The organism is Chelatococcus sp. YT9, from assembly GCF_018398315.1.
GTDB lineage: Bacteria > Pseudomonadota > Alphaproteobacteria > Rhizobiales > Beijerinckiaceae > Chelatococcus.
In genome coordinates, this window is sequence record NZ_JAHBRW010000001.1 from 4119440 (window position 1) to 4177110 (window position 57671).

41 protein-coding genes, 2 tRNA genes and 1 pseudogene (2 of these 44 running past the window's edge) are annotated in these 57671 nt (G+C 61.8%); 19 read left to right on the plus strand and 25 right to left on the minus strand.

Features of this window, described 5'->3' with window-relative positions; all coding sequences use genetic code 11:
• The 6 genes from KIO76_RS19030 to hflX form a co-directional block, all read left to right on the plus strand.
• Positions 1-806, plus strand: the 3' portion of a protein-coding gene (locus tag KIO76_RS19030) for a two-component system sensor histidine kinase NtrB (protein ID WP_249729960.1). Its footprint begins 319 nt before the window's first position; 806 of the gene's 1125 nt are visible here — the last part of the coding sequence; its start codon lies beyond the left edge, outside the window; it ends in the stop codon at positions 804-806.
• Between the two features lie 5 nt (positions 807-811).
• On the plus strand, positions 812-2257 hold the full coding sequence (ntrC, locus tag KIO76_RS19035; protein ID WP_213324712.1) for a nitrogen regulation protein NR(I): 1446 nt from the start codon (positions 812-814) through the stop codon (positions 2255-2257).
• A gap of 347 nt (positions 2258-2604) precedes the next feature.
• Positions 2605-4911 carry a sensor histidine kinase NtrY-like gene (locus KIO76_RS19040; RefSeq protein WP_291976309.1) on the plus strand — a complete coding sequence of 769 codons (2307 nt, stop codon included), beginning with the start codon at positions 2605-2607 and terminating at the stop codon, positions 4909-4911.
• Positions 4908-6278 carry a nitrogen assimilation response regulator NtrX gene (ntrX, locus tag KIO76_RS19045; protein WP_213324714.1) on the plus strand — a complete coding sequence of 457 codons (1371 nt, stop codon included), beginning with the start codon at positions 4908-4910 and terminating at the stop codon, positions 6276-6278. The genes KIO76_RS19040 and ntrX overlap by 4 nt, the downstream gene beginning before the upstream one ends.
• 246 nt (positions 6279-6524) lie before the next feature.
• Positions 6525-6782: an RNA chaperone Hfq gene (hfq, locus tag KIO76_RS19050; RefSeq protein ID WP_110374139.1), complete on the plus strand. Its 258-nt coding sequence runs from the start codon at positions 6525-6527 to the stop codon at positions 6780-6782.
• On the plus strand, positions 6783-8168 hold the full coding sequence (gene hflX, locus KIO76_RS19055; protein WP_213324715.1) for a GTPase HflX: 1386 nt from the start codon (positions 6783-6785) through the stop codon (positions 8166-8168).
• Here the strand turns inward: hflX and mazG are convergent.
• Positions 8133-9008, minus strand: a complete 876-nt coding sequence (gene mazG, locus KIO76_RS19060) for a nucleoside triphosphate pyrophosphohydrolase (RefSeq protein ID WP_213324716.1) — start codon at positions 9006-9008, stop codon at positions 8133-8135. The genes hflX and mazG overlap by 36 nt on opposite strands.
• A 313-nt stretch (positions 9009-9321) precedes the next feature.
• Here mazG and KIO76_RS19065 point away from each other — a divergent pair, with 313 nt between their 5' ends.
• Entirely contained in the window at positions 9322-9690 is a 369-nt protein-coding gene (locus KIO76_RS19065) for a PRC-barrel domain-containing protein (RefSeq protein ID WP_213324717.1), read from the plus strand.
• A 972-nt stretch (positions 9691-10662) separates the two neighbouring features.
• On the opposite strand, the gene KIO76_RS19070 is transcribed toward KIO76_RS19065, so the two are convergent.
• The 7 genes and pseudogenes from KIO76_RS19070 to KIO76_RS19100 form a co-directional block, all read right to left on the minus strand.
• A tRNA-Val gene (locus tag KIO76_RS19070) sits at positions 10663-10738 on the minus strand.
• Positions 10739-11080: 342 nt separating this feature from the next.
• A pseudogene (locus tag KIO76_RS19075) lies at positions 11081-11362 on the minus strand (HU family DNA-binding protein); the annotation flags it as partial.
• Positions 11363-11572: 210 nt separating this feature from the next.
• On the minus strand, positions 11573-13999 hold the full coding sequence (lon, locus tag KIO76_RS19080; protein WP_213324718.1) for an endopeptidase La: 2427 nt from the start codon (positions 13997-13999) through the stop codon (positions 11573-11575).
• 536 nt (positions 14000-14535) lie between these two features.
• Positions 14536-15801: an ATP-dependent Clp protease ATP-binding subunit ClpX gene (clpX, locus tag KIO76_RS19085; RefSeq protein WP_110374146.1), complete on the minus strand. Its 1266-nt coding sequence runs from the start codon at positions 15799-15801 to the stop codon at positions 14536-14538.
• Between the two features lie 239 nt (positions 15802-16040).
• Complete coding sequence (locus KIO76_RS19090; RefSeq protein WP_213324719.1) at positions 16041-16664, minus strand: ATP-dependent Clp protease proteolytic subunit; 624 nt, start codon at positions 16662-16664, stop codon at positions 16041-16043.
• 178 nt (positions 16665-16842) lie between these two features.
• A complete protein-coding gene (gene tig, locus KIO76_RS19095; RefSeq protein ID WP_213324720.1) occupies positions 16843-18279 on the minus strand; it encodes a trigger factor in 1437 nt (478 codons plus the stop codon).
• 77 nt (positions 18280-18356) lie between these two features.
• Positions 18357-18441: transfer RNA gene (locus KIO76_RS19100), tRNA-Leu, on the minus strand.
• A gap of 237 nt (positions 18442-18678) precedes the next feature.
• Between KIO76_RS19100 and KIO76_RS19105 the strand changes: the two genes are divergently transcribed.
• Positions 18679-20166, plus strand: a complete 1488-nt coding sequence (locus tag KIO76_RS19105; RefSeq protein WP_213324721.1) for a multicopper oxidase family protein — start codon at positions 18679-18681, stop codon at positions 20164-20166.
• Positions 20167-20170: 4 nt separating this feature from the next.
• Here the strand turns inward: KIO76_RS19105 and KIO76_RS19110 are convergent, their stop codons facing one another.
• The gene (locus KIO76_RS19110; RefSeq protein WP_213325346.1) at positions 20171-21682 is read right to left on the minus strand and encodes an NAD(P)H-hydrate dehydratase; all 1512 of its coding nucleotides are present in this window, start codon (positions 21680-21682) and stop codon (positions 20171-20173) included.
• Between the two features lie 335 nt (positions 21683-22017).
• Between KIO76_RS19110 and KIO76_RS19115 the strand changes: the two genes are divergently transcribed.
• The 4 genes from KIO76_RS19115 (at position 22018) to KIO76_RS19130 (ending at position 25575) form a co-directional block, all read left to right on the plus strand.
• Complete coding sequence (locus KIO76_RS19115) at positions 22018-22356, plus strand: P-II family nitrogen regulator (protein WP_213324722.1); 339 nt, start codon at positions 22018-22020, stop codon at positions 22354-22356.
• 66 nt (positions 22357-22422) lie between these two features.
• Positions 22423-23832, plus strand: coding sequence for a type I glutamate--ammonia ligase (gene glnA, locus KIO76_RS19120; protein ID WP_283771501.1), 1410 nt, complete (start codon positions 22423-22425; stop codon positions 23830-23832).
• Positions 23833-23967: 135 nt separating this feature from the next.
• A complete protein-coding gene (locus tag KIO76_RS19125) occupies positions 23968-24948 on the plus strand; it encodes a hypothetical protein (protein ID WP_213324724.1) in 981 nt (326 codons plus the stop codon).
• 84 nt (positions 24949-25032) lie between these two features.
• On the plus strand, positions 25033-25575 hold the full coding sequence (locus KIO76_RS19130; RefSeq protein ID WP_213324725.1) for an MgtC/SapB family protein: 543 nt from the start codon (positions 25033-25035) through the stop codon (positions 25573-25575).
• A 71-nt stretch (positions 25576-25646) separates the two neighbouring features.
• Here the strand turns inward: KIO76_RS19130 and KIO76_RS19135 are convergent, their stop codons facing one another.
• Entirely contained in the window at positions 25647-25901 is a 255-nt protein-coding gene (locus KIO76_RS19135) for a hypothetical protein (RefSeq protein ID WP_213324726.1), read from the minus strand.
• A 448-nt stretch (positions 25902-26349) separates the two neighbouring features.
• On the opposite strand from KIO76_RS19135, the gene parE reads away from it, so the two are divergent.
• Together parE and KIO76_RS19145 are read left to right on the plus strand one after the other, a co-directional pair.
• A complete protein-coding gene (gene parE / locus KIO76_RS19140) occupies positions 26350-28413 on the plus strand; it encodes a DNA topoisomerase IV subunit B (protein WP_213324727.1) in 2064 nt (687 codons plus the stop codon).
• A 265-nt stretch (positions 28414-28678) separates the two neighbouring features.
• Complete coding sequence (locus tag KIO76_RS19145) at positions 28679-30142, plus strand: DEAD/DEAH box helicase (RefSeq protein WP_213324728.1); 1464 nt, start codon at positions 28679-28681, stop codon at positions 30140-30142.
• A gap of 106 nt (positions 30143-30248) precedes the next feature.
• Here the strand turns inward: KIO76_RS19145 and KIO76_RS19150 are convergent, their stop codons facing one another.
• The 9 genes from KIO76_RS19150 to KIO76_RS19190 form a co-directional block, all read right to left on the minus strand.
• Entirely contained in the window at positions 30249-30605 is a 357-nt protein-coding gene (locus tag KIO76_RS19150; RefSeq protein WP_213324729.1) for a TfoX/Sxy family protein, read from the minus strand.
• 27 nt (positions 30606-30632) lie between these two features.
• Entirely contained in the window at positions 30633-31022 is a 390-nt protein-coding gene (locus tag KIO76_RS19155; RefSeq protein WP_213324730.1) for a HesB/IscA family protein, read from the minus strand.
• 96 nt (positions 31023-31118) lie between these two features.
• Positions 31119-31541, minus strand: a complete 423-nt coding sequence (locus tag KIO76_RS19160; RefSeq protein WP_213324731.1) for a VOC family protein — start codon at positions 31539-31541, stop codon at positions 31119-31121.
• A gap of 2 nt (positions 31542-31543) precedes the next feature.
• Positions 31544-31882 carry an SUF system Fe-S cluster assembly protein gene (locus KIO76_RS19165; RefSeq protein WP_502761895.1) on the minus strand — a complete coding sequence of 113 codons (339 nt, stop codon included), beginning with the start codon at positions 31880-31882 and terminating at the stop codon, positions 31544-31546.
• A 178-nt stretch (positions 31883-32060) separates the two neighbouring features.
• Complete coding sequence (locus KIO76_RS19170; RefSeq protein WP_213324733.1) at positions 32061-33308, minus strand: cysteine desulfurase; 1248 nt, start codon at positions 33306-33308, stop codon at positions 32061-32063.
• A 113-nt stretch (positions 33309-33421) separates the two neighbouring features.
• The gene (gene sufD, locus KIO76_RS19175) at positions 33422-34741 is read right to left on the minus strand and encodes a Fe-S cluster assembly protein SufD (RefSeq protein ID WP_213324734.1); all 1320 of its coding nucleotides are present in this window, start codon (positions 34739-34741) and stop codon (positions 33422-33424) included.
• A 9-nt stretch (positions 34742-34750) separates the two neighbouring features.
• Positions 34751-35500 carry a Fe-S cluster assembly ATPase SufC gene (gene sufC / locus KIO76_RS19180; protein WP_213324735.1) on the minus strand — a complete coding sequence of 250 codons (750 nt, stop codon included), beginning with the start codon at positions 35498-35500 and terminating at the stop codon, positions 34751-34753.
• A 145-nt stretch (positions 35501-35645) separates the two neighbouring features.
• Positions 35646-37121, minus strand: a complete 1476-nt coding sequence (sufB, locus tag KIO76_RS19185) for a Fe-S cluster assembly protein SufB (protein WP_213324736.1) — start codon at positions 37119-37121, stop codon at positions 35646-35648.
• Positions 37122-37203: 82 nt separating this feature from the next.
• Positions 37204-38391: a cysteine desulfurase family protein gene (locus KIO76_RS19190; protein ID WP_213324737.1), complete on the minus strand. Its 1188-nt coding sequence runs from the start codon at positions 38389-38391 to the stop codon at positions 37204-37206.
• A gap of 254 nt (positions 38392-38645) precedes the next feature.
• On the opposite strand from KIO76_RS19190, the gene KIO76_RS19195 reads away from it, so the two are divergent.
• Together KIO76_RS19195 and tyrS are read left to right on the plus strand one after the other, a co-directional pair.
• Positions 38646-39305, plus strand: coding sequence for an alpha/beta hydrolase (locus KIO76_RS19195; protein WP_213324738.1), 660 nt, complete (start codon positions 38646-38648; stop codon positions 39303-39305).
• Positions 39306-39496: 191 nt separating this feature from the next.
• Positions 39497-40747 (plus strand): tyrosine--tRNA ligase, encoded by a 1251-nt coding sequence (tyrS, locus tag KIO76_RS19200; protein WP_213324739.1) that lies wholly within the window; start codon positions 39497-39499, stop codon positions 40745-40747.
• Positions 40748-40875: 128 nt separating this feature from the next.
• Here tyrS and KIO76_RS31630 read toward each other — a convergent pair whose 3' ends face one another.
• On the minus strand, positions 40876-44241 hold the full coding sequence (locus KIO76_RS31630) for a YhdP family protein (protein ID WP_213324740.1): 3366 nt from the start codon (positions 44239-44241) through the stop codon (positions 40876-40878).
• A gap of 395 nt (positions 44242-44636) precedes the next feature.
• Between KIO76_RS31630 and KIO76_RS19210 the strand changes: the two genes are divergently transcribed.
• Both KIO76_RS19210 and KIO76_RS19215 read left to right on the plus strand, forming a co-directional pair.
• Positions 44637-45101, plus strand: coding sequence for a peroxiredoxin (locus tag KIO76_RS19210; RefSeq protein ID WP_213324741.1), 465 nt, complete (start codon positions 44637-44639; stop codon positions 45099-45101).
• A 180-nt stretch (positions 45102-45281) separates the two neighbouring features.
• The gene (locus KIO76_RS19215; protein ID WP_213324742.1) at positions 45282-46556 is read left to right on the plus strand and encodes a M23 family metallopeptidase; all 1275 of its coding nucleotides are present in this window, start codon (positions 45282-45284) and stop codon (positions 46554-46556) included.
• Positions 46557-46613: 57 nt separating this feature from the next.
• On the opposite strand, the gene prfB is transcribed toward KIO76_RS19215, so the two are convergent.
• From prfB to KIO76_RS19230, 3 genes are all read right to left on the minus strand, one after another.
• A protein-coding gene (gene prfB / locus KIO76_RS19220; protein WP_213324743.1) for a peptide chain release factor 2 occupies positions 46614-47742 on the minus strand; the annotation gives its coding sequence in 2 pieces (ribosomal slippage) (positions 46614-47672 and positions 47674-47742; 1128 coding nt in all).
• 193 nt (positions 47743-47935) lie between these two features.
• Complete coding sequence (locus KIO76_RS19225) at positions 47936-50380, minus strand: penicillin-binding protein 1A (protein WP_213324744.1); 2445 nt, start codon at positions 50378-50380, stop codon at positions 47936-47938.
• A 159-nt stretch (positions 50381-50539) separates the two neighbouring features.
• Positions 50540-51850 (minus strand): N-acetylmuramoyl-L-alanine amidase, encoded by a 1311-nt coding sequence (locus KIO76_RS19230; RefSeq protein ID WP_291976442.1) that lies wholly within the window; start codon positions 51848-51850, stop codon positions 50540-50542.
• A gap of 759 nt (positions 51851-52609) precedes the next feature.
• Here KIO76_RS19230 and KIO76_RS19235 point away from each other — a divergent pair.
• A complete protein-coding gene (locus KIO76_RS19235) occupies positions 52610-55546 on the plus strand; it encodes an Rne/Rng family ribonuclease (RefSeq protein ID WP_213324745.1) in 2937 nt (978 codons plus the stop codon).
• Positions 55547-55661: 115 nt separating this feature from the next.
• Here the strand turns inward: KIO76_RS19235 and KIO76_RS19240 are convergent, their stop codons facing one another.
• A complete protein-coding gene (locus tag KIO76_RS19240) occupies positions 55662-57152 on the minus strand; it encodes an MDR family MFS transporter (RefSeq protein ID WP_213324746.1) in 1491 nt (496 codons plus the stop codon).
• 215 nt (positions 57153-57367) lie between these two features.
• Positions 57368-57671 carry the 3' end of an autotransporter outer membrane beta-barrel domain-containing protein gene (locus KIO76_RS19245; protein WP_213324747.1) on the minus strand. Its footprint extends 1130 nt past the window's final position, so the window shows 304 of its 1434 coding nt (coding positions 1131-1434); its start codon lies off the right edge, out of view; the stop codon is at positions 57368-57370.

Consider the following 57671-nt stretch of genomic DNA (forward strand, 5'->3'; position numbering starts at 1 on the left):
GCGATGAGGCGCGATCTGTGGCGTTGATGCTGCAAGAACGGACAATTGCCGAAAAAATGGACAGACAGCTGACCCATCGAGGTGCAGCCCGGTCCATCACCGCGCTCGGGGCAATGCTTGCCCATGAGATCAAAAACCCGTTGTCGGGCATCCGGGGAGCGGCCCAGTTGCTGGAAGGCGCAGCATCTGACGAGGACCGCCTTCTGACTCAGCTGATCTGCGACGAGACCGATCGGATCGTGAAAATCGTCGAGAGAATGGAGCTTTTCGGCGATGAGCGCCCCGTGGAGCGGGGGGCTGTCAACATTCACGGCGTCTTCGACCATGTGAAACGTCTCGCGCAGTCGGGCTTTGCCCGGCACATCCGCTTCGTCGAGGATTATGATCCCTCCCTGCCACCTCTGCTCGGCAATCGCGACCAGCTTGTTCAGGTGTTCCTCAACCTCATCAAGAACGCTGCCGAGGCCATCGGCCGCGATGCCCTGGACGGCGAAATCGTTCTGTCGACGGCATTTCGGCCGGGTATGCGGCTACAGCTGCCGGGCTCCGGAGAGCGCGTGAGCCTGCCGCTGGAGATCTGCGTGCGCGACAACGGCCCAGGCGTCCCGCCCGACCTCGTACCCAACCTCTTCGACCCGTTCGTGACCACCAAGGCGTCCGGCAGTGGCCTTGGTCTTGCTTTGGTTGCGAAGATCATCGGTGACCATGGCGGCGTCGTGGAGTGCGACGCGGGTGTGCACCGGACGACGTTTCGGGTGTTGATGCCCATGTATCTGGCCCGCGATGGGCGTGGCTCGGAGGAATGAGTAATATGGCGAGAGGCAGCATTCTTGTCGCCGACGACGATACCGCAATCCGCACTGTGCTGAACCAGGCATTGGCGCGGGCTGGCTATGACGTCAGGTCTACAGGACATGCAGCGACGCTCTGGCGCTGGGTGAGCCAGGGCGAAGGCGATCTGGTGATCACCGATGTGGTGATGCCGGACGAGAACGCCTTCGACGTGCTGCCGCGGATCAAGAAGCTGCGTCCGGACCTGCCTATCATTGTCATGAGCGCGCAGAATACCTTCATGACAGCGATCCGGGCATCCGAACGCGGTGCCTATGAGTATCTGCCGAAGCCCTTCGACCTGAAGGAGCTGGTCTCTATTGTCGCGCGCGCTCTGTCGCGGCCGCGGGGACAGGCAAAGAGCCTCGGTGAAGCCGATGGCGAGGACATACCGCTCGTCGGCCGCTCCGCGGCCATGCAGGAGATTTACCGGGCGCTCGCGCGACTGATGCCGACGGATCTCACGGTAATGATCACCGGCGAATCCGGCACCGGCAAGGAGCTCGTCGCCCGCGCGCTGCATGACTACGGCAAGCGCCGCACAGGGCCCTTCGTTGCCATCAACATGGCAGCCATCCCGCGTGACCTCATCGAGTCCGAACTCTTCGGCCATGAGAAGGGGGCCTTCACCGGGGCGACCCAGCGCAGCGCCGGACGTTTTGAGCAGGCCGAGGGCGGTACGCTGTTTCTGGACGAGATCGGCGATATGCCTATGGAGGCACAGACACGTCTTCTGCGCGTCCTGCAACAGGGCGAGTATACCACCGTCGGCGGCCGCACGCCGATCAAGACCAATGTCCGCATCATCGCAGCCACCAACAAGGATCTTCGCATCTCGATCCAGCAGGGCATCTTCCGCGAAGACCTGTTCTTCCGTCTCAACGTCGTGCCGCTCCGCCTGCCCCCCTTGCGTGAGCGGGCGGAAGATGTGCCGGATCTCATCCGTCATTTCTTCACGTTGGTCGCGCGCGAGGGATTGCCCCACAAGCAGATAGACCTCGATGCGATGGATCGTCTCAAGCGCTACCGCTGGCCTGGGAACGTCCGCGAGCTCGAGAATCTTGTCCGGCGACTGGCTGCGCTATACCCGCAGGACACCATCACGGGTCCCATCATCGACGCGGAACTTGAGCCTTCCACCAGCAGTTCCCCGGAGGGCGGCGAGCCGCGTGATGATGAGCAACTCGCCGCTTCCGTTGAACGACACCTCAACCGTTATTTCGGCGGGTTCAAGGATACGCTGCCGCCACCCGGCCTCTACCACCGCATCTTGCGCGAGATCGAGGGGCCACTGATCGGCATGGCTTTGGCGGCCACACGTGGAAACCAGATCCGAGCCGCCGAGCTTCTCGGGCTCAACCGCAACACCCTGCGCAAGAAGATCCGGGATCTCGATCTGTCGGTGGTTCGCACACCGTCGCGCTGACCGCGACCGGGCGGTGCGCGTTGGACGTCAACCAAGTCCGACGCGCGCATCCGTGGCATCCACCCAAAACAGCAGATTCCGCTGCCTCTGTTGCATTCAGGCCATGTGCTTTGTCTGCACCTCGCTTCGCCGAGAATGCACCACCGGCATCTAGCCTAGGAACAATGATCATCCTGAGAAATATTCTAAACATATTCAGATAACGATCTGAATCAATTCATACAATAATGGATTAAGTAATGCTGGGCGATCCCCGGCGGGAGTGCTTTTGTCTGTGGACCTCGCCAAGCGCTGCCTTGGGAATGTCGCAATCCGACAACAGTGTTGTAGCTTCGCATCATTATCCGGTGCTATTGAACCGATTCGACCATCGCGAAACGGCGGGCCAATATTTCGTGAGCTTATCGGCGGAGCTTCCCAAGGAACGCAAATCCCGCGTCTCCGGTATATTGGGGACGATCGCGGTCACGCTGGCGCTGATCTCAGCGCTGGTGACCTTCGTCGTGCTCGCTGGCATGACGCCGATCCTGCCGACGCATATCGTGGTCGTCTGGGCACTGTTCATCAACGGCATCCTCGTCCTTCTGCTCGTCTCGGTCATCCTGTGGGAGACCTACAGCCTGTTCCGGGCGAGGCGGGAAGGGGCCGCGGCGGCGGGGCTTCATGTCCGCATCGTCTCGCTGTTCAGCCTGGTGGCCGCGCTTCCAGCTATCCTTGTCGCGATCGTGGCCTCGATTACGCTCGAACGTGGCCTTGACCCCTGGTTTACGAGCTCGTTGAAAGGGCTCATCACCAATACGGTCGAGATCGCGCATGCCTATCGCGACAGCCAGTGCCGCAACATGGTGCGCGAGACGGAGCTGATGGCAGCCGATCTCAATCGCGCGAAGGTGCTGTTTAACGCCGACCGCAAGCTTTTCCACGACTTCATGTTGTCGCGCTCCGTCTTCCTCGGCTTCCCATCGGCGATGCTTGTCAGCGAAGATGGGAAGATACTGGAGCGCATTGAGCAAAAGTCGCTCGAAAATCTCTCTCCGCCGTCGGAAGAGGACATCAAGGACGCCAACACCACCGATCCCGTCTGCCTCATTCCGCAGTCCGGCAACCTGTTCCGCTCCCTGATCAAGCTGGATTGGCCCGAGCCGACACTGCTGTATGTGGCGCGGACCGTCGATCCACGGGCTGTGGAGTTCCCGGCCGCAGCACAAACAGGCGTCGCCTATTATCAGGCTCTCGAGGAGAAGAAATTCGGCATCCAGATTGCCTTCGCGTCGATGTTCGCGCTGGTCGCGCTGATCGTTCTTCTCTCGGCTGTGTGGTTTGGCCTGAGCTTCGCCAACCGGCTCGTCATGCCGGTCCGCCGGCTGATTCACGCGACGGACCAGGTCGCGAGCGGCAATTTCTATGTGCAGGTCCCGATACGGCGCGCAGAAGGCGATCTCGCGCATCTTGGTGCGACCTTCAACAAGATGACGAGCGAGCTCAGGCAACAGCACGACGGCCTTGTCGCGGCGAGCGACGTCATCGACAAGCGGCGTCGCTTCAACGAGGCCGTTCTGGCTGGCGTGTCGGCCGGAGTGATCGGCACAGATGCTGCAGGCATGATCACGATCGTCAACCCATCCGCGGAAGCGATCCTGCAGGCAGATGGCAGCGCGGTCATCGGCAAGCCGATCATCGAGGCCTTGCCGGAAGTCGCTCCGCTTCTCGATGAGGTGCTGGCCGGCAGGCAGCGCCAACTGATCCAGGGGCAGATCGCTCTGAACAGGGATGGCCGTGAGCGCATGCTCAACGTGCGCGTTACCAGTGAACAGGCAGCGGGCCAGGACAAGGGCTTTGTCGTCACGCTCGACGACATAACAGATCTTGTGTCCGCCCAGCGTACATCGGCCTGGGCCGACGTCGCGCGCCGCATCGCCCATGAAATCAAGAACCCGCTTACGCCGATCCAGCTGTCGGCGGAGCGGATCCGTCGCAAATACGGCAAGGTTATCGTCGAGGATCGAGCGATTTTCGACCAATGCGTCGCCACGATCGTCCGCCAGGTCGATGACATCAAGCGCATGGTCGACGAATTCTCCTCCTTCGCCCGGATGCCGAAACCGACGCATGCCATGGACGACGTCGTTGATACGGTGCGTCAGGTCGTCTTCCTGATGCGGGTGGGTGCGCCGGACATCACTTTCAAAGAAAGGCTGCCGGAGGAGGGGATCACCGCCTATTTCGACCGCCGGCTCATTTCCCAGGCGGTCACGAATATTGTGAAGAACGCGACCGAGGCGGTGATGGCGGTCGAGGGCAATACGCGCGGCATCGGACAGATCGACGTGAGCGTCCGCGAACAGGACGGCATCATCACGATCGACGTCAGCGACAACGGCAAGGGTTTCCCGAAGGAGCACAGGCAGCGCTTGCTTGAGCCTTACATGACGACCCGCGAGGGCGGCACGGGCCTTGGCCTCGCCATCGTGGGCAAAATTCTCGAGGACCACGGCGGCGGCATTGAGCTGCTCGACCATCCCGGCGTGAGCGCCGGTGGACCAGGTGCACGCGTCCGCATGTGGTTCCCGAAATCTGGCATTTCCGAATCTGGCAGTGGTGGCGTTGCGTCAACGGACAGCAAGGACGACATCAAACAAAGGGCAATTGGATGAGCGCCGACATCCTCATCGTCGACGACGAAGCGGATATTCGTGAACTCGTAGGCGGCATACTTGATGACGAGGGACATAGGACGCGGACGGCTGGTGGATCAGACGAAGCCTTGGCCGCCATCGAAGCCCGCCGGCCGCAGCTGGTCTTCCTCGATATATGGCTGCAGGGCAGCCGTCTTGACGGCCTTCAGGTGCTCGACGTCATCAAGGAGCAGAATCCGGAAGTGCCGGTCGTCATGATTTCCGGGCATGGCAACATCGAAACCGCGGTCTCGGCCATTAAGCGCGGCGCGTATGATTTCATCGAAAAGCCGTTCAAGGCTGATCGCCTCGTTCTCGTGGCGGAACGCGCGCTGGAAGCTTCGCGTCTAAAGCGTGAGGTACGTGAACTCAGGACGCGCTCCGGGCAGACCAGCAGGATGGTGGGCCGTTCCCCGATCATCAACCAGTTGCGCCAAACCATCGAGCGCGTCGGGCCGACGAATGCCCGTGTGCTGATCAGCGGTCCGTCCGGCTCAGGCAAGGAACTGGCGGCCCGCACGTTGCACATGAATTCGCAGCGCGCCAATGGCCCGTTCATTGTCATCAATGCGGCGGCGATCACCCCCGAAACCATGGAGAGCGAGCTTTTCGGCGTTGAGGCGACAGATGGACGGGGCAGGCGCATCGGCGCGCTGGAGGAGGCGCACGGCGGCACGCTTTACATCGACGAAGTTGGCGACATGCCCCGGGAGACGCAGAATCGGATTTTGCGTGTGCTGGTGGACCAGAACTTCCAGCGGGTAGGGGGCACCACGCGCGTTCACGTCGACGTGCGCATCATCTCCTCCACCAGTCGAGACCTCACGCAGGAGATCGCCGACGGGCATTTCAGGGAAGACCTCTTCCATCGGCTGGGTGTCGTGCCAATCCGGATCCCGTCTGTGGCTGAGCGACGGGAAGACGTGCCGGAACTCATCAGTTTCTTTATGGAGCAGATCTCGGCTGCGACCGGGCTTGCAAAGCGCGTCATCGCGGACGATGCCATGGCCGTGCTCCAGTCGCACGATTGGCCGGGCAATGTGCGCCAGCTGCGTAACAATGTGGAACGGTTGATGATATTGACCGGCGGAGATCCTGATGCGGCAATTTCCGCCGACCTGTTGCCAGCCGAAATCGGGACGCTTGTGCCCACTACGCCGGCCGGCAGCGGTGGTGAGAAGCTGATGAGCTTGTCGTTGCGCGACGCACGCGAGATCTTCGAGCGCGAGTATCTTGTGGCGCAGATCAACCGATTCTCGGGAAATATCTCGCGTACTGCAGAGTTTATCGGTATGGAGCGCTCTGCTCTACACAGGAAGTTGAAGTCGCTCGGGATCGGCTCTTGACGCCCGACGGTCGCGCCTCGTCCTTGTATGGACGGTCGTGCGCGGATGCTAGTGGGACGCCCGGAACTGGCTCGGTGGGGCAAGAGATACTTGCGTTTGAAGCGTTTCTCCCTTTGTAATGCGTTTCTCGGTCTATGAGCGTCCCGCGCCCACGCGGCCTCCCGGCAGCGACGGCAAAGGCAACAACAGAAGCCGTGTAAGCGAACAAGGACCGACGAGCACGGCGCAAGAAGAAGGTTTAACAAGATGGCGGGCGAACGCGCGCAAAACCTGCAGGACACCTTTCTCAATCACCTTCGCAAGAACAAAGTCCCGCTGACGATTTTCCTCGTCAACGGCGTCAAGCTTCAGGGTGTTGTGACTTGGTTCGACAACTTTTGTGTATTGCTGCGCCGTGATGGGCACTCGCAGCTGGTCTATAAGCACGCCATATCGACGATCATGCCTGGACATCCGATCCAGCTGTTTGAGCCGACCGACGATATGGGGTCAGAAAAGGTCTGAATGACGCAGCCCGATAAGCGTAAGGACGCGTTTCAACCGACGCCGCCTTCCTCTGGTGATCACGAAGGCAAGAATACCCGCGTTCTCGTGATCGGGCCCTACCTGACACGCAGTGCGACCGAGCGCAGCGGCGAGAGCGCGGCGCGGGATCCCACTGCGCGGCTCGATGAAGCCGTAGGTCTGGCGCGGGCGATCGATTTGACGATCGTCCGTGCGATCCAGCTCAGCCTCACCAATGTCCGCCCCGCGACCTATCTCGGCTCGGGCAAGGTCGAGGAGCTGGCGGGCATCGTGAAGGCCGATGACATTGAACTCGTCATCATGGATTGCGCCCTCTCACCGGTGCAGCAGCGCAATCTCGAACGAGCTCTCGGCGCCAAGGTCATAGACCGAACGGGGCTCATTCTCGACATCTTCGGCCAGCGGGCGCGAACGCGCGAGGGCTCGCTCCAGGTTGAGCTCGCCCATCTCACCTACCAGAAGAGCCGTCTTGTCCGCTCATGGACCCATCTTGAGCGCCAGCGCGGCGGATTCGGCTTTCTCGGTGGCCCTGGAGAGACGCAGATCGAGACCGATCGTCGTCTCATCCAGGAGCGAATGAGCCGCATCGAGCGCGACCTCGAGCATGTCAAGCGGACTCGCGCGCTCCACCGCGAAAGTAGGCGCCGCGTGCCCTATCCCATCATCGCTCTGGTGGGTTACACCAACGCCGGCAAGTCGACGCTGTTCAATCGCCTGTCTGCGGCCGAGGTGATGGCCGAGGACCTGCTGTTCGCGACGCTCGATCCCACGGCCCGGGCGATAGGGTTGCCGCACGGTTCGAAAGCCATCCTTTCAGACACCGTCGGCTTCATCTCCGATCTTCCGACTATGCTCGTCGCGGCTTTCAGGGCGACGCTGGAAGACGTGATCGAGGCGGACGTGCTGCTCCATGTTCGGGATGTGTCCCACGGCGACACTGAGGCTCAGGCCAGCGATGTCGAAACCATTCTCCGCGAACTCGGCGTCGATCCGGGCAATGGTCAGCGCCTGATCGAAGTGTGGAACAAGGCCGACCTTCTGGCACCGGATGAACGCATCAAGCTCGACAATCTGGCATCGCGCAGGCCAACCGACCTCCAGCCAGTCCTGGTCTCGGCCGTCAGCGGGGAGGGGATGGATGCTCTGCTATCCGCCATCGAGTCCAGGCTGGCGCATGGCCGTGCCGTCTACCGTGTGACTCTGGAGCCCCAGGCCGGAGACGTCCTGAACTGGCTCTATGAAGAAGCCGAAATTCTTGACCGGCGTTCGGACGAGGATGGGCGCATCCTGTTGGCCGTTCGCATCGCGGAGGCGAAAGAGCCCCGCTTGCTACGAAGATGCCCTGGGGCCAAGCGCATCCGGTAAACGGTTGTCTTTGGCGAGCTTTCCTTCCCCTTTGGCTTCCTGCCAGAGATCCTCCATCTCTTCAAGGCTTGCTTCCGTGGTGGTGCGTCCCGCGGAAGCGAGCTGCCTCTCAATATACGCGAAACGCTGTTCAAACTTGGCGTTGGTCAGGGCGAGCGCAGCTTCGGCATCGCCTCCGACGTGGCGCGCCAGGTTAACCGCCGCAAATATAAGATCCCCAACTTCCTCCATCACGGCAGATGGGTCGGCCATGGTCAGGGCCGCGTCGATCTCGTCCAACTCTTCGCGAAGTTTCGCCACAACCTCGCGGGCCTCTGCCCAATCGAAACCCACGCTGGCTGCCTTGCGTTGGAGTTTGTCGGCCCGGGTGAGGGCAGGGAGCGTCCTCGCGATACCATCGAGCAGCCCTGCCCGGCCTTCGTCAGTTAGACCGCGCTCCTGACGTCTGCTGCGGCGCTCGGCTTTCTCCTCGCTCTTGATACGCTCCCAAAGAGCCTTGACCGCCTCGGGCGACAGATCGCGTGCCTCGCCGAAGACATGGGGATGTCGCCGTATGAGTTTGCTGGTGATGGCCTCGACCACATCCCCGAAGGCGAACTCGCCGGCTTCTTCGGCCATGCGTGCATGAAACACGACCTGGAGGAGAACATCGCCCAACTCCTCCCGAAGATCATCCATATCACCACGCTCGATGGCGTCGGCGACCTCATAGGCTTCTTCAATGGTGTAAGGAGCCACCGTCGAAAAATTCTGCTCGATATCCCATGGGCATCCGCTGCCTGGGGTCCGCAATGCGGCCATGATCGCAATGAGCTGACTGATATCCCGAGACGCCTGCATGTGATCTCCAACGGTTCTGCTGCGGCAAGCCACACGATATCGCTGAACGTTGGCTGTCCACGTCGCGGCCAGTGCACGAAGGCCGGAGCGTCGGAGTTGGACCACGGGACAGTGGGCGTTTCAAGGGGTGATTGCCCGAGAGGAGGACACGCCAACACGCGGGAAATGAATTCGCATAAGGCACATTATGGAACCTCAGTGCGTTCAGGCTGATCTTCGTGTGCCATTGCGCCCGACCAGCGTTCCGGTCCTACCGGGAACCAGCGGGTCAGAGAGGCGTTTCTAAGATAACGGCAAACATAGGGAGACGAAAGTGGACCACACAGCTGAAACGACGAACCTTATCGGGTCCGACAAAGTGTCGGGAACCGAGGTCTATAACGGTTCTGGAGAACATCTTGGCGAGATCTCAAGTGTGATGATCGACAAGGTCAGCGGTAAGGTGGCCTACGCCGTCATGTCGTTCGGCGGATTCCTCGGCATCGGCGAGCAATACCATCCGCTACCATGGTCAACATTGACGTATGACACGTCCAAGGGTGGCTATGTCGTGAACCTGAGCCGTGAACAGCTCGAAGGCGCGCCACATTATGAGGCCCGGGAGACTCCGGATTGGGGCGACCGAGCCTATGAGCGGCGCCTTCACGACTATTACGGCGTCAATCCATATTGGGGGATTTAACCCGACAGAATACAGCCGCCACTCCTCCCAGAGTGGCGGCTCCGTTATGCGCTTTAAAGCCTTCGGACCGTTATCCGCTCCGAAGGCTTTTTTCTGCGCGTCTTCTCCCGATGCCGGCAAAAGGATGCTGCGCCCTAGGCAATCCTCTACGGGTGGGACTGCCTGCCACGGCTGACACGCGGATCGCTGAACAGACTTACCACTGTGGGATCTGGCGATACGGTGGCATCGTCCTCCAACCAAGCCCGCGAGAAACGGCCCCAAAAGAATGGGAACCTGCAATCCAGGGCTGGGGCGAAGTCAAGCTCGTCGCTTTTTTCCTTGAAGAAGGAGAGGAGATCGTCCCGAGATCTGATACGTTCCGCCGTCGATGCAAAAGGCTCGAGCTGATCTAAGGTGCTTATTATCTTATCCACGGGAGGTCGAAACTCAGACATGATCTCCCGGAGGTCTGCTCTTAATGCTGCAAGAGCATAATCGGTGTCAGAGGTCGACCTGATGCCGTGATGCATGTAAGCGTCTCCTCTCGCCGTATCTCGACCGAGGGCGAGATACTCCAATATCTGTGGAGATAACGCATTTGCAGCATCTGTGTTCCCGACGCCGCCACATAATCGAACGAACTATGCCCAAATGTTGAACGAAGGCGAGCCGACCTGTCAAGTTTAGCAGATGCTATACGACGTCGCGGCCAACGGCAGATCGGGGTGCCGGACCGGCTGTTTTTCCCGCAGCAGCTCCTGGAAATACATCCGATTGCGAGCCGGAGATACCGGCGGGAAGGGCTTCACGGCTAATCCCTCCCCTCGCCCACCGTATCGGGCTCGGGAGACGTCCAAGCTGCAGGATTTCCCGTTGCCGAATATGGCGAACTTGGGGTGTTCACAAGGCAGCGACTAGCTGCCAGCGCGTCGAGCAAACCGGGCCGAGCTGTGATGCCCGGCGTAGTCTCACCCGAAAGGGTAGCGATGGTGGTGGGCGGTAACGGGCTCGAACCGCTGACATTCTCGGTGTAAGCGAGATGCTCTACCAACTGAGCTAACCGCCCTTCGTCCGTACATGACACTGCATGCTACGGAAAGGTCAGTCTCGTACCTGAACGGGACGAAACTGAAGTGATTTAACGGAGAGCCATCCGGCGAGGCAAGCCCTTTTAAGCTGCTCGCCGCACGACCCGTCCGTCCATGCCCCAGGGCTCCTACAAGCCCCGACCCCTAAAAGCCGTGGCGCGCCCTCTAAAAGGTCCTACAGGACCGATTGCGTGCTGCACGTCTGGAATTCGCCTCATGGACGCGGGAAGGGCTCCGAGACGCTCCCAATCGGGACTTGCCTCGACATGGCCGCCCCCTCCCCCATGAGCCTGCCTGGCCATAAGGAGGCCACGCGCCTCTTACTTGCCGTTGACGGCTTCCTTGAGGCCGGCGCCGGCCTTGAACTTGGGCGTCTTGGACGCCGGAACCTTGATGGTCTCACCAGTGCGTGGGTTACGAGCGGTGCCTGCCGCGCGATCAGCGACGGCGAAGGTGCCGAAGCCGACCAGCTTCACCTCATCGCCGGCCTTGAGAGCGGCGGTGATGGCGTCGATGGCAGCGTCCAGAGCCTCCGTGGCCTGAACTTTCGTAAGGTTGGCCTTCTCGGCCACGGCCGAAACAAGATCACCTTTGTTCATCTCAAACCTCCTGACCTGCCCTAGGCAGGCGCTTCGTTTGTCCTGCGCGCTGCGCGAGACACGCGTTCATGCCGAAAAGCAGCGCGCGTGTCTCCCCGATGGCCTAGAATTCCAAGGAAATCAACGTGTCTGACGCGCAAAAGCAAAAAAAGCCCCCTGACCGGGTGGCCAGGGGGCACTTTTCAACAGCATCCGTTACTTGTTTGCAGCACTTCAGTGGGCCACGAGGGCGTTCGACTCACCATCGGAAGCAGCCTTCCGGGCCTTCTCTTCCGCCGGCTCATCCCACGTGATCGGCTCTGGCTGGCGCACGAGCGCCTCCTTGAGCACCTGCTCCATACGGGAGACAGGCACGATCTCCAGACCGCTGCGCACGCTCTCGGGGAGGTCCGCCAGGTCCTTGGCGTTCTCCTCGGGAATGAGCACCTTGGTCACGCCGCCGCGAAGCGCCGCGAGCAGCTTCTCCTTGAGGCCGCCGATAGGCAGCACACGCCCTCGCAGGGTGACCTCGCCTGTCATCGCCACGTCACGACGCACGGGGATGCCCGTGAGCGTCGAAACGATCGCCGTCGCCATGGCAATGCCTGCGGACGGACCATCCTTCGGCGTCGCGCCTTCCGGCACGTGCACGTGGATATCGCGACGTTCGAAGAGGGGTGGTTCGATGCCAAAATCGAGCGCCCGCGAGCGGACGTAGGACGCCGCCGCCGAGATCGATTCCTTCATCACCTCGCGCAGGTTGCCCGTCACCGTCATCTTGCCCTTACCGGGCATCATGATGCCTTCGATGGTGAGCAACTCGCCGCCGACTTCGGTCCATGCCAGCCCGGTGACGACGCCGACCTGGTCCTCCGTCTCCGCCTCACCGTACCGGTATTTCGGCACCCCGAGATAGTCGGATACGGTATCCGCGGTCACCTCGACGCTCTTGCGCTTGGTGAGCACGATCTCCTTCACCGCCTTGCGGATAAGGTTCGCGAGCTCGCGCTCAAGGTTACGGACGCCCGCTTCACGTGTATAGCGGCGGATGAGCGTGAGGAGCCCGCCCTCGTCGATCGACCACTCCTTCTCGGCCAAACCATGCTTGCGCACAGCTTCGGGAATGAGATGCTTCCGGGCGATCTCCACCTTCTCCTCTTCCGTATATCCGGCGATGCGAATCACCTCCATGCGGTCGAGCAGTGCCGGCGGAATGTTGAGGGTATTGGCCGTCGTCACGAACATCACGTTCGAGAGGTCGTAGTCCACCTCCAGGTAGTGATCGTTGAACGTGGAGTTCTGCTCCGGATCCAGAACCTCGAGCAACGCCGCTGACGGATCACCGCGGAAGTCCATACCCATCTTGTCGATCTCGTCGAGCAGGATAAGCGGATTGGACGTCTTTGCCTTGCGCATGGACTGGATGATCTTGCCAGGCATGGAGCCGATATAGGTCCGGCGGTGACCGCGGATCTCAGCCTCGTCACGCACGCCGCCGAGCGACATGCGGACGAACTCGCGCCCAGTGGCCTTCGCCAGCGACTTACCCAGCGAGGTCTTGCCGACGCCGGGCGGACCGACAAGGCAAAGGATCGGCCCGGTCAGCTTGTTCGCCCGCTGCTGAACCGCAAGATACTCAAGGATGCGCTCCTTGACCTTCTCAAGGCCATGGTGGTCGGAATCGAGGACGTCCTGAGCGAGGTTGAGGTCCTTCTTGATCTTGGACCGCTTGCCCCACGGGATACCCAGCATCCAGTCGAGATAATTGCGCACGACGGTCGCCTCGGCGGACATCGGCGACATCTGGCGAAGCTTTTTGAGCTCAGCCAACGCCTTCTCGCGCGCTTCCTTCGTGAACTTTGTCTTCTCGATCTTCTCCTCGAGCTCGGCTAGCTCATCGCGGCCGTCCTCGTCGCCGAGCTCCTTCTGAATGGCCTTCATCTGCTCATTCAGATAGTACTCGCGCTGAGTCTTCTCCATCTGCCGCTTGACGCGCGTGCGGATCCGCTTCTCGACCTGGAGAACGGAGATTTCGCTCTCCATCAGGCCGAGCGCCTTTTCAAGCCGCTCGGCAACGACGGTCGTTTCGAGGATGCCCTGCTTGTCGGCGATCTTCACCGCCAGATGCGAAGCTACCGTGTCGGCGAGCTTGGAAGGGTCCTCGATCTGCGTGACCGCAGAGACGACCTCCGGCGAGACCTTCTTGTTGAGCTTCACATAATTTTCAAACTCGGCCAGCACCGAACGAGCCAAAGCCTCGGTCTCGACCTTGCTGCCGACCGTTTCCGCCAGCACCTCGGCCTCAGCCTCGTAATAGTCGTCAGTCCGGCCGTACGCGCTGATCTTGGCGCGGCCGGTGCCCTCCACCAGCACCTTCACAGTGCCGTCGGGCAGCTTCAAAAGCTGCAGTACGCTCGCAACGGTGCCAATCGTGTAGATCGCGTCCGTTGCCGGGTCGTCGTCCGCCGCATTCATCTGCGTGGCGAGCAGGATGTGCCGATCGCTCTTCACGACCTCCTCGAGCGCGCGAATGGATTTCTCACGCCCAACGAACAAAGGCACGATCATATGCGGGAAAACAACAATGTCGCGTAGGGGCAGGACGGGATAAGTGCCGACCGTGCCGGGAACTGCAGCCTGGCGGGGCTTCGCTGTGGTCATCGCCCACTTGTCCTTCGTTTTGCGTCCGCCGATCCCCCAAAGGGCTGACCGCCGGACGGTCCGCTGGAAGCGCTCACCATAAGAATGGCTGCTTCCAGCCCGCTATCCGATCACCTCGCAATGAGCATGCCGGAATTGTCGCGCACTTCAGTAGGTGGCTATCCGGCCTCGACGTTTCAAGTTAAGTCCTTGTAACATCGAGCACTCACTGCTCTAACGCAAAACGCAGACCATCGCGCGCAGCAATGGGATGCCATTGCTACGGTCGCTTTATTCCGAGAGGTCTGCGCGAAAAAACGCCGCAGCGTGACTCGCGCCTACCTGCCACCATAAACGTCACGAGCCTGCGGAATGTCCATCAGAAATGGATGTTCCACCCGACAGCGGCTCACACTCTTCCTGAAAACACAGCCAAACCCATCACGGAGCAACCGGCAAGCGATGTCTTGGCTGGGGAGATCACGGGGTGAGGCAAGACCTGCAGGGCGGCCCGAAAAGGATCGCCGGGCGTCTTATCCGGCGATCCTGTTCAGACGCTACGCACTCGCGCTCGTCTCAGCGGCGCGATCCGCATAGATAAACAGCGGTTTCGCCTTGCCCTCGATGACTTCGGGACCGATGACGATCTGCTCCACGCCCTCGAGGCCCGGAAGCTCGTACATCGTCTCGAGCAGGATGCCTTCCATGATAGACCGGAGGCCGCGCGCGCCCGTCCTGCGCTCGATTGCCTTGCGCGCGATCAGGGTCAAAGCCTCTTCGTGGAAAGTGAGCTCGGTCTCTTCCATGTCGAACAGGCGCTGATACTGCTTCACCAAGGCATTCTTCGGCTCCTGAAGAATGCGCTTGAGCGCGTTCTCGTCGAGGTCCTCCAGGGTCGCGATCACCGGAAGGCGGCCCACGAACTCGGGGATCAAGCCGAATTTCAGCAGATCCTCAGGCTCCACCTCACGGAAGACCTCGCCAGTGCGCCGATCATCCGGCGCCTGCACATGGGCGCCGAAGCCGATCGAGGTCCCCTTCCCGCGCCCCATGATGATACGCTCAAGGCCGGCGAAAGCGCCGCCGCAGATGAAGAGGATATTCGTCGTATCGACCTGTAGGAACTCCTGCTGCGGATGCTTGCGTCCGCCCTGGGGCGGAACACTGGCAACCGTGCCTTCCATGATCTTCAGAAGCGCCTGCTGCACGCCCTCACCCGAAACATCACGGGTGATGGAAGGGTTGTCGGACTTCCGCGAGATCTTGTCTATTTCGTCGATATAGACAATGCCCCTCTGCGCGCGCTCGACGTTGTAGTCCGACGCCTGCAGAAGCTTGAGAATGATATTCTCAACATCCTCACCGACATAGCCGGCCTCAGTCAGCGTCGTCGCATCCGCCATGGTGAAGGGCACGTCGAGGATGCGGGCCAGCGTCTGCGCCAGCAGCGTCTTTCCCGAACCAGTGGGGCCGACGAGCAGGATATTCGACTTGGCGAGCTCGACGTCGTTGTGCTTGGTCGCATGTGCCAACCGCTTGTAATGGTTGTGCACCGCGACTGAGAGCACCTTCTTCGCGTGATCCTGGTCAATGACATAGTCATCCAGGACCTTGCGGATCTCCTTCGGGGTCGGCACGCCGTCGCGGGACTTCACGAGCGACGATTTCGACTCCTCGCGGATGATGTCCATGCACAATTCGACGCATTCATCGCAGATGAACACCGTCGGTCCGGCGATCAGTTTGCGGACCTCGTGCTGGCTCTTGCCGCAGAACGAGCAGTAGAGCGTGCTCTTGGAGTCGCTACCGCCTGTCTTGCTCATGGTCCGTCTCCACTCTGTACCGCCGGGGCACAGGACGCCGGCGTCATCAAGCATTCATATAGGCCTGGATCTAAAAAAAGGTAATGCCCTATCGCTGCACTACCGAAATCGATCAGGCCGTACCTGGTCCAAAGCCCATGCAAACATGAGGCCGCCGCGCGATCAATAGGAGGCGGACACCTTGCCGCATATCCACATCTCTGCTTTTGAAAGCGCATACGGCGGCCGCATGGCCGAAATCAGGCATCTGAATCCGCGCGCTTCACCTGGACCTGATCGATCAAACCGAACTCCCGCGCGGCGTCCGCGGTCATGAAATTGTCACGCTCAAGCGCCTGCTCGATCGCCGCGATATCCCGGCCGGTGTGCTTCACATAAATTTCATTCAGACGCCGGCGCAACGCTTCAATCTCTCGGGCGTGGATCAGGATATCTGTTGCCTGGCCCTGAAATCCGCCTGATGGCTGGTGCACCATGATTCGCGCGTTCGGCAACGCAAAACGCTGTCCGGGCTCCCCCGCCGCCAGAAGCAGCGACCCCATCGACGCGGCCTGGCCGACGCAGAGGGTCGAAATGGGACAACGGATAAACTGCATCGTGTCATAGATGGACAGCCCCGAGGTCACCACCCCGCCAGGCGAGTTGATGTAGAAGGAGATCTCCTTCTTCGGATTGTCGCCCTCCAGGAAGAGGAGCTGCGCGACGATCAGCGATGCTGAATAATCCTCGACGGGACCTGTCAGAAAAATAATCCGCTCGCGCAGCAGCCGCGAGTAAATATCGAACGCGCGCTCACCGCGGTTCGATTGCTCGACAACCATCGGCACGAGGGTGTTGTTGTAGACCTCAAACGGATCCCGCATGGCAGATCAGTCTCCTTGATCACCGGAATTATTCCATGGCGATCATTAACAGATGGTCGTTGGGAGCGGCACGCGCCTTAGCCGATCGCATCCTGTTGCATAACGACCGTAGGTTGGCCGGTTCGCGCCGGCCAACACCAGATATGCTTCCGGACGGGATCCGCAAGCGCTGGACAGGTCAGGCGCTGTCCTTCTTCTTGGCGCGCGAAGCTTTCTTCGGAGCGGCCTTGCCCTCCTCCTTGGCGCCCTTGCCCTCTTCGCCGTCGGATTCGCTGTCTTCATCGGCGAAAAGCGCCTCACGGGACACGACGTTATCCGTCACGGCAACCTGCGTCAGGATATGGTCGACGACCTTCTCCTCGAAGATCGGCGCACGCACCTCCGCCAGAGCCTGCGGGTTCTTGCGGTAATAGTCCCACACCAGCTTTTCCTGACCGGGGAACTGGCGGGCGCGCTCGACGACAGCCTGCGTGACCTCGTCGTCGGAGACCTTCACCGCCGCCTGCTCACCGATTTCCGCCAGCACGAGGCCGAGACGGACACGGCGTTCGGCGATGCGCTGATATTCCGCCTTCGCCTCGTCCTCGGTCGTCTCGTCATCGGCAAAAGTACGGCCGGTCTGCTTCATGTCGTTTTCGACCTGACGCCACACGCCCGCAAACTCCTGCTCGACAAGGCTAGGCGGCAGCTCGAAGTCGTACTTCGCGTCGAGGGCATCGAGCAGCACCTTCTTCACCTTGCGGCGGGACTGCGCGGTGTAATCGCGCTCGATGCTTGCGCGGACGGCTTCCTTGAGCTTATCCAGGCTCTCAAGGCCAAAGCCCTTTGCAAAGTCCTCGTCCACCGTCACCTCGGCGGCAGAGGCCACTTCCTTCACCTTCACGGCAAAGCTTGCCGCCTTGCCGGCCAGCTGCTTGGCAGGATATTCGTCGGGGAACGTGGCGTTCACAGTCACGTCATCGCCGGCCTTTGCGCCGACGAGTTGCTCTTCGAAGCCCGGGATGAACCCGCCGGAGCCGATCTCGACCTGGACGCCCTCGCTGGAGCCGCCCTCGAAGGGCTCGCCGTCGATGGTGCCGACGAAGTCGATCGTGACCCGGTCACCGGTGGCAGCGGCTTCGCCTTCGGCCTTGGTGGTGAATGCGCGGTTCTGGCGCGCCATACGCGCCAGAGCCTCATCCACTTCGGCGTCAGTCACCTCGGCTGTCTCACGTGTGATCGCGACGTCGGACAGGTCTTTGAGCTGGAAGGCCGGCAGGATCTCGAGCGCGACCGTATAGGCGAGGTCGCCCTTGGCCTCCATGACGGCCTCGACCTCATCCTTATCCTCGGAGAGGGTCACCTTCGGCTCATTGGCAAGCTTGAGGGAATTGTCCTCGATAATCTTGCGGTTGGCTTCATTGACGGTGTTCTGAACGACGTCCGCCATGACCGCGCGGCCATACAGCTTGCGCAGATGCGCCATGGGGACCTTGCCGGGACGGAAGCCGTTGATGCGGACCCTGTCCTTCAGGCCAGACAGCTCGCCTGCCAGCTTGGTCTCCAGCTCGGCGGCCGGAACCACCACCTTGAACTCGCGTTTCAGACCATCGGCCCGGGTTTGCGTCGCCTGCATTGTCACAGCTTCTCGAAAATTCGTGTGCTTCTGATGGCCCCTCAGGATAGGCGATGATACGGGGAGCGATGTGGCTTTGGTGCGGGCGAAGGGACTCGAACCCCCACGACTTTCGTCACTGGAACCTAAATCCAGCGCGTCTACCAGTTCCGCCACGCCCGCGCGGGCCCCGCAGCATGCCTGCCCAACAGGACGCGGCTCTATATCATGACAAAGCCCGGTTGCAGCAAAAAAATGTCATCTCTTTGTCCACCAGGGGTACTTGCCGCGCCCGCCCTCGTCTGAGCCAAACGCCCGAGCGTTGAAGTACCGGCGAAAATGCTGAAATTCTCAAGCAGTTCGTCAATCTTTGTGCCAGATGGTGGCACATTCCCACCGGGTGAACCTTGGAAACGTCCGATGCCGGCACAGACTTCAGAATCGACGCAAGCGCCGCTGTTCGCCGCCGCCATCCGGGGAGTGACGCGAAGGCGGCTTCTCCAGGGCGGGCTGGCGGCAGCGACCGTCCTCGTGCATGCGGTTGATGCCAATGCAGAGGATGCCGGAGAGACCTCCCGCCCCGTTCCAGCCCCGACGACGCCGGGCACCGAACGGGTCGCCAAGACTGGAAACGCCCGGCGCCTGCGCGCCGAGGAGATCTCCTGGCAACTCAAACCCGCGGGGGCTGCGACCAAACTGTGGTGCTTCGAGGAAACGTCACCCGGCCCTCTCCTGCGGGTCAGGAAGGGGCATGAGCTTGCGATCAAGCTAGAAAACGGGATTTCACAACCAATCACCCTGCACTGGCATGGCTTGCGCGTACCCAACCGGTTCGACGGCGTCGGGGGCTTGACCGAGGAGCCGCTCGCACCCGGCGCGAGCCGGGAGATCCGGTTCACGCCACGCGACAGCGGTACCTACTGGTATCACGCGATGGTCCCGGACACGGCTGCAGAACAGACTGAGCGCGGCCTCTACGGTATTCTCGTCGTTGACGAAGATGAACCGCCGACCGTGGACGCCGATCTCGCGATCGTGCTCGATGATTGGGCACTCGGCGATGACAACATGGTCCGACCTGGGTTCGGCACCGCCGAAGAGATCGGCGCGGTTGGTCGGCTCGGCAACTGGCTCACGGTGAACAGCCAAGCCGCCCCGGAGACTTTCGCGGTTGCCCCAGGCGGCCGGATACGCCTGCGCCTTGTTAATGCCTCCAACGCCCGTCCTATCAGCCTACGCTTTGAGAAATTCGCGGTCGAAGTCATAGCCCTCGATGGCCAGCCGGCCGAGCCCTTCCCGCCAGCCCGCGACACCCTCGCACTGCTACCCGGCAACCGGGCTGATCTGATCCTGCATTGCGCCACGGAGACGGGTGTCTCCGGCAACGTCGTGGCTGTCCTTGGTCAGGGCTTGCCGCTGCTCACCATCAAGACAGAGGGCGCCCTCTCACCCAATGCCAAGGCCGGTGAGATAAAACTCCTCGGCAATAACCTCCCAGAAGCTATTGATCTTGCCTCGGCTTTACGCGCCGATCTTGTGCTCGAAGGAGGCGTCACAGCCGGCCAGCCTTTCCCGAGCGACGTATCGCGGATCTGGCGTATCAATGGCGTCGCCTTCACGGACGCCCGCAAGCCCCTCTTCTCTATCGGGCAAGGCAAGCCCGTTGTGCTGAGCCTGGTCAACAAGACGGAGTTCCTGCAGGCGCTCCACCTCCATGGGCACACGGCCCGCCTTCTGCACGCCCTCGATGACGGCTGGGAGCCCTATTGGCAGGACACAATCGCAATCCCGGCCGGCCGTACTGTCCGAGTTGCCTTCGTCACCGAAGGCTCTGGCAAATGGATGATCAGTTCCGCGATCCTCGATCGTCTCGGCGGCGGCATGGCGAGTTGGTTCGAGGTCACCTGACTTTTCATATCGGGCCGCTGCGCTCGAAAAGACGCTTGAGCACAGCAGGCAAGGTTTCCGGCAGGTCCTCTGCAATGAGGCCCGGGCCAAAAGCGCGAGCCGCCGCCCCGTGCAGCCAGACGGCGGCAGCCGCGGCCTCCCGGCCGGGCATCCCCTGCGCCAAAAGACCCGTAATGAACCCAGCGAGGACATCTCCCGTCCCCGCAGTCGCCAACCAAGGCGTGCCATTGTCATTGACGATCGCCCGGCCGTCAGGTGTCGCGACCACGGTGTCTGCGCCCTTGAGAACAACGACCGCGCCAGTGTGGTGCGCCGCGGCTATCGCACGCTGCAGCTTCGACGGCGCTTTAATTATCTCATTTACCTCGCTGAAGAGACGTGAAAATTCACCCTCATGAGGTGTCAGAACCGTTGGCGCGGGGTTGACTTTGGCAAGCGACGTGAGGGTGGCGAGGCCAGCCGCACCTTCAACGGCAAAGCTCGTCAGGCCATCGGCATCGATGACAAGCGCCCGGCCCGCTTCCGCTGCGACCGATATCAAACCGCGTGTAGCGTCACCCACACCAGCCCCGGGCCCTATCGCAAGCGCATTGAGGCGCTCGTCGGCGAGGAGCGACTTCAGACCTCCCGCGCCATCGATCGACCGCACCATGATCGCGGTGAGATGGGCAGCATTCACCGCTAGCGCCGCGGGCGGCGAGGCTACGGTGACAAGCCCTGCCCCAACACGCAACGCAGCGCGCGCGGACAGCCGCGCCGCGCCCGTACTGCCAATGCCGCCGGATACGATAACCGCGTGGCCCCGCCCGTATTTGTGCCCGGCCGTCTCGGGCAGCGGGTAAGTAGCTAGCCATAGCCCCGGAGCATTGGCGGCATAGGGCGACGCGATGGCGGCGACGGTCGCGTCGCTGATGCCGATATCGGCGATCGTCACCGAGCCGCAATGCAGCCGGCCCGGTAGAAGAAGATGTCCGGGCTTGCGCCGGGCGAATGTAACGGTCTCGTGCGCCATCACCGCGATGCCGCGCACCGCGCCCGTATCCCCATCAATGCCAGATGGAATGTCGGCCGAGATCACATAGGCCTTCGAGGCGTTGATCGCGGCGATGGCAACGGCGGCCTCCCCCTCCAGGTCTCGCGAAAGCCCTGTGCCGAACAGCGCATCGATGATGAGCTCCGCGCCTACGAGATTCATCGCAGCAAGCGGGCTGACTGCGCCGCGCCAGGTGCCGGCAGCCCAAGCCGCATCGCCGCTCAGCGCCTGCGGGGAGCCAAGGAGATGAAGCGCGACTTCGTAACCTTCCTCGGCAAGGATCCGGGCGGCGACGAAACCGTCGCCTCCGTTGTTGCCAGGACCGCAAACGACGACGACCCTTCGCCCGACGGGCACGCATTCCGCCGCCCGGTGAGCGACGGCCCGCCCTGCCCGCTCCATCAGCTCCCAGCCTGGCACGCCTGAAGCAATCGTGCGCTGATCGGCCTCGCGTACCGCAGCATTGGTGAGGATCTCGTACATCATTCCCTCGCCGTTCACGCAGTTAAGCTCTCGGAGCCGTCGCATACACGACACCATAGATGAATGTCCCCGAACGCAAAGCAGCCCCCGGGCAATTCTCAGGGCAGTTCGTGGCGTCTTCCCGAGCACCAAAGGGGAAGTTTTCCGCTCCTTGAACGGCTGAAGCTCAAAAGGTCATCAAATGCATAATTTTTGTGCTGTCCGCTGATGAACATTGCGGCACTCAACAGCCCGTTCCGCAAACTTCGACATGGCCGCCACCGACCCATTGATGGTAAGAGCCGTCTAGTCACGTTCGCCATCGGAAGCTAGGCGCCTAGGGGAGACCACGACGGATGAAGAGAATTGATGCGATCATCAAGCCCTTCAAGCTCGACGAGGTAAAGGAAGCGCTGCAGGACCTCGGCTTGCAGGGCATAACCGTCATCGAGGCCAAGGGCTTCGGCCGGCAGAAAGGCCATACGGAGCTCTACCGCGGCGCCGAATATGTGGTTGATTTCCTGCCCAAAGTGAAAATCGAGATCGTCCTTGCCGACGATATGGTGGACCGGGCCATCGAGGCGATCCGGAAGGCCGCCCAGACAGGTCGGATCGGAGATGGCAAGATTTTTGTATCCAGCGTGGAGGAAGCAATTCGCATCCGAACGGGGGAAACCGGTCTCGACGCGATTTGATCTGAAGCAACCTGCGAGCGCCGCGAGCGCGGGTTAATGACGTTTGTGCAACACGAGGAACGAATGATGAAGAGCGCCCAGGATGTGCTGAAGGCGATCAAAGAGCAGGACATCAAGTACGTCGATTTCCGCTTCACCGACCCGCGCGGCAAGTGGCAGCACGTCACCTTCGACGTGTCGATGATCGACGAGGAAATCTTCGCCGAAGGCACCATGTTCGACGGTTCCTCGATTGCCGGGTGGAAGGCCATCAACGAGTCGGACATGCTCCTGATGCCCGACCCGACGACGGCCCAGCTCGACCCGTTCTTCGCAGCGCCCACGCTGTCGATCGTCTGCGACATCCTCGAGCCGACCACGGGCGAATCCTACAGCCGTGATCCGCGCGGGATCGCGAAGAAGGCAGAGGCCTTCCTGCAGTCCACCAAGATCGGCGACACGATCTTCGTCGGCCCGGAAGCCGAGTTCTTCGTGTTTGATGACGTTCGCTTTTCCGCGACGCCTTACAACACCGGCTTCAAGCTGGATGCCACCGAGTTGCCGACGAATGGCGACACGGAATACGAGGGTGGCAACATGGGCCACCGGATTCCCGTGAAGGGCGGCTACTTCCCGGTTCCCCCGCTCGACAGCGCCCAGGACATGCGCGGCGAGATGCTCGCAGCCATGGCCTCCATGGGTGTAAAGGTCGAGAAGCACCACCATGAGGTGGCCTCCGCTCAGCACGAACTCGGCATGAAGTTCGACACGCTGACGCACATGGGCGATCAGATGCAGATCTACAAATACTGCATCCACAATGTCGCCAACAGCTACGGCAAGTCGGCCACCTTCATGCCGAAGCCGGTTTATGGCGACAACGGCTCGGGCATGCACGTTCACCAGTCGATCTGGAAGGATGGCAAGCCGGTCTTCGCGGGCAACAAGTATGCCGACCTCAGCCAGGAATGCCTCTGGTACATCGGCGGCATCATCAAGCACGCCAAGGCTATCAACGCCTTCACCAACCCGTCGACCAACTCCTACAAGCGTCTCGTCCCGGGCTTCGAGGCTCCGGTGCTGCTTGCCTATTCCTCGCGCAACCGCTCCGCGTCCTGCCGTATCCCGTGGACGGCTTCGCCCAAGGCCAAGCGCGTCGAAATCCGCTTCCCCGATCCAACCGCGAACCCCTACCTCGGCTTCGCGGCCCTGCTGATGGCCGGCCTCGACGGCATCATCAACAAGATCGATCCGGGCGCAGCCATGGACAAGGATCTCTACGACCTGCCGCCGCGTGAGCTGAAGAAGATCCCGACCGTGTCCGCCAGCCTGCGCGAGGCGCTCGGCCATCTTGACAAGGATCGCGCCTTCCTGAAGGCCGGTGGCGTCTTCACCGATGACTTCATCGACTCCTACATCGAACTCAAGATGCAGGACGTGATCCGCTTCGAGCACACGCCGCACCCGGTCGAATTCGACATGTACTACAGCGTCTGACACATGCTGGCGGCGGGATGGATTTCCGCCGCTCCCTAGCCGAAAGGCCGGAGATCGCTCCGGCCTTTTTTCGTTGGCTGGTAGCTTGACTAAGATAGGTGGCCTGTCTACTGCCGCTTCTGCACGGGAGGAACCATGCTGAAGCGCGTTCTTCGTTCGATCGGGTGGCTTATCGGGGCGGGCGCGGCAGACCATTTTGCCACGCGCGGCGAGTTCAAGGAACTCGGCGCCCGCATCGCGCAGATCGAGAGCCTCCTTGAAGCCCTCATGCGTCAGAGCGCTGCGCAAGCGGAACAGTCCCAGGCGCACCGCTTTCTGCAGGAGAAGACCTGCGCGGAACTCTCCTATCTCAACGACCTCATGCGCGTGGTCTCCAGAGACGTCGTGAATGCCAGCGTCGGGCGGTCTGTCCTTGGTGCGAAGACCAACATCTTTTCGCAGAACTACGAGGACGCGATCCTTGCCGCGATCTTCGAGCGGGTTGGCTCGGGCCAGAAGCGCTTCCTTGAAATCGGCGTAGGCGATGGCACGGAGAACAACACCCGTCTGCTGCTCGAACTCGGGTGGCGCGGCGCCTGGGTGGAATGTGACCCGGCGGCGGTGGCCGCGATAAAGCACCGGCTCGCCGACTATCTGGCTGATGGTAGGCTCGTCCTCGTCGAGGAAGCGATCACCGCTGAGACTGTTGACGAGGTGGTTGGCCGTTGCGGCTTGTCGGGAGAGATCGATTTTCTGTCACTCGACATCGATATGAACACCTCGCACGTGTGGCGCGCAATGGCCCTGCGCTCCCGCGTCGCCTGCCTGGAATATAACGCGAGTTTTCCTCCGGAAATCGAGTTTGAGGTCGCGTACGATCCCAGCTCAGCCTGGGGAGGTTCGAGTTATTTCGGCGCCTCTTTGCTCTCCCTGGACCATATAGGCAGGCAGAAGGACATGGCGCTCGTCGGTTGCGATCTCATGGGGATCAACGCCTTCTTTGTACGGCGAGACCTGGCTGAGATCCATTTCCCGGGATCCCATGCTCCGGTCGACCATTACCAGCCGCCCCGCTACGCCCTAGCCGGATCACGCGGTCATCCCCGCGCGACCGGACGCTTTGCCTGTCAACGATGAAGGGCACGGACGGCCCGCCGGACCGCTCGCCTTTGGAACAATCGGTCAAGTCGCGCTTTAGGTTGAGAGGACCCGGAGCCGGCTATGCACCCAGACCTTCTCGATCAATTCCTACGTCTCGGTGCGGCGACCTTGATCGGTATGATCATCGGGCTCAACCGGGACCTCGAGAACAAGCCAACAGGCGTGCGCACACTCGGCCTCGTCGGGCTTGCCACAGCTTTAGTCACAATCGGCACCCTTGAGTTTGAGCTGATGAGAGATCAGCCCGACGCGCTCAGCCGTGTGGTCCAGGGGCTGATCCAAGGCGTTTTGACAGGCATCGGCTTCATCGGCGCTGGGGCTATCCTGCGCGACCGCAACACCGGGTCCATACATGGACTGACCACAGCAGCCTCTGTGTGGGTCACGGCCGCCGCCGGCATCATCTGCGGTCTTGGCAACTGGCCGCTGGTAATCACCGCTGTCGTGGTCGCGATGGTTCTCCTGTTGTCCGGACGCGCCATCGAGGCAGCCGTTGAAGCTTGCCTGGGACGAGCCTCTTCAGGCCGGGGCGCGGGACAAGATGTCGTGGAGCAGCCCGCTTCGACAGGCAACGGACAGAGCCGAGAGGAAGACGATCGTTGACCTCATCGTCGCGACGGGGTTCCTCCCTCGCGCGTGGCGGCGAGCGATCCGGCAGCGGTGCAGAGCGACGATTAGAAGAACAACAGAAGCGCGGTTGCGGCGCAGGCGCTAGCAGAGAGCCAGGCCAGAAGCGCGAAGATCTCGACACTGAACTCGCGGACAGGCGGCTGAAGATTGATCTCCGCTGAAGTATCATCGGACCATGTGATCGCCCGCGGGCCTGATCCGTTCCGTTCATGTCTCTTGGTGAGAGGGCGCGTCGAATTCATCATGACGAACGAGAGCACGGTCTTGACCTCCTTGATCGTGCCAATCTGCGCGTTCACGGTTAACGCAATGCTACTCTGACGATTTTGTTACAAAATCCGACGAGATCGTCGCAGAAGCTGCCAAGGGCATCGCAAATCCTTCCCACTCACCGTTTTGCCCCGTTTTGTTCGGGTCCAGCGCAAGAAATATGCGGTCAAGTCGCCACAACAGCTGTGCGTTTCATCACATTGATCGCGATATGCGTCTCTCCAACATGCTCGGGAAGGCCTGCCGGGGAATCGCGCGGCACGCCCAGATCGCGCCGGTGGGGATTCGGTTGGAAATACTTGACAGACGAGCCGCGAAAGGTTTGTTTCCTCTATGTTCTCATGCGGCGAAATGAGAATTCGCAGATAAGTCCCGTGGATAAGTCACCGGTGGCTGTGTAGACGCGCCCGCCGGTTGCGGGGCTTGTGCGACAATGACTCGCCGAGGTTTTTGACGGACGGAGTGCAGAGAGCGACAATGGCAGAGCCAACAGATCTTTTCGGCGGTCGGGACGGCAATGCGCAACGCAAGACCGTCGCAAGGCAACCGAAAGCGACGGGTCTGCCACAAGGAACAGCGATTCCCTCTGGCCTCACCCCCGGTGAAAGCGGCTATACCGCCGCCTCTATCGAGGTCTTGGAGGGCCTGGAGCCGGTGCGCCGCCGCCCGGGAATGTATATCGGCGGCACGGATGACAAGGCGCTCCACCACCTTTTTGCCGAGGTCATCGACAACGCGATGGACGAGGCCGTCGCAGGTCATGCGACCTTCATCGAAGTGGAGCTGACCGAAGCCGGCGAATTGCGTGTCACCGACAACGGCCGCGGCATTCCGGTCGACCCGCACCCGAAATTTCCGCAAAAGTCGGCCCTTGAAGTGATCATGACCACGCTGCACGCGGGCGGGAAGTTCGACTCCAAGGTCTATGAGACCTCCGGCGGCCTGCACGGTGTTGGCGTCTCCGTCGTCAATGCACTGTCTGAGCGGCTCGAGGTCGAGGTCGCCCGCAACAGGACCCTCTACCGTCAGGTCTTCTCGCGGGGCCTGCCGCTGACCGCGCTTGAGACCGTCGGCGCCATCGCCAATAGGCGCGGTACAACCATACGCTTCAAGCCGGATCCACAGATCTTCGGCGCCCATGCGCATTTTGATCCGCGCCGCCTTTTCAAGATGGCGCGCTCGAAGGCCTATCTGTTCGGGGGTGTCGAGATCCGCTGGTCCTGCGCGCCGGCTCTGGTGGCCAATCTCACGAATGTGCCCGCCGAAGCGGTCTTTCGCTTCCCCGGCGGCCTCAAGGACTATCTGGCGCGTGAGATCGACGGCATGGAGACCGTCGCGGATCAGATTTTTGCCGGCAAGATCACCAAGCCCGGCGGACATGGTTCGCTCGAATGGGCTGTGGCCTGGCTGAGCCAGGATGACGGTTTCATTTCGTCCTACTGCAACACGATCCCGACTGGCGACGGCGGCACTCATGAGAATGGCCTGCGCGCCGCTCTGCTGCGCGGCCTGCGTGACCATGCCGAGCGTGTCGGGCAATCCAAGCGCGCCGCCCAGATGACCGCGGACGATGTTGTCGTGAGCTGCGCCGCCATGCTGTCGGTTTTCATTCGCGAACCCGAGTTTCAGGGGCAGACCAAGGACAAGCTCGCCACCGTGGAAGCGGCGCGCATCGTCGAGACGGCGGTTCGCGATGCTTTCGACCACTGGCTCGCGGCGGCGCCGCAGCAAGCCACAAAGCTCCTCGATTGGGCGATCGATCGCGCGGAAGAACGGCTGCGCCGCCGCGCCGAGAAGGAAGTTGCCCGCAAGACGGCCACTCGCAAGCTGCGCCTGCCCGGCAAGCTCGCCGATTGCAGCAATGCAGGAGCCGCCGGCTCCGAGTTGTTCATCGTTGAGGGCGATTCGGCCGGTGGCAGTGCCAAACAGGCACGCAACCGCGCAACCCAGGCCATCCTTCCGCTACGCGGCAAGATCCTGAACGTCGCCTCGGCCGGCCGCGAGAAACTCGCCCAGAATCAGCAACTCGCAGATCTCCTGCTCGCGCTTGGCTGTGGATCCGGCTCTCACTATCGCCACGACGACCTTCGCTACGAGAAGATCATCGTGATGACGGACGCCGACGTGGACGGCGCACATATCGCCTCGCTCCTCATCACCTTCTTCTGGCGGCAGACGCCGCGGCTGATCGACGAAGGGCATCTCTATCTCGCGGTGCCGCCGCTCTATCGTCTCTCGCAGGGAGGGAAGACGGTCTATGCCCGCGATGACGCACATCGCCAGGAATTGATGAGCACCGTCTTCAAAGGCAAGGGCAAGGTTGAGGTCGGCCGCTTCAAGGGCCTGGGCGAGATGATGCCCGCGCAGCTCAAGGAAACCACGATGGATCCGAAGAAGCGCACGTTGCTGCGTGTCTCGGTCTCCCATGATGACCGGCCGGACACGTCGGATGTGGTCGAGCGACTTATGGGCAACAAGCCGGAAGCGCGTTTCGCCTTTATTCAGGAACGCGCCGCCTTCGCAACCGAGCTCGACATCTGAGATACGGATAGCGGGTCTATCGCTCGCCGGTCACTCAGCAGAAATCAGGTTTTTATCGCGGTGAACCGGTGACAATGGCGTCTGAAAGACGCTTTGCGCTATTTGTCTTTTCATTTGTCAAGGCCATCCGTTGACTTTGGTCTCGATCTCCCTATGTTCGCGCAGAATGCCATCGTCGGACTGAGCTGTGCGGACGATGGCGTCAGCTGCGTCCTCAGCCACGTGTCATCCTGGCGCGAGCGGGCGCCTCGACATACGGACCACGATGTCATTTTCCGAACTTGGCCTCAGTGACAAGGTGCAGCAAGCCGTTGCCGCTGCGGGCTACACAAAGCCGACCCCCATTCAAGAACAGGCGATCCCGCATGCGCTCCAGCGCCGGGACGTGCTTGGCATAGCGCAGACGGGCACCGGCAAGACGGCTGCCTTCACGCTGCCCATGCTGACGCTCCTTGAGAGCGGCCGCGCCCGGGCACGGATGCCGCGCACTCTGATCCTCGAACCGACGCGGGAACTCGCCGCGCAGGTGGAGGATAGCTTCATCAAGTATGGTGCGAATCACAAGCTCAACGTGGCGCTGATCATCGGCGGCGTGTCATTCGGTGATCAGGACGCGAAGCTCACGCGTGGCGTGGACGTGCTGATCGCGACACCGGGACGCCTGCTCGATCATTTCGAGCGCGGCAAACTCCTGCTGACCGGCATCGAGGTGCTCGTCATCGACGAAGCCGACCGCATGCTCGACATGGGCTTCATCCCGGATATCGAACGAATCTGCCGCATGGTGCCGTTCACGCGCCAGACGCTGTTCTTCTCGGCCACGATGCCGCCTGAAATTCAGCGGCTCGTCGATACATTCCTGCACAATCCGGTGAAGGTGGAGGTCGCCCGCGCCTCCTCGACGGCCAGCACCATCACGCAGCGTCTCGTCGCCTCGGGTCGTGAGCAGCATGACAAACGTGAGGTTCTCCGGCAGCTCATCCGCAACGCGGCGGACCTGAAGAACGCCATCATATTCTGCAACCGCAAACGCGACGTCGCAGTGGTGCACCGTTCATTGGAGCGCCATGGCTTCAGCGTCGTCGCCCTTCATGGCGACATGGACCAGCGCTCGCGGACCCAGGCGCTGGAACGCTTCCGCAACAACGACGTTCAACTGCTTGTTGCCAGCGACGTTGCCGCCCGCGGCCTGGATATTCCTGACGTCAGCCACGTCTTCAATTTTGACGTGCCGCATCACCCCGAGGATTATGTTCACCGCATCGGCCGCACCGGGCGAGCCGGACGGACCGGGCATACCGCGATGATCGTCACCTCCGCGGATACCAAAGCGCTTGCCGCGATCGAGAGCATGACCGGACAGCCGATCGACTGGGAAGGCGATCCGCTCGATCCGAACGCCGCGGATGAGGAACCCAGACGCGGCGGACGCGGTGGCGAGCGCCGGTCGCGCGATGGCCGCGGCCGAGGCAGCAGCGGCAGCAATGGCAAGGAACGCGGCCGTCGGCATGAAACCGAAGGCGCGAAGCCGGGCGAAGGGCAGTCTCGCCCGCAGCATGCAAAGCCCGTGGCCGAGAAGCCCGCGTCCGGCCGTTATGAGCGCGGTGAGGGACGCAGGGGCCGCCAGGATGACGACGGACCGAGCTTCGTCGGATTCGGTGACCACGTCCCCGCCTTCGTCCTGCAGGAAGTACGCTTGCCGAAAAAGACGACCGCAGCTGAGGACTAGCCTCCGTCAAAAGAGATGCGGCCGGGTTTGACCAGGCGGCATTTTCTGACTGTTGGAGGATCAGCGCAGGTGCGGTCCGGCCCCGGATGCCTGTTATCTTGCGGAGCTAGACATCCCTGCCCTTCCGCCTGCGCCCTCCGGCTGCAGATTTTGCCCGCCTCGCCGCCGCGAACGCGAGTTCAGCCCAACGCGCCGCTTCCGCCGGATCATCCAGGGCAACGTCCGGCAGGCTCCAGAACGACATCACCACCGTTCGCCCGTTCTGGCGCGAATAGGCGAATGGCCGAGCGCCGGCCTCTTCGAACAGAGCCCTACTGTTATCGTCAACCTTAAGAAAAAGTGCGCTATCGACTTCGAGGGCGAACATCAGGTCGTCGCGGTAGATGCCTTGGCCGCCGAACATGCGCTTGATACGAACGGCGCCGAATGCCTGAAAGATATCGCTGAGATCGGCAGCATCCATGGCACGCCCCCTGCCCGCCTGGCTCCGCTAACTCGCGGCGCCGGCCAAGGATTCGGGGCGAGCAGGCGTGATAGCCACGGATTCACCACAGCCGCAGGCGGACGTCTGGTTCGGATTGTTGAACACGAAGCCGGAACTCATCTTGTCCGTCTTGAAATCCATGGTTGTCCCGAGCAGGAAAAGCACCGCGCTGGGCTCAATGGCGATGGTAACGCCCTTCTCCTCGATGACGTCCTCGCCTGGCTTAAGCGCATCGGCGTAGTCCATCGTATATTCCATGCCGGCACAGCCGCCCTTTTTGACGCCTATACGCAAGGCGACAGCCGGCGGATTTGCCTTGGACATCAACTGCTTGACGCGGGCAGCTGCGGAATCGGTCAAGCTCATGACGGTGAGCTTCGGGCGAGGTGCACCCATCGCATCATTACTCCTCACGCAGGGTTCAAGGCCCTGGGCTTCTCTCTCTCACGCATAAAGATAGGCATTCCATCGCGGAAGGTCGAGAGGGCCGCCTCAGTAGCTCGCCCAGATGCCGGGCGTGGCAAATTCCAGGAGATGGCCATCGGGATCGCGCAAATAGATGCTACGACCTCCCTTCGGCCATTCGGTCCGTCCCTCGATCGGAATCTCGGCGGCCGCTAAGCGTTCCTCCCAGCCCCCGAGATCCGCTGTCGTGACAGCGAAGGCAACATGCAGCGGGCCATGGCCATCGTGGGGAGGAATCGTTCCCCCTGGCAGCGTCACGGTCTCGAGGGTAGAGCCCCTCTTGAAAAGTAGCAGCACATTCGCGCCGCCGACGTCGAATGCAAAGAAGCGGGAATCGCTGGTCAATACCGCAAGGCCGAGTACGTCGCGGTAGAATCGCGCCGCGCGGTCGAGGTCGTCGACATAAAGCGCGGTTTCCAGGATACGGCCAAGCTTCGGCTTGTCTGGCATGGCTACCACATGTCGAGGGCGACGCGTGCCTCGTCGGACATCCGGCTCTGATCCCATGGCGGATCAAAGACCATGTTGACCGTGACGCCCTGGACGCCACCGACGGCCAGGACAGCATTTTCAACCCAGCCCGGCATTTCGCCGGCAACCGGACAACCGGGCGCAGTCAGCGTCATATCGATCGTGATGTGCCTGTCATCGCTGATGTCAACCCTGTAGATCAGGCCGAGCTCGTAGATATCGGCTGGGATCTCCGGGTCGTAAACGGTCTTGAGCGCGGCGACGATCTCGTCTCCCAGACGCTCAACCTCTCCCTCCGGCAATGACGACGGCGCAGCCACTGCGGGAGCGTTCGGCTTATCTTCCTCAAGCGGCGACGCGGGCGACTGGGTCAACGGTCAATCCTCTGCGGGAAACGATCATATGATTCGACGACGGCTAGGGTTTCACAACCCGGATGTAGGCGCTCAGGTGCGCCGGTTCAATCGGATATGCGAACATGGCAACGCACGACTCCCGCTAGTCGAGGAACAGGTGCTCCGCCTTGTTAAGCGCTTCAACGAAGGCATCGATCTCCGCGATCGTGTTGTACAGGCCGAACGAGGCCCGGCAGGTCGAGGTCGTGCCAAAGCGAGCGAGAAGCGGTTGGGCGCAATGGGTGCCGGCGCGGACCGCTATCCCCGAGCGATCAATGATCGTGGCGACATCGTGAGCGTGAGCGCCCTTCATCTCGAAGGAAACGATGGCCCCCTTGGACTGCGCCTTCCCGATGACACGGATCGAGTTCAGGGCCGCGAGCTTTTTATGGGCGTAATCGCGCAACTGGTCTTCATGATTGAGAATGGCGCCGCGCCCAATGGACTCGATATAGCGCACGGCCGCGCCGAGCCCGATCGCCTCGATGATCGGCGGCGTCCCGGCCTCGAAACGATGGGGAGGAGAGTTATAGGTGACGCGATCGAGCGTCACTTCCTCGATCATTTCCCCGCCGCCATTGAACGGTGGGAGTTTCTCCAGCCATTCACGCTTGCCGTAGAGCACGCCAATGCCCGTCGGCCCATACACCTTATGACCGGTGAAAACGTAAAAGTCCGCGTCGAGCTCCCGTACGTCGACCGGTAGGTGAACGGCGCCCTGGCTCCCATCCACCATCACCGGAATGCCGCGCGCATGGGCGAGCCTCACGATCTCCTTGACCGGCATCACCGTGCCCAGCACGTTTGACATGTGGGTTATGGCCACGATCTTCGTGCGCGGCGTCAGCAGCTTCTCGAACTCGTCGAGCAGGAAATTGCCGTCGTCGTCCACCGGTGCCCATTTGAGCACCGCCCCGTTCCGCTCCCGCCAGAAATGCCAGGGAACGATGTTGGAATGGTGCTCGGCAATCGACAGCACGATCTCATCGCCGGGGCTGATATTAACGAGCCGTCCGAAACTTGCGGCGACGAGATTGATCGATTCCGTCGCCGACCGCGTGAAGATGATTTCGTCCGTGCTTTCCGCATTGACGAAGGAACGGACCGCGTCGCGCGCGTCCTCGAACGCCTCTGTCGCGGCATTGGCGAGATAGTGCAGGCCACGGTGCACATTCGCGTAGCCCCCTTCCATGCAGTTGACCATGGCGTCGATCACCGCGCGCGGCTTTTGTGCCGACGCGGCGCTGTCGAGATAGATCAGCGGTCTGCCATGGACCTCGGTCGCGAGGATGGGGAAATCGCGACGGATCGCCGCGACGTCATAGGTATTGTTGGCAACGGCGATATTCATGGCCTTCGCCTCATCTTCCTTGCTCAGGCGGCGCGCCGTGCAGAGTGGCACAAGATTGTCCCACTCTGCAGCCCTTCCGGTTCGTCAGAAGGGCCGCCGCATACCAGCCGGAATTATCCGGCGCGTCCGGCAAGCCAGCTTGCCGCCAAGTCCGTCAGCTCTTCCCGCACTTCCTCCAAGGCGATCGGCTCGAGAGCTTCACCCAGGAAAGCCTGCACGAGAAGGGCTTCTGCTTCCGGCCGTGGCAAGCCCCGTGCCATGAGATAGAAAAGCAGCTCGTCATCGAGTTGCCCGCAGGTGGCGCCGTGGGCGCAAACCACGTCGTCAGCGAAAATTTCCAACTCTGGCTTGTTATTCATGGCTGCGCCCTCGGAGAGGAGGAGCGCCGCGGACATCATCTGGCCATCCGTCTTCTGCGCATGCTGCCGAACGATGATTTTGCCCTGGAAGACGCCGGTGGCTTCGCCGTCGACGACCGTCTTGAACAGCTCCCGGCTTTGGCAGCCGGGAACCATATGATCCACCACGAGGGTCGTATCGGCAAGGCTCTTGCCGGCAAGCATTGTCGCACCACCAATGGTGGCGACGCTGTCTTCACCGGCAAACGCCAGGAAAACCTGGTGCCGGGAGACATGGCCGCCGGCAACGACGGCCGTCGATGTGAACTTCGCCTCGGCGCCAAGGGTCACCAGCAGGCTCGAAAGCGCCAGCGCGCGATCCCCTTCGGCATTCAACCTGATGTGAGTAATATCGACCGATGAGCCGGCGATAATCTCAACCACGCTGTTGCTGTGATAGCCGACGCCAGCGGGCCCCTCGTGGCTCTCGATGAGGGTGAAGGCAGTATCATCGCCGGCAGAGAGAACGATGCGCGGCGAAGTCGCGAAAGCCTTCGTGCCCGTATTGATGAAGCGCAGCACCAGCGGCGCGTCGAGCTTGACGCCATCGGCGACGCTGATGATCGCTCCGTCGGCCACGAAGGCCGAGTTGAGCGCAACGGCCGCATTGTCTCTGGCGATGTCCGGTCCGCCCATCTTGGACAGCAGCGGATGGCCGCTGGATAGGGCCTCAGCCAGCGACGTGACCTCGACTCCATCCGGAACAGCCTCGGTCGTGACGAGATGGCCGTTGACGAAGGTGAGCCGGACGCCAGACACGGCGGCAAAGGCCTTGCTGCCGGCGATTGCGGGATCCGTCTCCGCCAGCTTCGGTCGCTCGGCCAGTGGAGGCGCCTCCTGCACCAGGCTGCGCAGATCCGTGTACTTCCACTCTTCAACGCGCCGGTGCGGCAGCCCTGTCGCCTCGATCAGGGCGAACGCCTCATCGCGATGCTTCAGCGTGTTCTGTGTGCCCGGCAACGTGTTTCTGACGATCTTGTAGAGATCGATCAGGCCAGCCTCAGCCGGCGTACGGATGGGGGTTATGACAGACATGGGCCTCCCTCACGCCGCCAGTTCGCGATAGTCGGCATAGCCGTTTGCCTCGAGCTCGAGCGCAAGCTCCTTGCCGCCAGAACGCACCACCTTGCCCTTCGACATCACGTGCACGGTGTCGGGCACGATATAGTTCAGCAGGCGCTGGTAATGGGTGATGACAAGGAAGGAGCGGTCCTGCGCCCGCAGGGCATTGACGCCCTCCGCGACGATCCGCAGCGCATCGATGTCGAGGCCCGAGTCAGTTTCATCGAGAATGCAGAAGCTCGGCTCGAGCAGAGCCATCTGAAGGATTTCCATTCGCTTCTTCTCGCCACCGGAGAACCCGACATTGAGAGCGCGCTTCAGCATTTCCTGATCGATCTCAAGCGTTTCTGCAGCCTTTTTCACGCGCCGCATGAAATCAGGCGTGGTCAGCTCCTCCTCGTCCCGAGCCTTGCGCTGCGCGTTGAGCACCGATTTCAGGAAGGTCATGGTGGCGACGCCGGGAATTTCCAGAGGGTACTGGAAGGCCAGGAAGACGCCCTTGGCGGCTCGCTCGGAGGGCTCGAGCTCAAGGATATTCTCGCCATTGAGGAGGATCTCGCCATCGAGGACCGTGTAGTCCTCCTTGCCGGCGATGACATAGGACAGAGTGGATTTCCCCGACCCGTTGGGACCCATGATCGCGGCGACCTCGCCGTCGTTCACCTTCAGGCTCAGGCCGTTGAGGATGCGCTTGTCCTCGATGTCGACGACCAGGTTGTTGATCTCAAGCATTCTTCCAATCCCGCATTCGGCTTCCGGCTGTCTCAAGGCGCTTGCGCCGCTCCGCACCGGAAGGGATGTTCACGATAAACAGAGGTGAATGGCTCTTGGTCTGCCTGACCGGGCTTCTCAGTGACACCGCGACAGGCACAATCCGCTAGCCGACCGACCCCTCCAGACTGATCGAGATGAGCTTCTGCGCCTCGACGGCAAATTCCATCGGCAGCTGCTGCAGCACATCCTTGACGAAACCGTTGACGATCAGAGCAATAGCCTCCTCCTCGGAGAGCCCCCGCTGCATGCAGTAGAACATCTGATCGTCAGAGATCTTCGAGGTCGTAGCTTCATGCTCGAAGACTGCGCTGGCATTCTTCGACTCAATGTAAGGCACCGTATGTGCGCCGCACTGATCGCCGATCAGCAGCGAATCACAGTTCGTGAAGTTCCGAGCCCCCGACGCCCGGCGGTGCGCCGACACGAGGCCGCGATAGGTATTGTCCGACCTTCCCGCTGCGATGCCCTTCGAGATCACCTTGCTGGTCGTGTTGCGGCCGAGATGGATCATCTTGGTACCGGAATCGACCTGCTGATAGCCGTTCGAGATGGCGATCGAATAGAACTCCCCGCGGGAGTTGTCGCCGCGCAGGATGCAGGACGGATACTTCCAGGTAATGGCGGAACCTGTTTCCACCTGCGTCCAGGAAATTTTCGAGTTGGCGCCCCGGCAATCGCCGCGCTTCGTCACGAAATTGTAGACGCCGCCTTGACCCTCTGCGTCACCGGGGAACCAGTTCTGCACCGTTGAGTACTTGATCTCGGCATCGTCGAGGGCAATCAGCTCGACCACGGCCGCATGGAGCTGGTTCTCATCGCGCGCTGGCGCCGTGCAGCCTTCGAGATAGCTCACATAGGAGCCCTTGTCGGCGATAATCAGCGTGCGTTCGAACTGGCCGGTATTGCGCTCGTTGATACGGAAATAGGTCGACAGCTCCATCGGGCAGCGCACACCCTCCGGCACATAGACGAAGGACCCATCCGTGAAGACGGCCGAATTGAGCGTCGCGTAAAAGTTATCCGTCACCGGCACGACCGAGCCGAGATATTTGCGCACCAGCTCGGGATATTCGCGAATGGCCTCTGATATCGAGCAGAAGATGACGCCGGCCTTCTTCAACTCCTCCTTGAAGGTCGTGACGACCGAGACGGAGTCAAAAACGGCATCGACGGCGACGCGGGAGCCTGCACCCTCGACGCCGGCGAGAATCTCCTGTTCCCGCAGCGGGATGCCGAGCTTCTCATAGGTCTTGAGGATCTCGGGATCGACCTCGTCCAAGGACTTCGGAGCGGCGTTCTTCTTCGGCGCAGCGTAGTAGTGGAGTTCCTGGAAGGGGATGGGTGGATATTTTACACGCGACCATGTCGGTTCGCGCATGGTGAGCCAACGCCGATATGCATCGAGCCGCCATTCGGTCATCCATTCCGGATCGCCCTTTTTGGCGGAGATCAGGCGGACGATGTCCTCGGACAGGCCGACGGGGGCCAAGTCCATCTCGACGTCGGTCTCGAACCCATATTTGTACTGATCAACGTCGATCGCCTTAACGCGCTCGACTGTCTCCTGCACTGCAGGCATGGCTCAACTCCTCTCACGGCTTCAAGGGCCGTGGTTAACCGTCATTGTCCCAGAGGTTTTCCCATCCCCTGAGGTATTCCCGCTACGCAGCCCTGTCACCCTGGCGACGTGCCATCACGCTCCGCGTGACCTTGGCGAAAGCCGCCGCAAACCGCTCAACATCTTCCTCACTGGTCGCCCAGCCGAGACTGACGCGCACGGCCCCTTCGGCAACAGCCGGCTCGATGCCCATCGCCGCAAGAACGTGCGAGGGACGCACCTTGCCCGACGAACAGGCCGACCCTGACGACACCGCCACGCCCGCAAGATCAAAGGCCATGACCAAAGTCTCGGCCTTGACGCCCGGAATGGCGAAGGCCGAGGTATTGGCTAGGCGCTCGACACCACCGCCAAACACAACCACGTCCGGAAGGAGGCCCCGGATGTGATGCTCGATGCGGTCCCGCATCTCGGCCATGGCCTTCATATAGTGATCAATTTCACCAAATGCGATCGCCGCGGCGCTGCCGAAGCCAACAATAGCGGCAAGATTCTCTGTTCCAGCCCGATGGCCCTCCTCCTGGCCGCCGCCAGATAGAAGTGCTGGCCCGAGATCGATGCTGGGATCATAGACCAACGCGCCGGCGCCCTGCGGACCGCCGAATTTATGCGCTGAGAAGCTCAGCATGTCGGCGCCGAGGGTCGAGAAATCAATGGGCAGCTTGCCCGCAGCCTGCACTGCATCGACATGCAGGACACCGCCTGCGGCGTGAACGAGCCGCGCCACGTCGGCGATCGGCTGCAGAACGCCCGTTTCGTTATTGGCCATTTGCAGAGACACGAACGGCCAGCCATCGCTGGCGTCGAGATGCTCGGCGAGCCACGCCACATCAACGAGACCGTTCGCGCCGACTGGAATGACAGTTACTGCCTCCGCCGGAAAGCGTCCGCCCGCCAGCACGCTCGGATGCTCCGTCGCACCGATGAAGCAACGGGACGGGGGGAGATCCTTGCTACGTCCCCCGAAACCGCGAATCCGCACATGGGGCGACAGGGCAAGCACGTTCGCCTCGGTGCCGCCGCTCGTAAAAACAAGCTTGGCGGCTCCCCCTCCGACCAGCGCCGCGACCTTGCCACGCGCCTCCTCTATGGCTGCGCGCGCGGCACGGCCTTCGCGATGAACCGAGGAGCCGTTGCCGGATGCCGTCAGGACACGCAGCATCGCCTCCACCACCTCCGGGCGGAGGGGGGCTGATGCATTGTAATCCAAATAAACTCGACCCGCCGTCATGCTTGTTTCCAGGGAAAAAGGCCCCACTTCATGGAAGTCTTGCCTTTAACCCCCCTCGTTGTGCTACATACGCTCGTGAAAGCGTGGGCGGCCTCCTAGACGTTCGGTTGTATCATAACAAGATACACGCGTCGGTAGGCCTTAGAATAATTCTAACCGTGATTTATGGCGCTGCAGCAAACTAAGTCAAGGGACGTCGGATTTTATGTCCCCCGCTGAGCTCGTGCCTTCTCACGGCCATGGTGTCGGAGCCAATGCCTGAAGTTATTTTCACCGGACCCGCCGGACGTATAGAAGGCCGTTACCACCCGGCCAAGGAGAAAGGTGCGCCGATCGCCATCGTGCTGCATCCGCATCCCCAGTTTGGCGGCACGATGAATAACCAGATCGTGTACAGCCTGTATTACACCTATGTGAATCGCGGCTTCTCCGTGCTGCGTTTCAATTTCCGTGGTGTGGGGCGCAGTCAGGGCGCGTTTGATCACGGCCAGGGTGAGCTGTCGGATGCCGCGGCAGCGCTTGATTGGGCGCAGTCGGTCAATCCGGAAGCCCGCACCTGCTGGATAGCAGGCGTGTCCTTCGGTGCCTGGATCGGAATGCAGCTCCTGATGCGTCGCCCGGAGATCGAGGGATTCCTGTCGATCGCCGCAATGGCGAACCGTTACGATTTCAGCTTCCTCGCGCCCTGTCCTTCCTCGGGCCTCTTCGTCCACGGTTCCCAGGATCGCGTCGCGCCGTTGCGAGAGGTCGTTAGCGTCATCGAGAAGGTGAAGACCCAGAAGGGCATCCAGATCGAGCACGCGGTCGTTGACGGTGCCAACCATTTCTTTGAGGGTAAGCTCGAGGAATTGATGACCACGGTCGACGGCTATCTCGACAAGCGCCTCGGCGCGGTCCAGGAAGACGCGGCCTGAGACCGGTCCATCATCCTGAACTGAATTCAGCGCCCGGCCCTATCGAGCCGGGCGTTTTCATTCCAGGTGCGCCCGCGAGCGTCCCTCATTGCCGCACGCCCCATGATATTCGCAAAAAAACCTGCTACAGGGCACGCTGTCGTCCTCATGGACGGCCGACGACGCCGCACTTGATAGAAGCCTGAGAATCCATGACCCGCTTCCGCTCCGACTTTCTCCGCACGCTCGACGAACGCGGCTTCATCCACCAGATCTCGGATCCCGAAGGGCTCGACGCCCTTGCTCTCAAGGGCCGCATCTCCGGCTATGTCGGCTATGACGCCACCGCAACGTCGATCCATATCGGCAACCTGATTTCGGTGACGATGCTCTATTGGCTGCAGGAAACCGGCCATCAGGCAATCAGTCTCATGGGCGGCGGCACCTCCATGGTGGGCGACCCCTCGTTCCGCGACGACCAGCGCAAGCTTCTGACCGTGGAGCAGATCGAGACCAATATCGAGAGCATCAAGCGGGTCTACGGCAACATCCTGAACTACGGTGGCTCCAACCCGGCCATCATGGTCAACAATGCCGACTGGCTGCTCAAGCTCAACTACGTCGAGTTCCTGCGCGACGTCGGCCGGCATTTCTCGGTGAACCGCATGCTGAGCTTCGATTCGGTCAAGCTTCGGCTGGACCGTGAGCAGTCGCTGAGCTTCCTCGAGTTCAACTACATGATCATGCAGGGCTACGACTTCACCGAGCTCAACCGCCGCTACGGCACCGTGCTGCAGATGGGCGGGTCGGACCAGTGGGGCAACATCATCAACGGCGTGGATCTCAGCCACCGCATGGGTGGTCCGCAGCTCTACGCACTGACGACACCTCTCCTGACGAAGGCGTCCGGCGAGAAGATGGGCAAGTCGGCGTCGGGCGCCGTCTGGCTCAATGGGGATCTCTTCAGCGCTTACGATTTCTGGCAGTACTTCCGCAACACCGAGGACGCCGACGTCGGCAAGTTCCTGAAGATCTTCACGCGTCTCCCGCTCGATGAGATCGCCAAGCTGGCAGCGCTTGGTGGCAACGAGATCAACGAGGCGAAGAAGGTCCTCGCGACCGAGGTCACCGCGATCGTACACGGACGTGCGGCCGCGGAAGCCGCGGCGGAGACCGCGCGCAAGACGTTCGAGGAAGGTGCCCTCGCCGATACGTTGCCGAGCGTCGATCTCCCATCCGGAAGTCTTGCGGCGGGCCTCGGCGTGCTGAACGCCGCTGTCACCGCGGGGCTTGTTGCCTCCACCGGTGAGGCGCGCCGCCAAATCAAGGGCGGTGGCCTGCGCATCAATGATGCGACCGTCTCCGATGAACGTGCTGTCCTCACGGAGGCGGACCTGACCGGCGAGGGTGTGATCAAGATCTCCCTCGGACGCAAGAAGCACGTGCTGCTCCGGCAGACCTGACGTTCATGCGGTCGCGCGGCATCTGGTAGGCTTGTCCAGAGCCGCGTGATTGCTTCCAAGAGCTCGCGTGCTGTCGGGGCGGAGCGAAATCCGACGATGGCCTTCCAGTTGATTGCAACCTGAGCGGCTCAGCGCTCAGGTAAGGCGCCGGGCGGAACGGTGTCGGCGCGGCCGCTGTCAGCGCGGCCAAGATCGAAAAATTTCCTGAAGATGCCCGGGGCGATGGCCGACAGGGGATTGATCGACATGACCGGATTGGCGGTCGTGCCGCTGACGCGGAAGTTGACCGCAAACAGCCCCTCATATTGTCCGCCGCCGAGAATCAGCCCGACGATCGGCAGCTGGCTGAAGATATTGTTCAGCGCGTAGGCAGGCACGTAGGTACCGGATAGATCGAGCCGGTCACGTGACGTGTCGAGGTGCCCCTCCAGGCTTACCCCCACCGTTGGCCCCCACACGACGCCCTCTCGGATGTTGATCCGCCCGGTCGCCCGGGTGAAGTTCACCTTCAGTTTCGTGAAGCTGATATCCGAAGGATCGACGCTTCCGGGACGTCCCTGTTTGGGGGTTTCGGCGATGATGCGCTGCAGGCCCTGATCGTTGCGGATGCTGAAATCCCAGATCGTCAGCTCGCCATTCTGCGGATCGTCCCCCGACAGCGTAAGATGCGCCGCGCCGCCCGCCATCCGCTTGTAGAGATCGGCAAAACGCAGCGCCGATCCGGCATTGCCTGTCTCCACGAAAATCGCCCCCTTGCTGCCGAGCTGGCCGCTGATCGGCGCGCTGCCAAGCCGTCCCTTGAGGGACAGGTCGGAGACCGTCTTCCCACGACGGGCGAGTTTGAGATTCGCGTTGGAAATGACCTCGTCGTTGTAACCGGCCAGGATATTGACGCTGAGATCGAGGTCTATATCCGCCGCGGCCCCGCCGCCGCCCGAGCCGTCGCTCAGCGTGGCGAGGAAGGGGCGAGCGTCCAGAACGTTCCCTCGAACAGCCAGGCGATATGCGTTGCGATTGCGGCTGACGTCGAGACGCAGGTCATCCCCCGGCGACAGCTTGAATTGCGAGAAGCTCGCCTCCCGCAACATGCCGTCCGTCGTGAACTTCGCCGCTCCCTTTGCCACGGCGCCGGCGTCGAGCGCGATGTCACGCAAGTCGAAGCCATCCGCATCCGCGAGCACGAAGGAAAGGCGTCCAGGTCTGCCGGCGGCCTTCCGCCACCCCGGCAGCAGATCGTCGATGGAAGCACGCGCCAGGTCGACATCGACCGAGGTTGGCACCTTCGTGTCGAAGCTCTTCACAAGCTTCACCCCGATCGGTCCGCGCAGCTTGCTCTTGAGATCGAACCCCTTACGCGCACGTGCTGCATCGTCGAGGACCAGCGAAATGGCCACTTCACCGGCGCTCGAGCGCAGGAGCTGGCGCATGTCGATTGTTGCGGGAAGGCCGGAGATCTGTCCCGTGCCCTTCAGCGTGAGCGCGGTCGTGTCGACGTTCAATGCAAGGGATGCGTTCTCCAGCTTTTCCTTGCCGCTGATGCCATCCACGGAGAGATTGGTGAGATTTCCGGAGGCGGCCGCCCTGACGTCAGCGGCCGTCATATCCTTGACGAGCGGAATTCCTAGCGAGACCTTGATATCCGCTTGGCCACGCACCTTGGTGGGATCAACGTCGATCTGAACAGTCTCTCTCAACGCATCGCTGCCGAGAAGCGCAATGAGACCATCGGCTTGACCACGCAACCTGAAATCAACGGTCGAGAAGACCGGAGGTGTGTGGTCGGCGATCGCGAACACACCGTCCACTAGGCTGAGTGAACGGCTATCAGGGAGCTGGACCTGCGCCTCGGCAACTTCGATCCGCGTCGTTAGGCCGGTGACAACGCCGGCCGCCGATACGCCCGTTAGAAGCGGCAATCCATCGGCAGGGAGCAACGTGCCGTCGTTGATCGCAAATGTGAGGTGAACCGAAGAGTCCGGAATGGGCTTCTTGTTGCGCGATGCGATCAGTTCCTCACCAGTGAGGCGGGTCTTGAGGGACATTCCCTCGACGGTTCCCTCCAGCAGATTGTCCACGAGATAACGCCGCACATCCGCCGCAACGAAAGCCGGCCAGAACCGCAGAACCGAACGCACCGGAGCCTTCGGCACTGCTATATCGAGATTGAGTCCTCCTTGATCGGCGAGAGTTCCAAGGGAGCCGGTCAGCGAGATGTCATAGTCCTTTCCCGAGACCCGTACTTGCTCGAAATTCACGCCTCCGCCGACAGCGCCAGTCATGGCGAGCGCGATATCATTGATCAGCACGGGGGGCTGGCCGTCTGTCAGATTTTCGATCGCCGCGCCCGATCCGGAGAGCTTCATGCGCCAGAGTTGGTCGCCCTCAGCCGGCGTCAGACGACCCGCCAGCGTGAAACGCGAAGCTCCGGCGCGGAGGTCGGCCGATGTGATAACGAGCTCGCCGGCTTTCGCATCCCAGGTGGAGGAAACCGCGAAATTGTCCACGGTCACAGGCGGCTGGTCAGGATCGTCCATGACAACAACGCCGCGCCCGCCACGCAAGGTCGCATCGAATGCCGCGAGCGTGTCATTCGCATCAACAGTCAGATCGAGTTTGCCCGAGAGCGGCATGTCGGTCGTGACGAGCGGCGTGCGCACGCCGTTGAGCGCCAAGAGATCCGAGACCGGCATGTCGTCGACGGTCATCGACACGCGCCGTTCAGTGCCCGCCGCTGTCCCCATCACCGTGCCGGAGACCTGCCATGGCCCGTTCCTGCCTGTTAGGCCGAAGCCGAAATGCAGTTCCCCCGGGCCCGGGCGCGCCACATTGAAAGAAACGTCATCGAAGTTGATCCGTTGGCGTCGGGTGTCGTCGATCAGCGTCAGCTTGGCTCCTGACAATCTGACACGCTCGACACCCGCGACCGCCGAATCGCCTCCCGACACAAGGTCTATGAAGGAAACCGCTCCGACGGCGATGGGGAGCGGGGCCTTGTCGGGAACGGAGCCGGTTGTGGCGGGAGTTTCGGGCCCGGCCTGCAGCGATGGATCTGCTGGCGCTGCTTCGGGAGGATCGGCCTCCCCCGCTGTCAGTGCGAGGCCGCCATCGCGCGCCACGAACAGGCGGAGATCAAGGCCGCTCAGCTCCACCGAACGCGGAACGATCTCTCCCCTGAGCAAGGCCCAGGAAGATACGGCGATCTCCGCCTCTTGCGCCTTCAGCAGGCTGAGACCACGCGGATCGCGCACATCGATCCTGTCCACCCTCAACGTGGGACCGTGGCGCGTATAGGTAATGGCCGTGTCTGCGAGGTCCACCTTCCATCCAGGTCCCAACCGTTCCGCCAGATGCGAGGCGATCGGATTGGCGATATCCCCGATCAGGATGGGGCTGATCAAAATGCGAAGAGCAGCGACGCACAAAAGAATGACGATCCCGCTCGCCACACAGAGCAAGGTGCTGCGAAGGACGCGCGACGGTCGCTTCCTGGTCACTTTCCGAATGCGCCGCCTGGGCCGCAATCTACGAAGAGCTGCCATATCGAATCAGCAATGGCTCTCAATCAGGCCATGCAGTGATGGCAGGGATAAATCCTCGGTCCATCCATCTCCTGTGCCACGGCCTGGGGTCGAAGAGACGACGGACCAAAAGGCATTCCCGCTCCTTGCTGCATGAGAATCGCTCGGCATCACCTGTCGGCATACGGTAGCGACCGCGGATCGGCGGCCATAAATTCAGCTGCGCCAGACACCCGCAGATACTATAGCCGATCCTGCGCGAATGCCGATGGCAGATCGCGACAACGCGCTGGAAGTTTACCGGATTCGCGGGAGGCTATCGCCTTCCCGACGCACTCTAAACCGCCTCAATCTGACGAAAGGAAGGCACTATGACCTTGACGAGCGGATCCGCCGCGCCGGATTTCGAATTAGCGGTCAGCGCCGGCAGGACGGTTTCCCTTGCCTCCCTGCGTGGTCGGAAAGTGGTTCTTTATTTCTATCCGAAGGACGACACCAGCGGCTGCACCCGGGAAGCGATGGACTTCAACGCCTTGCGCGCCAAGTTCGCGGCAGCGGACACAGAGGTCATCGGCGTGTCGGCCGACGATCTCGCCAGCCACGACAAGTTCAAGGCCAAACATGGCCTCGCCCTGACGCTCGCCGCCGATCCCGACAAGGCAGCAATCGAGGCCTACGGCGTTTGGGGGGAGAAGAAGCTCTACGGCCGCACTTACATGGGTATAGAGCGTACGACTTTCCTCATCGATGCAACCGGCCATATCGCGCAGATATGGCACAAGGTGCGCGTGCCTGGTCATGCGGAAGCTGTGCTTTCCGCCGCTCGTGCGCTTTAGGCCGCGATGATCTGCGACGTCCGAATGCTGGCATGGTCGATCCGCTCGCTCAAAGCACCTGATATCAAAAGAAAATCTACCGAAGGTTGCGTATAATTCTCGTAACAACCTTTTACGGTGATTTAACCGCGGGATGCCATTAATTTCCCCCTATCTGTGACAGACCGGGGGCGAATCGGCATGGCGGAGGGGCAGGGCCTGCTCGGAAGGGACGAACCGTTCAGGAACCTCAGCTTCGCTGGGCAGGCCAAGCGCGACTACATCTTCATCGGTCGTCCTGTCGCGCTTGCCTTCGCGATCGCCTTCGTTTTGGCGGTGGCGTGGGCGGCTACGGCAACCTGGGCTTTCGTCTTCAGAGACGGACTCGTCAGCAAGATGGTCTCTCGCCAGGCCGCACTGCGCTACGAATACGAGGACCGCCTGCGTGACTTTCGCGGGCGGCTCGACGAAGTCACCGATAAGCAGGTGATCGATCAGGACATCTTTGACGAGCGTATTATGGAACTCCTCAAGCGTCAGGTTCAGCTTGAGGATCGCCAGGCGATGATCGATTCGCTGATCAGGCAGGCCAATATGCCCGTAGGTGGTCCCATCGTCGCCGGCGATGCGGCGGGAGTCAGCGTCTTCACACCCCCCAGTACACCGCCCGCCAATGGGGTCAGCATTTCCAAGCCCCCTCCCCCTGCTCAGCCGAGCAACTTCGGTTCCCCGCGCCTTCCAGCCCATTTCTCATCGGATAAGTATTCGCTGGGCGAGCGCATCCTGCGCGCAAAGCGCTTCGCGGACGCGATGGACCGACGCCACCTGGCGGCACTCAATGGTCTCAGCCAGCATGCGCAGCGCAACTCATCCCTGCTGAAGGGCGTGATTGCCGAGATCGGGCTTGATCCGGACACGATCATCGGTGTCGGTCAGCGGTCGGCACAAGGTGGGCCGCTCGTCGGGCTGGACAACGCGAAAACAGATCTTTTCACGCGCTCTGCCGTGACAGCCCAGATCCACCTGAGCAGCTTGCACAAGCTGCGTCGTACAGTCGACAGCCTCCCACTGCGCCGACCGGGGTTCGATTCTACGATCACAAGCGGCTTCGGCGTCCGCACGGATCCGTTCACGCGGGGGCTCGCGCTCCATTCAGGCATCGATTTCGCCCAAGCGGAGGGGACGCCCGTGTTCCCGACAGGAATAGGGCGAGTGACCGTCGCGGATTATACGGGGGGCTACGGTAAGATGGTGGAAGTGGACCACGGCAATGGCGTGGTCACGCGCTACGCCCATCTCGCGGAAATCGACGTGCGCCCGGGAACGCTCGTGACGATCGATACGCAGATCGGCAGGGTCGGCAGCACCGGGCGCTCGACCGGCCCACATCTGCATTACGAGACGCGGATTGGGGGGGAGGCGATCAACCCGACCCGCTTCCTGCGTGCAGCAGATCTCCTGGCCGAGATTCGCTAGGCGCGCCCGCCTCCCCTGCCCGACCGGCGATCGGATAGGCATAGGCGGAACGCCCGATCAGTCGATGTCCTCGACCTTGTCCGCAGACCCGTAGATGCGCGCGGCGAGCGATGCCTCTATGAACGGATCAAGCTCCCCATCAAGGACGTCTTGAGGTGTCCCGGAGGTCACCCCCGTCCGCAGATCCTTGACGAGTTGATAGGGCTGCAGCACGTAGGAACGGATTTGATGCCCCCAGCCGATTTCGCTCTTCGAAGCGGCTTCTGCCGAAGCCGCCTCCTCACGCTTTTTCAGTTCGAGCTCGTAAAGACGCGCGCGAAGCATATTCCAAGCTGTCGCGCGATTCTTGTGCTGTGAGCGCTCGTTCTGACAGGCCGCGACAATGCCTGTGGGAATATGAGTGATGCGAACCGCCGAGTCGGTGGTGTTGACGTGCTGGCCGCCGGCACCGGACGAACGATAGGTATCGATCCGGCAATCCGATTCCTTGATATCGATCTCGATACGATCGTCGATCACCGGATAGACCCAGGCCGAGGCGAAGCTCGTGTGTCGCCGGGCGTTGGAGTCGAAAGGGGAAATCCGGACGAGCCGATGGACCCCAGATTCCGTCTTCAGCCAGCCATAGGCATTGTGCCCCTTGAGCAGCAATGTGGCCGACTTGATCCCCGCTTCCTCGCCATCGGTCTCTTCGATGAGTTCGACCTTGTAACCCTTGCGCTCGCCCCAGCGGGCATACATGCGCATGAGCATACGTGCCCAGTCCTGGCTCTCGGTGCCGCCGGCACCGGAGTGAATCTCGACATACGTGTCGTTCTGGTCGGCCTCACCGGACAGCAATGTCTCGACCTGGCGCCTGGCGGCATCCGCCTGCAACGCCTTTATGGCCGCCTCCCCCTCGGCGACGACGCTCGCGTCCTCTTCCATCTCCCCGAGTTCGATGAGAGTGATAGCGTCATCGAGCTCGCGCTCGATGCGAGCAATCGCCGACAAGCGGTCTTCGAGTTCCGTGCGCTCGCGCATCATCTTCTGCGCGGCTTCGCCGTCGTTCCAGAAATTCGGATCCTCAGAGAGAGCGTTCAGCTCTTCCAGGCGTTTTGTTGCAGCATCCCAGTCAAAGATGCCTCCTCAGCAGTCCCACGGACTGCTTGGTGGTTTCGACGAGAGCTTCGATCTCGGCTCGCATGGCTAGCAAATGTCTCTGTGAATGTTCAGTCGCACACGCGACCCTGTGCTCATAGAGCATCGGGCGACCGACTGTAAACCGGCACCGGGTGCGATGCTGTGAAGGGATTATGGGAAGGCGGCGGCGCCTCTTCAACCACGCCGGCGCGCAGCAACGGCTCTGGAGGGGCTATCCGAGACGGTGAGCGGCCCCCTTAGTAAAGGCCACCGGTACCGGCACCGACACCGCCCCGCCCTCCGCTGTCGGCGTTCACAGCGCCTGTCGCGCCGCCGCCAGCTGCCATGGCAACCCCGTCAGGTGGCGCAGTGCCCGGCTTGAAGGCTTCGAGGATCGTTCCCTTCCCGCCGCCGGAGCTGCGCAGACCCGAATGGGCATCGACTTGAATGAGCTTGATGCCCGGCGGAACGCGGAACGGCGTTGCCGGCTTGTCCTTGAGGGCCATGCTCATGAAGTCGCGGAAGATCGGCGCAGCCAGCGCGCCAGCGGAAACCCGCCCGCCAAGCGAGCGCGGCTTATCGTAGCCGAGGAAAACGCCGACCGCGAGATCCGGTGAAAAGCCGACGAACCAGACATCCTTCGCGTCATTGCTCGTCCCGGTCTTGCCGGCGAGGGGCTTGCCGACGCTCTTTACGACAGTCGCTGTGCCGCGCTGCACGACGCCCTCAAGAATCGACACGATCTGGTAAGCCGTGAGCGGATCGAGAACCTGCTCACGCTTGTCGACCAGGGTCGGCTCGCGCTGGTCGGACCACGAATCGGCATTGCAATTCACGCATTGGCGCTCGTCATGCCGATAAACAGTCTTGCCCCAGCGGTCCTGAATGCGATCGATCAAGGTCGGTTTGATGCGGCGGCCGCCGTTCACGAACATCGAATAAGCTGTCGTCATCCGCAGCACGGTTGTCTCGCCAGCGCCAAGGGACATGGAGAGAAGCTGCGGCATGTCGTCATAGACGCCAAAACGCTTGGCGTACTCGGAGACAAGAGGCATGCCGACGTCATGCGCCAGGCGGACGGTCATCAGGTTCTTCGACTGCTCGATACCGTAACGCAGCGTCCGCGGGCCAGCGAATTTCCTGTTGTAGTTCTCCGGGCGCCAGACGCCGAGGCCAGGCCCTTGATCGAGCTCAAACGCGCCATCCACGACGATGCTCGACGGCGTATAGCCGTTGTCGAGGGCGGTCGCGTAGACGAAGGGCTTGAAGGAAGAGCCGGGCTGGCGCCAAGCCTGCGTCGCGCGATTGAACTCGCTCTGGTCGAAGGAGAAGCCGCCCACCATCGCAAAGACACGGCCGGTATTGGGGTCCATCGCGACGAGCGAGCCACCGATTTCAGGAATCTGGCGCAGACGGAACTGGGCGCCCTTGCCGTCGATCGGCTCGGCGTAGATCACATCACCCGGCTGCAGCGCGGCGTTGACGCGGCCTTTGCGCGTCCAGCGAATACCGTCAAGACCGATGGTGCCCGTCTGCCGTTCGGTATGTACCGCACCGGACGGCTCGCGGGCGGGCTGCAGGCCAATGGTCGCCTTCTGGGCATCCGAGGAGAGAACCACGGCGAGCTGCCACGGCTTCACGTCTCCATAAGCCTTGATCTGAGCGAGGGCCGCACCCCATTCACCCTGCGAGAGATCGATCTTCTGTTGCGCTCCGCGCCAGCCATGGGATTCGTCATAACGGACGAGACCATCGACCAGGGCCTTGCGCGCCATAACCTGCATAGTGGGGTCGAGCGTCGTGCGAACGGAAAGTCCGCCCTCGTATAGCTCCTTCTCGCCGTAACGCTCCGCGAGCTCGCGACGGACCTCTTCCGTGAAGAAGCCGGCAACCGCCGAGCTCTCCGGAAGCGAGCGTGGAGACACTCCGAGCGGAGACGCCTTGGCTTTGTCACCATCCGCGCGCGAGACGTAGCCGTTCTCGACCATGCGGTCGATCACCCAGTTGCGACGCTCGATCGCTGCCTCCCGTTGCCGGAAGGGATGGTAATTTGTTGGAGCCTTGGGAAGCGCCGCGAGATAGGCCACCTCGGCGAGGGTGAGCTCATTGACGGACTTGCCGAAATAATTGAGCGCAGCGGCAGCCACGCCGTAGTTGCCTGGCCCACCGCCAGCCGTGCCGAGATAGATCTCGTTGAGGTAGAGTTCGAGGATGCGGTCCTTGGAATAGACCGACTCCATACGGAGCGAGAGGATCAACTCCTTGATCTTACGCTCATAGGTCTGCTCGTTGGTGAGCAGGAAGTTCTTCGCCACCTGCTGGGTGATCGTCGATGCGCCTTGCTGACGGCGGCCGCTGCTGCGCAGGTTGTTGATCACGGCGCGGGCCACGCCTTCGGGATCGACGCCGCCGTGCTTATAGAAGTTCTTGTCTTCAGCAGACAGGAAGGCTGCGACGACCAGCGGAGGGATTGCCTGAATCGGCAAGAACAGCCGGCGCTCGCGCGAGTACTCGGCCAGAATGGCGCCATCGCCCGCGTGAACGCGGGTCGTCACCATGGGCTCATAGTCCGCAAGCTGCGTATAATCCGGCAAATCCTGGGAATAATGGTGGAAGACGTAGCCAACCACGCCGGCACCAATCAGGAACAGGATAGCGCCCGCCGTGAACGCAAAGCCGATAAAGCGCAGAATCAGTCGCATACAATTGGTCCAAAGCCGACGCCGGGAAGGCACGAAAACGAGCCCCTCCCAACACCCTGTCGATCGGTCATCCCGCCAGCCCCCAAACGATTACTTCTACCATAAGGTGAGGCAACAGTGCCAGCGCAGCCGGTCTGTACCCTGGTACATCACCGACAACTATGGAGAAAAGGCGACACCGCCAGCTTTTTCGGTGGGCGAACGCTGGGAGAAATAGCGGCTGATGGCTTCGTTCAGCGCGCTGGCGGCACTTTTCTGCCACTCATCCGAAACAAGAAGCGCCGCGTCCTTAGCGCTTGAGAGATAACCAAGTTCCACCAGCACGGACGGCACGTCGGGAGCCTTCAGGACCCGGAATCCGGCCGACCGGTGGGGGTTCTTGTTCAGAAGCACCGTGCCCCTGAAGCTGTCGATCACATTTCCGGCAAATGAGTTCGAAAACGTCCGCGTTTCACGTTTGGTGAGATCGGCGAGGATACCGACGATCTCATCGGGATCTTCCGCCGCCTCGACCCCGGCGATTTGGTCGGCCAGGTTTTCCTTGTCGGCGAGGCGAGCGGACTCGAGATCGGTGGCAAGATCGGAGCCCGTGTAGATCGTTGCGCCGCGCACTCCTCCGCCGGACCCCAACGTATCGGCGTGGATGGAAATGAAGAGATCGGCACCGGCCTGCCGGGCCACCCTGGTGCGGGCGCCCAAGGCAATGAAGGTGTCCGTCGTGCGCGTCATCATCACGCGATAACGGCCGGATGCTTCGAGTATGTCCCTCAGCCGCTGGGCGAATGCGAAGACGACGTCCTTCTCGAGTACGCCCTCGCTCGTCTGGGCACCAGGGTCAATACCCCCATGACCAGGATCGATCACCACCAGCGGCAGCGCCTCGTTCTTGGGGCCGTGGGTCACCGCTTTCGGAGGATCCGGTGGCTGTTGACCGGGCAAACCATCGCCTGAATCGACCATCGGCCGAAGCGCGGCCTTGCGATACGCCGCGCGCGTCGCCTTGTTCAGTTCGATGACGAGTTCCGCTCCAGAGGCCGTGGGGACGGTTTCGACGCGGCCGACAAGTGCTGGCTCGCGCAGGTCGATGACCACACGCGAGCGCTCGGGCGCGAACAGACCGAATCGGAACGATCCGATGAAATGCCCCTTGCCCGAAGGTGGGCGCCCTGCATTCTTCGGTAACTGGAAATTGACCTCTGGCAAGTCGATGATGACCCGGTCCGGCCGCTCCAGGAGGAACGCCTTTGCCTCAACGCCTGCCGAGAGCGTGAATGTCAGCCGTGCGGTGTCCTTGCGCGCATCGACGGCGACCGCCGTGGCCCTGACCATGTTGGCCTGGCGCGCGGCCGCATCCGCTGGCCGGCCGTCTGTGGCCCCGGCGCCAGCAGGAAAGCCCCACAATGGCAGCAGAAGCACCCCGGCTAGGGCAAAACGCACGAGGCGCTTTTGGATTTCAGTCGTCGTGTACACAAGGCATCCGTATCATTCACGCTCCATCATCCGCGCTGGCCTCGATCGATCCCCCTCGATCGTTTCGCCGGCCGGCACGCGAAGCTTCTGATCCGCCCCACTATGTAAGGCATACGTCACTGATGGTTAATCAATCATTCAGGCTCCTTGACGGTTTGGAAACAGCGTTGCGCGCATATCACCTTGTGGATGACGCTTGCCAAAGGCGGCTATGCGTCTGTAATGAAATCATGTCTCCGTTTCGGTGTACGCGCGGCGCCTTCAAGGACCAGCGCGGCGGCAGCCAGACAAGCAAGACGGCTGGGCCCCCCACGGCCTGCGCCTGCCAGTCGGGCACCTCGGTACGGAACTGAAATAATGGCTGCGGTGCATCCGTGGCCTCTCGCGGAAACCGGCCACGGCGTTCGCGGGCTTCATGAGTTAAAGGCTTGGAGGATATGGGCAGCTCACCGGATCGGGCACGCCTCGCAGCAACGCTGGCCGTCACAGACACGGCGGCGGAGTTTGCGCATCCGTCCGTGTTTTCCGCCTGCCGTCCCCGCCCGGCCCGTTGTGCATCCCATCTTTCACTTCCATCTGGCGCCGGCCTCCCCCGGCGCGTCAGCGTGCTTTCGCGTGTCCCCGCCTCTCCGGCGGGTTGGACTGGCAGATTGTTCCCGATTGGCAGACCGTCGCTCCACAGCGGCGCCATGGCCTTCAGCATCAAGACGTCCAGGCCCATGACTCTCCGCGCGACAGCCGCCCATACGAGAGTTAACAATGGCCAACAAAATGCTTATCGATGCGGCCCACCCGGAAGAGACCCGGGTGGTCGTGGTTCGCGGAAACAAGGTTGAGGAGTTCGATTTCGAGTCTGCCAACCGTCGGCAACTGCGTGGGAACATCTATCTCGCCAAGGTCACGCGTGTGGAGCCTTCGCTCCAGGCGGCCTTCATCGAGTATGGCGGAAACCGGCACGGCTTTCTCGCATTCAGCGAGATCCACCCCGATTACTACCAGATACCGGTCGCCGACCGACAGGCCCTGATCGAGGAAGAAGCGCAAGCGGAGCGGGACGCGGAGCGGGACGAAGAGCGGGCCGCCAGCCGCCGCAATGGGCGCGGACGTGAGCGTCGCCGCAACGACGACGAAACAGTGAGTGGCGCCGCGACCGCCGCGGCGGAGAACAGCGAGGAAGCGACAGTCAGCGATGACGAAGCCGAGGCGCCCGCCACGTCGGCTGCCGATGCCGAGGCGAACGGCGACCAGCAGGAAGGCGAGCGCGCTGTTTCCGAAGCTGCGGAAGAAACCTCCGCCGTCACCTCCGATGAGGATGGCGACAATGACGGCGACGACGCCGCGCATGAGGATAACATCGTCGAACAGGTTGGCGGATCGGCGGATGCCTCCGAGGAACTGCCGGATCGTCGCCAGCGTCCGCTGCGCCGCCAGTACAAGATTCAGGAGGTGATCAAGCGTCGCCAGGTGCTGCTGGTCCAAGTGGTGAAGGAGGAGCGCGGTAACAAAGGCGCTGCGCTGACCACCTATCTGTCGCTCGCCGGCCGCTATTCCGTGCTCATGCCCAACACCGCCCGCGGCGGTGGCATTTCGCGCAAGATCACCAACGCTGCCGATCGCAAGCGTCTGAAGGAAATGGCGCAGGAACTCGAGGTTCCCGATGGAATGGGGATCATCCTGCGCACGGCCGGCGCCCTGCGCACCAAGGCCGAGATCAAGCGCGACTTCGAGTATCTTCTGCGTCTATGGGAAAGCGTGCGCGAGCTGACGCTGAAGTCAACCGCCCCGGCCCTTGTCTATGAGGAAGGTTCGCTGATCAAGCGGGCCATCCGTGACCTCTACAACAAGGACATCGACGAAGTTCACGTGTCCGGCGAGGAGGGCTACCGGGAGGCGAAGGAGTTCATGCGCATGCTCATGCCGAGCCATGCGAGGGCGGTCCAGCCTTACCGTGAAAACCTTCCCATCTTCGTCCGTAACGGTGTCGAGTCCCAGCTCGATGCGATGTTCTCGAATCAGGTGACGCTGAAGTCCGGCGGCTACATCGTTATCAACCCGACCGAAGCGCTCGTCTCGATTGACGTGAATTCCGGGCGCTCGACCCGCGAGCACAATATCGAGGACACCGCGCTCAAGACCAATCTCGAGGCAGCCGAGGAAATTTCCCGCCAGCTGCGTCTGCGCGATCTGGCCGGGCTTATCGTCATCGACTTCATCGACATGGAGGAAAAGCGCAACAATCGCGCGGTCGAGAAGAAGCTGAAGGATTGTCTGAAGGACGATCGCGCGCGCATCCAGGTCGGCCGCATTTCGGCCTTCGGCCTCATGGAAATGTCACGTCAGCGCATCCGCACGGGCGTGCTGGAGAGCTCCTCCGTCCCCTGCCCCCATTGTGCGGGATCCGGCTTCGTGCGTGCGACGCCCTCGATCGCGCTCCACATCCTCCGGTCGGTCGAGGAGACGTTGCTGAAGAGCGCCACGCATAACGTCACGATCAAGACACCTGCGACAGTCGCCCTCTATATCCTCAACCAGAAGCGCGGCCATCTGCGTGATCTGGAGATGCGCTTCGGCGTGACGATCACCGTCGTCGCCGACGAGAGCTTCGTCGGTGCCACGCATTTCGCGCTCGAGCGCGGCGAGCTCGCAGTCAAGCCCGAACCCTCCATGTTCCCGGCTCGCGTGCAGGTTGACACCATCATTCCCGAAGAGGAGGAGGACGAGCCGGTCTCCGAGACCGAGGAAGAGGGCGAAGCCTCCGAGGACGAGGACAAGCCGGTCACGGCGGTTCAGGGCGATTCCGCCGGCCGTCACCACGACGGCCAGCGTCGCGAAGCTGAAGGCGGCAACGGCGACGAAGGCGGCCGCCGCCGCCGCCGCCGGCGCCGTCGGCGCGGTGGTCGCGGTGGGGACAATCGCGGTGAGCTCGCCAACGGCTTCCAGGCTACAGCAGCCGGCCATGAATCGTCCGAAGATGACGACGACGCAGATGGCGTTTCCGAAATGGCCGCGGATGAGGCCACGGACGTTCAGGGCGAAGTGCCGGCCGTCGCGCGCTCCGATGACGGCACGCCCGTCACTGACGATGTCCCGCCGCCTGCCGAACCCATGGTAGATGCTGCACCGGATGCGCCGGTGACCTCCGCAGGCGAAGAAGCAGAAGCCGTTGCGGAACCCCTGGCTCCCGAGCCTGCCGCCAAGCCAAAGCGTCGCCGCTCCACAAGGGCTGCGAAAGCCGAGACCACGGCTGCTCCGGCCGAAAGCGCGGCGGAAGAGGCAGCACCTACGGCCCCAGCCGAGACTACGGCGAAGCCGAAGCCCCGGCGCCGTAAGGCGTCAGCAACAAAGGAAACCTCCATGGCGCAGGAGGATGCCGCGCCCAGTCAGGCGGCCGCGTCTGGTGACGAGGTGGTTCCCGAGCTTCCTGCCGCCGAAGCGGATGCGGCTCCCGCGAAGAGGAAGGCAGCCCGCGCGCCTCGCAAGGCCGGAGCGACGGCCCGGGCAAAGACCTCGAAGGCCAAGGCCGAGGTGAGCGCCGATACCCCGGACGCTCCCGCCACCGAACCGCCCCCTCCGGCGGACGCAGCGGCCGCGCAAGCGCCCGAGGCTGAGCCGAGCCGGGCTTCCGAGCCTGCCCAGAATCGGCCCAAGCGGACGGGCTGGTGGTCGCGCGCGAAGGCCACCATCTCGGGCAATTAGGCCGCTTCGGCAGACCCACGCGAAGTCATTCGGCAACGCGTCCGGTTCAGCAAAACATAATAAAAAGGGCGGTTTGACCGCCCTTTTTTTATTTCCCGCTTGATACTTCGGGGCGCTACTCCATGGCCGCGGGTGGCGCCTCGCCGATCGTGCTGCGCAACGGGCGCTCCTCCATGCGGATCAGGGCGTACAGGGCGATGCCGAACCAGATCGCGGCCGCGATGAAAACCCACCGGAATGTCGGCGCGAAATCCATCGTGCTCGCGGAGAAGGCGGCAGAGAGGTTTTCGTGGCTTAAGCCTTCTCCGCTGTGTGACAACAGGCCGAGCACAATGGCACCGAAGATGGCGACGGCTACAGCGCCGCCCAACTGCCGCGCAAAATTCATCAGCGCCATTGTCATGCCGAGCTGGTGCAGGGGCACCGCATTCTGGATGGATATCGTAGTCACCGGCAGTGATGTGCCCAAAGACATGCTGATGACGATGAAGATCACTTCCAGCACCAGAAGAGGCAAGGGCTGCGGGTGGATTGCGAGGATGATCAGGCCCAGCGTCGAGATGGACAAGCCCACCATCGGCAGTCGCTTGTAGTGCCGGACCTTCGGCATCAGTATGCCCGAGATGAAGGCGCCGCACACTGTTCCTGCCATCAACGGTATCAGCGCCACGCCGCTCGCCCCGGCGCTGAAATGATAGACCGTCTGCAGATAGATCGGCAGATAGATCGACAGGCCGATGAAAGCGCCCATAGAGAAGCCAGTCGAGACATTGCCCGTACGAACGACCTGATTCTTGAGCAGCGATAACGGCAGGAAAGGCTCGGGCGCGGCATGCAGGCGGGCGACGAAGGCGATCCAGGCGAGAAGCGACACCACCGCGAGCCCGATGATTTCCATAGAGAACCAAGGGTAAGCGATGCCGCCCCAATTCAGCAGCAGCATCAAGGAAACGGTCGCAGCGAGCAGGATCACCCCACCCAGCACATCGATGCGATGTCTGCGCTCATGCCGTGGCAGCTTGCGCAATTGCCGATAGGTCATCAGGAAGGCCAGAAAACCGAGCGGCAGATTGATCCAGAAAATCAAGGACCAGTGCAGCTTGTCGGCGAAAAAGCCGCCCAGCAGCGGTCCCAACACGCTCGCGGACAGAAATACCGATGCGATGAAAGACTGATAACGGGAGCGTTCCTTCGGCGAGGTAATATCACCGATGATCGTCTGTGCGAGCGCAATCAGCCCGCCGCCGCCGAGCCCCTGAATGAACCGGCCGACGATCAGCGTGAGCATTGTCGGCGCCAGTGCGCAGAGCACGGACCCTATGATGAAAATGCCGATGCCCACCAGCAGCGTAATACGTCGACCATAGACATCGCTGAATTTGCCATAAAGGGGCGTCACTGCGGTTGCAGCGAGCAGATAGGCGGTCACGATCCATGGCAGGTGGGCGACGTCACCAAGGGCGCGGCCGATGGTCGGCAGGGCTGTCGCGACGATCGTCTGGTCGAGCGCGGCCAGGAACATCGCCAGCATCACGCCCAGGATGATCGACACCACCTCGGCATGGGTGAGTGTGCCGTGTTGGGGCGGGGGCGGAGCGATATTCATGGTGATCCCTGGCTTCTTCCCTCTGCCGCCGAGGGCTGGCAATCAGCGTCCAGGAAGCGAGACGGGAGCAAGCCAAGCGGCCTGCTGTCTATAACAGATTGAAAGAGATATGCGATCTGCGGTGAGTGGGAGGCTGCCATGTGATGGGCAGCCTCCCCGCGCAATCGTATCAGGCGTCGAGAAAGCAGGATACGATCAGGAAGTCCGGAACACGATCACCAGTTGACGCGCAAGCCCGCGAGCACCGTGTGACTTGCCTCCGCGCGCCGCAGTTCGGTTACGTAGCTTGCGGAGAGAGTCGTGGCCTTGCCGAGACGGCCTTCGATCGCGGCCCCGAGGATTGCGGCATCAGGTGAGCGTCTACGCGAATTTGGAGCCGGCTGGTTGAGGGCCGGCTGGTCGTAAACGACAGGAATAGGGAGCGCAGTTGAGAGCCGCTCGGCGGCAAGATCTCTCGCCCAATATGCCGTCAGCTTGAGGTCCAAGTCGTCGGTACCCTTGCGAGCCATGGGCATTTCC

Excerpts from the sequence above, each read along its gene's own strand:
- sufD (WP_213324734.1), bottom strand. The coding sequence starts at position 34,741 with ATGTCTGTCATAACCCCCATCCGTACGCCGGCTGAGGCTGGCCTGATC.
- KIO76_RS19150 (WP_213324729.1), bottom strand. The coding sequence starts at position 30,605 with ATGGATGCTGCCGATCTCAGCGATATCTTTCAGGCATTCGGCGCCGTT.
- KIO76_RS19090 (WP_213324719.1), bottom strand. The coding sequence starts at position 16,664 with ATGCGGGATCCGTTTGAGGTCTACAACAACACCCTCGTGCCGATGGTT.
- KIO76_RS19110 (WP_213325346.1), bottom strand. The coding sequence starts at position 21,682 with ATGTACGAGATCCTCACCAATGCTGCGGTACGCGAGGCCGATCAGCGC.
- tig (WP_213324720.1), bottom strand. The coding sequence starts at position 18,279 with ATGCAGGCGACGCAAACCCGGGCCGATGGTCTGAAACGCGAGTTCAAG.
- KIO76_RS19195 (WP_213324738.1), top strand. The coding sequence starts at position 38,646 with ATGCCTGAAGTTATTTTCACCGGACCCGCCGGACGTATAGAAGGCCGT.
- KIO76_RS19170 (WP_213324733.1), bottom strand. The coding sequence starts at position 33,308 with ATGAATATCGCCGTTGCCAACAATACCTATGACGTCGCGGCGATCCGT.
- parE (WP_213324727.1), top strand. The coding sequence starts at position 26,350 with ATGGCAGAGCCAACAGATCTTTTCGGCGGTCGGGACGGCAATGCGCAA.
- KIO76_RS19190 (WP_213324737.1), bottom strand. The coding sequence starts at position 38,391 with ATGACGGCGGGTCGAGTTTATTTGGATTACAATGCATCAGCCCCCCTC.
- KIO76_RS19105 (WP_213324721.1), top strand. The coding sequence starts at position 18,679 with ATGCCGGCACAGACTTCAGAATCGACGCAAGCGCCGCTGTTCGCCGCC.
- lon (WP_213324718.1), bottom strand. The coding sequence starts at position 13,999 with ATGACCACAGCGAAGCCCCGCCAGGCTGCAGTTCCCGGCACGGTCGGC.
- tyrS (WP_213324739.1), top strand. The coding sequence starts at position 39,497 with ATGACCCGCTTCCGCTCCGACTTTCTCCGCACGCTCGACGAACGCGGC.
- KIO76_RS19155 (WP_213324730.1), bottom strand. The coding sequence starts at position 31,022 with ATGGGTGCACCTCGCCCGAAGCTCACCGTCATGAGCTTGACCGATTCC.
- KIO76_RS19145 (WP_213324728.1), top strand. The coding sequence starts at position 28,679 with ATGTCATTTTCCGAACTTGGCCTCAGTGACAAGGTGCAGCAAGCCGTT.
- ntrC (WP_213324712.1), top strand. The coding sequence starts at position 812 with ATGGCGAGAGGCAGCATTCTTGTCGCCGACGACGATACCGCAATCCGC.
- hfq (WP_110374139.1), top strand. The coding sequence starts at position 6,525 with ATGGCGGGCGAACGCGCGCAAAACCTGCAGGACACCTTTCTCAATCAC.
- KIO76_RS19160 (WP_213324731.1), bottom strand. The coding sequence starts at position 31,541 with ATGCCAGACAAGCCGAAGCTTGGCCGTATCCTGGAAACCGCGCTTTAT.
- mazG (WP_213324716.1), bottom strand. The coding sequence starts at position 9,008 with ATGCAGGCGTCTCGGGATATCAGTCAGCTCATTGCGATCATGGCCGCA.
- hflX (WP_213324715.1), top strand. The coding sequence starts at position 6,783 with ATGACGCAGCCCGATAAGCGTAAGGACGCGTTTCAACCGACGCCGCCT.
- KIO76_RS19115 (WP_213324722.1), top strand. The coding sequence starts at position 22,018 with ATGAAGAGAATTGATGCGATCATCAAGCCCTTCAAGCTCGACGAGGTA.
- glnA (WP_283771501.1), top strand. The coding sequence starts at position 22,423 with ATGAAGAGCGCCCAGGATGTGCTGAAGGCGATCAAAGAGCAGGACATC.
- KIO76_RS19125 (WP_213324724.1), top strand. The coding sequence starts at position 23,968 with ATGCTGAAGCGCGTTCTTCGTTCGATCGGGTGGCTTATCGGGGCGGGC.
- KIO76_RS19240 (WP_213324746.1), bottom strand. The coding sequence starts at position 57,152 with ATGAATATCGCTCCGCCCCCGCCCCAACACGGCACACTCACCCATGCC.
- ntrX (WP_213324714.1), top strand. The coding sequence starts at position 4,908 with ATGAGCGCCGACATCCTCATCGTCGACGACGAAGCGGATATTCGTGAA.
- KIO76_RS19210 (WP_213324741.1), top strand. The coding sequence starts at position 44,637 with ATGACCTTGACGAGCGGATCCGCCGCGCCGGATTTCGAATTAGCGGTC.
- sufC (WP_213324735.1), bottom strand. The coding sequence starts at position 35,500 with ATGCTTGAGATCAACAACCTGGTCGTCGACATCGAGGACAAGCGCATC.
- KIO76_RS19235 (WP_213324745.1), top strand. The coding sequence starts at position 52,610 with ATGGCCAACAAAATGCTTATCGATGCGGCCCACCCGGAAGAGACCCGG.
- KIO76_RS19215 (WP_213324742.1), top strand. The coding sequence starts at position 45,282 with ATGGCGGAGGGGCAGGGCCTGCTCGGAAGGGACGAACCGTTCAGGAAC.
- sufB (WP_213324736.1), bottom strand. The coding sequence starts at position 37,121 with ATGCCTGCAGTGCAGGAGACAGTCGAGCGCGTTAAGGCGATCGACGTT.
- clpX (WP_110374146.1), bottom strand. The coding sequence starts at position 15,801 with ATGAGCAAGACAGGCGGTAGCGACTCCAAGAGCACGCTCTACTGCTCG.
- KIO76_RS19130 (WP_213324725.1), top strand. The coding sequence starts at position 25,033 with ATGCACCCAGACCTTCTCGATCAATTCCTACGTCTCGGTGCGGCGACC.
- KIO76_RS19225 (WP_213324744.1), bottom strand. The coding sequence starts at position 50,380 with ATGCGACTGATTCTGCGCTTTATCGGCTTTGCGTTCACGGCGGGCGCT.